This window comes from Lactobacillus jensenii DSM 20557 (assembly GCF_001436455.1).
GTDB lineage: Bacteria > Bacillota > Bacilli > Lactobacillales > Lactobacillaceae > Lactobacillus > Lactobacillus jensenii.
Window position 1 is genome coordinate 1 of sequence record NZ_AYYU01000011.1, and the last position, 50565, is coordinate 50565.

The window sequence follows — 50565 nt, forward strand, 5'->3', positions numbered from 1 at the left end:
TAGGTATAGTAACTAAATTGAGCTGCACATGCAAAAACAATAAATGCGCAAGTTAAAATAACTCTGATATCTTTAATAAAGTCTTGCTTATCAGTGTTATGAATAGATTCAGTGTTCTTGCTGGTATTTTTAGCAGTAATTTGTGGTGTGTTTCTAGGTGCTAAAGAAATTAAAAGCAGTAAAACAATTACACTAAGAATAGTAATAATTGCAAAACTATACCGCCATGAAAAGATTTCGGCAATTTTATTACCAACAGGAACACCAAGTAAGTTTGCAATACCGGCACCAGAATATACCCAAGAAATCAAACCAGCTCTTTTTTCAGCTGGTGCAATAAAGTTGGTCATAATTATTGTGATAGAAATAATTGATCCAGCAGTTGCACCAGATAAAATTCTGGAAATGATGAGCACGTAAAAGTTAGGTGCAAGAGCAGTTAGTGTGTTAGCAATAATAAACACAACTAAGAGTCCAAATAACACTAGATGGCGTTTAACGTGTGCAAAAACAATAGATATAATAGGCGTACATATAGAATAAACGAAAGCAAAGACAGTAACCAAAATACCTAAAAGGGAAATTTGAATTTTTAAGTCTGCGCTGATATTTTCTAAAACCGCCACTACCATGTATTCGTTACAACCGAGCATGAAAGCTACTAAAACGAACATGATTGACTGTAATTTATATTTCAATGTTCTATCTCCTTTGAATTGCATAGCAAAGTATACTCATTAAGTTTACCCGCTTGAACATTGAAAATAAAGAAAAATATTTAAAAAAGGAAACCATTTTCAGGTTTCCTTTTTCTAGTTATTCATATTTTCTTAAATTAAGTTCATATGCTACACGTTCTGGATCAACTGGTTCATTGTCTACCTCAATCATTCCACGATAAACAAAACCATTTTTTTCAGCAATTCTTTGAACGATTTTATTAACAGGAGCAGTATCAATGCGATAATTTTCAATTCCTTTAACTCTCATTGCCGAAATTAAATTGCTCATCATAAGTCCAGATAAGTTTTGCCCACGGTATTTACTGCTGATTGCTAAGCGGTGGATTGTTGCATAAGGGTCATTATTATTTTCCCAAGAACCATGGCTAATTTCTGCATAAGTAGGTTCTTCACCGATAATAATAGCTGCATAGCCAGCTGTTTGACCATCTACTTTTAAAATCCAAGCATCTTCGTTGGTAATATCTTGTTTAATAACCGCTTCATCAGGGTAGCCGTTTTGCCATTGATTACTTCCGGAGTCTTTTAAAAACTTTTTGGATGAATTAATTATTTCCATAATGTCGGCTAAATCCGATAATTTTGCTGGTTCGATAAATACTAAACTCAAAATAATACCTCCTAATGAAAAGTGTTATTACTATCTAAACATATTTATTGCTAGAATCCTAATAATATGCAAAAAAGCAACCCTATATGGCCGCTTTTTAACGAATAAGATATTTGATTGTCATAGCAAGAATAAAGGCAATAAAGGCAAAAATTGCTGAAATAAAGACAATTTGAGCAATAGAAATAAAGTTGATTGCTTGAGCAGCTACTAATGATCCAACTGCAATTCCCACGTTAGAAAAAACGGGATTAAGGGATGAAGCTAAATCCAAGGCTTGTGGGTATGAGTGACTTGCGATATCTAATAGAAATACAGTAACACTTGAACCATATGAGCAGTTAACGATACATATAAGTGCAATTAAAATAAAGGCAAAAATTCGTAATTGCATGGTAAAGCCTGTTACAACTAAAGCAATCGCCATGAATAAATATAACCAAGGAATATCTTTCATATTGCCCCGTCCAGCGATATAGCCACCAATTTTATTTCCGATAATAGAAACAAAACCTAAAATAAAAAGTAATGGTGACAAAAGCTCAGTTTTAAATCCCATTGATTCTGTAAGTATCTTGGTGATATAGGTATAGTAACTAAATTGAGCTGCACAAACGAAAACAATAAAGAGACAAGTTAAGATGGTACGTTTATCTTTAATGAAAGCTGCTCCACCTTGGTGGGATTTTTTACTGGTGTCATTTTTGATATTTAGTTGTGGGGTATCACGTGGAGCATAGACAATTAAAGCTGCAAAGATAAAGATTGTTAAAATAGTAACCATCCAAAAACTATTTCGCCAGGAACCTAGTTCAGCGATTTTATTACCTATTGGAACTCCAGCAACATTGGCAATACTAAAACCAGCAAATACCCAGGAAATTAAACTAGCTCGTTTAGCAGGAGGGGCAATAAAACTGGCCATAATAATCGTTATTGAAATAATTGCTCCTGCAGTTGATCCAGATAGAATTCTAGAAAGTAAGATTGAAATGAAGTTGGGTGCAAGTGCAGTCCAGGTATTAGCTAATAAAAAAATTGTTAAAAGTATAAATAAAACATTATGCCGTTTAAAACGATTGCAAACAATTGAAATAATCGGTGTGCAGATTGAGTAAACCATGGCAAACAAGGTTACTAAAAGACCTAGTAATGATAATGGAATTTTTAAGTCTTGATATATACTAGGTAAAACTCCAACAATCATGTATTCGTTGCAACCAAGCATAAAGGCAACTAGTACAAATAAAATTGCTTGAATTCGATATCTCATAACAACTATTCCTCTCTATAGTATTAGGCTTAAGAAAAGATATTATTATCATTCTAATGATGGAAAAAATAAATGTAAATATGATGGAAAAAATAAATGTAAATATAAAAAGCTGGCAAAGCCAGCTTTTTATACTAAATATTTTCTTTTAAGTAGTTGTAAAGCATGCCTTTTTCAAGTTCAGCAGTTTCAACACCTAAAGCATTAGCAAGAGCGTATGAAAAGGCCCAAGCAGTGGCTGGACCACGGCTAGTGATAACTTTTTGCTTTTGATCAGTAACGACAATATCTTCATGAAATCTTCCAGTTGGGCAATCAATAGAAATTTCATCTTCAAAACCAGGATAACAAGTGAAATCGGTATCTGCTAAAAGACCATATTTTCCTAAGGCCATTGGTGCAGCACACATCGCTGCAATCCACTTGCCAGCTTGATGACGCTTTTGCATTATTTCAGCTAACTTTTGACTTGCTGCCAAGTTCTTGGCTCCAGCTAGTCCGCCAGGGAAGGAGACTAAATCATAATCAAGTAAACTATCATCAACAACCTTGTCACAAGTCAATTTAATCTTGTGATCACCTAAGACTTCTTTGCTAGTTAAGCCAACCATATCAGCTTGCAAGCCTAAGCGACGCAAAACATCAACTTGACTTAAGCCTTCAACTTCTTCACAACCATCTGCAAAAATTACGGCAACTTTTTTCATAACTTAATCCTTTCTTTGATAAAATTATTTATAAGTCTATTCTACGCAATTTTATATTGAAAAGTTAAGTAAGGATTTGAAAAGAGGAAGTTTATGGTAGGGGAAATTTTAGTTTCGATTTTTTTAATAGGAGCTGGTATTTTAGCAGGAATAGTTTCAGTGGTATCAAGTATGGCTTCACTTGTATCTTATCCGGCCTTACTACTTGCTGGGGTGGCGCCAGTTTATGCTAATGTTACTAATACAGCGGCCTTAATTTTTACAGGATTAGGTTCAGCAGTTTCTTCTATGAAAGAATTAAAAAGTTCATGGCACAAATATATTAAATACATTATTTTAATTTCAATTGGTGCTGCAATTGGTAGTTTTTTGGTTGTAATATTTCCCAGGAAAATTTTTGAAAAGTTGGTACCATTTTTTGTCTTTCTTTCTGCTTTTTTATTTCTAATGAGCGGTAAAAAGAGTACATATCAAAGAAAGGCAAATAATCAATTTTTGGCAAAGATCGAAATGTTTGCGGCAGGTGTCTATACTGGATATTTCGGTGCAGCAGCAGGGATATTAATGCTGATTGCTTTACTTAGCGTCAGTAATGATGACTTTGTTGTTGTTAATGCTGTGAAAAATGTAATAGGCTCTTTGGGAAATCTGATTGCTTTAATAATCTTTCTTTTCACTTCAAAAGTATACTGGATTAAGGCAATTCCTCTGGCAATTGGGCTATTTATTGAGGGATTTTTGGGGCAAATGATTATTAAGTACTTACCAGTCAAGGCTGTAAGAATTATAACTTTTATTTTTGCTATCTTTTTAGCGGTATATTTGGGCTGGCAAGCTTACCGTTAGAATTTTTTGAAAAAAACTTTCTCGAATTTGATGGTAGAATGGAATTAGTAAAAAGGAGGATATAAATGACGACTGAAGTATATTTAATCAGACACGGTGAAACAATGTTCAATCAGCTGAATAAGGTTCAAGGTTGGGCTGATTCCCCCTTGACGATAAAAGGTATTAATGACTTGAAAAAGACAGCTGAAGCGTTGTCACAGATTCATTTTGATAATATGTATTCTTCTGACTTAAAAAGAGCAATAAATACTGTTCATTTAATGAAAAATGCTAATGAAGTTTCCGAAATAGGAAAAATTAAAAAATTGCCAGAATTTAGAGAAGTCTTTTTTGGCTCATTTGAAGGGGATGACATTGATCAAACCTGGGAATGTATCAGCCAAAAAGCAGGACTGGGTAAAGAAAGAGATGTTCAAAAAATTATTAATCAGCTGGGGCTGTATAAATTTAGAGAAGCAACTAAAGCTGCAGATCCAAGACATTTAGCTGAAAATTATGATGAACTTAATACTAGAATGATTCGGGCAATTAAAAAACTCCGTGAAGAAACTGTTAATGAAAATCGAGTTTTGTTGGTATCACATGGCGACTTTATAAAGACCTTAGCAATTAAGTATTGGAATAAGAGTGATGGTATCCATGATATTGCATTCCCAGATAATGGAAGTATTACCCGGGGAATATTAAGTGATGATGGAAAATTTGAAATAGTTGATTACAACATTAAAGCTGAAGACTTTTAGGAGTAATTATGAGGCAAAATAAAATTACAAGTAAGTATTTTTTTGTAACTGCATTAAACATAATAATTACTTTAGCTGAGTTTTTAGGTGGGATTTTTTCTGGATCATTAGCCTTACTTTCAGATGCTGTGCATAATTTAAGTGATGTAGCGGCAATTGTGATTTCTTTCATAGCTCACTTAATTGGGCAAAAAGATCGTAACAAAAGAAAGACTTTTGGCTATCAGCGTGCTGAAACATTAGCGGCATTTACTAATGGTGTTGTTTTATTTGTTATTAGTTTCTTTTTGATGATTGAAGCTTTTGAGCGATTCAGTCAGCCACAAGAAGTAAAGGGAAAGTTGATGTTGATAATAGCTATCATTGGGTTAATAGCAAATGGGATCTCAATGCTAGTAATGAAGAGTGATTCTGCTCATAATTTAAATGTGCGCTCAACTTTTTTACATATGATGTCAGATGCGTTGTCAAGTGTTGCTGTTGTAATTGGTGCGGCAATGATTTATTTCTGGAAGAGTAGCTTAATTGACCCGTTGATGACATTGCTAGTTTCTATTTTTGTAATGTTTGAAGCCTATAAAATCACTAGAAAAGCGGCTAATATTTTGATGGAATCAAATCCTAACGTAGATTTAGATGAAATAAAAAAGCTTGTTCTTACTTTTCCCGAAGTTACAAATTTGCATCATTTGCATGTCTGGCGCTATAGTGATGATTTGATTATGATGGATGCTCATATCAATGTAACTGAAAAAATGAGTGTAGTACAACTTGAACAACTTTATATGAAGATAGGGCATGAGCTTAAAGAAAAATTAGGTATTAATCATGTTACTTTACAGGCAGAATACCAACGCGGAATAAAGGAAAGCATGATTGTTTTAAATAAGGATGATTAATATGGAAAACAAATACTTTTTGGCAGCTGTATTACTGATTATGGGAATCTATGATATGTCTTTTTATTACAATCGTAGACACCAACCAAATAATCAGCGAGGATTAAAGGCATATCTAATTTTTGGAATAATCTTGTTCATAGGCGGATTTTACGCCTTATTTAGATAGGATTTTGATAATGGTAAAACTTGTTTTAGTTAGACACGGTGAAAGCATTGCGAATGCTAAAAATATTTTTACAGGGTGGAATGATATTAGCTTAAGCAAACGAGGAATTGATGAAGCAAAAGTAGCGGGAGAATTAATCAAGGATATCCCAGATTTTACACCAACACATATCCATACCTCGTTATTGTCTCGAGCTATTATGACTGCGAATATTATTAGTGAGGTTAATGATTTTTTATATTTACCTATTACCAAAACTTGGCGATTAAATGAGAGACATTATGGAGCACTCCGTGGTATTAATAAAGATAAAGCCCGTGAAATCTTTGGTGTGGAACAAATAAAAAACTGGCGTAGAGGCTTTGATGAAGTTCCGCCCCTTGCTCAAGATAGTCTAAATGACCGTCGCTATAACATGATTGATCCTCATATACTGCCTAAGGCTGAAAGCTTACATCAAACTCAAAAAAGATTAATGCCTTATTATCATGAGCAGGTGGCTAGTCAACTCATTCAAGGGAAGGATCAATTAATTGTAGCTCATGGTTCTAGTTTACGTGCCTTAATCAAAAAGCTTGAATCAATTGATAATCATGATATTGTTAACTTAGAAGTACCAAATGCCGAGCCGATTGTTTATACAATGAATGATGAGCTTAAAATTATTGACAAGAAAATTTTAAGCTAATTACATTTACATTCATAAAAAGCGCACATTTTATGGTAAAATCTTTAACAGTGTAAAGAAATTTCTAGGTATGGAGAATAAGCGATGCGCAAAATATTCTTATTGAGAGGGGCCCCAGGATCGGGAAAGTCCTCATTTATTGCCCGCCATCACTTACAGCCGTATGCAATTAGTCGTGATTCAATTCGCCTACTTTTGGCTGACTTAACTGTATATTATGAAGAAGAAGCAGACTATTTGCATCAAGTGATTCCGCGGCATGTTAATGTTCGAACAGAACAGTTAGTTGATAATTTAGTTGAACATAAGATGTCTTATGGAGAAACGGTTATTGTTGATGGAACGCACATTGCTCCAAGTGCAATTGAACATTTTAAACCGTTAGTTGATAAATATCGCTATGAATTATTTGTAGTCGATTTAATGCAGAATAACACTTTGGATAACTTGCTCAAGCGTAATCAAACAAGAATGCACTATGATTGGGTTAAGCCTGAAGTTGTTAAGCAAATGTTTAATACTTATAAGGCTCATCCAGAAGTTCCAGAATGGGCTAAAATGATTACACCAAATCAAATGGAGCGGGCTTTATCTCAAAGAGAAAGTAATTTGGATCACTTTGAACATGTGATTGCAGTTCCTGATGGAGTAAAGGAAGAAGATTTTCCACATGTTCATATTTCTAATTTTTACTTCTCATTTAATGATAAATTTACTGAAAAATATGGAACTTATCGCAATGTAATTTCAATTGCTAAGACAAGAGAAGAAGCAATTGAGGAGTTTAAATTGCCTTACTTTGTATTCAAGTTCCATCATAAGCATTTTCTCATTTCAGCTTATCCAATTAGAAATGAGATGTTAGATCCTATTAGAAAAGTTAAGGGTGTATGGACTTATTCAACAGGGTTATATAACTTAGCTGATTTTGTAAAGGAATTTCCTGAAAATAAACAACAACATGTACATCAATTTAATCTAAGTAAGTTAGATAACAGTCGGTTGTTACATATTTGGTAAGATAAAAGAGCTTCACAGAAGTGAAGCTCTTTTTGTATCTGTTTATTAACTAAAATTCCATTGCTAATGCGCCCATTGGATCCCATGGCAATAATTGAATAGGATTCTTACTGCCGTCTTCAAAGGCATGTTTAAGTTCATCTGATAAGAACTTCTTATTGATAACAGCTTGGTAAACAAAAGCATTAAACCAATCATCACTCATAACGAAGTAGCCTTTAAAACCAGCTTTTTCCCCCCCATGAGTTTTCAATCTTCCACTTAGTTGGTTTGCCGTCAACTAAGTCAACACCAGTAATGACCATCGCATGATCCATTAAACTTTCACCAGTATCCAGCTTTTCAGCCTTACTCATTGAAAAGTCAACGTCAAATAATTCATCTCTGCGGTAAAGCTTAGTATCTAAAAGACCAGCTCTACGTTCAGAATCTTTAACAACATTTGAGCCGAACCAAACAACTTCGCCAGACTTAAGTTGATTAATAATTAATTCCTTCATTTCGTCAATTGGTAAGTTAAGGTGACGAACTTGGCGACCGCCTACAACATTACCTAAATATTCAACTGAAAATACCTTGTGGAATGGCTTGTCTGTAGTTGGAGCATTAATAGTTGAGATATAATCGCTTAAATTCCAACCAACATACTTTTTAAAGAATTCTTGTGGGGTAATATCACGGTCAATGTGGTAATTTTTGTCATCATCGCGATATTCAAAGTCAAATTTTTTAGGTGGAACTCCCAAAGAAATTGCTAAAACTCGAAATACTTCGTTGAGCATTTCATCTTTTGCACTTTCAATTTCTTCTGAACTCTTTCCGGCTTTAACAAGTTCTCTAAGCTTTAAACCATCTTTTCTAAGTAAAGTGTTTAAAGTGTCATTTAAAGCTGTGGAACTAGTTGCACTGAAAGTTTCTGGATATACAGACTTGGGAACAATTCCGTATTTCTCAATTAATCCACAAAGCATGTCCCATTGGCCACCATCTTGTTGTGGTGTAGCAAATAAGAATGAAACTTTACGGTCGCCTAAATCTTGATTAGCAGTAGCAATTACGTTTTCAAAGAACCAATTTGATTTTTCAAATTTGTCCCAGAAGTTAGTGTAATTTTGGGATAATTCAAATCCCTTAATTTTAAATTTCTTTTGTAGTGGGTGACGCATTGTATTAAGAGCACTAAACATCCAACAACGCCCAGAAGCCTTTTGATCTGCAACTTTACCAGTTTCGATTTCTATTGAAAAAGTAGGGTTTAAATCAATTTGGGTTTGTGTGTCTTGACTAGCTTTAAAAATTCCGTTAGTTTGAGCAGCACGTGCAGCAATACGTGCATCCTTTCGACTTGCAAAATCTGCTTTAAAGTTTTCAATTGCAGCTTGTGAAATCTCTTTTGCCATAATATCCTCCTAAATTGCTCTTTTAATAAAAGTTAAGTATATTTTAACTTAATTACCTAAATGAGTCTATTATCTTAATGAAGGTTTATAAACTAAATTAGCTAATGATAGTTGGTTTTCTTGAAAATAAGCTAGGATAGTAGGACCTAATGGCATGACTTTTAAATGATTAGCACGTGCGTAGCTTAATGCAAATTTAATCAGTTCATTAACTAAATTTGATTTAATTTCTGGATTTATAAATATATGGTCAATAGCCATAACTTTTCCGCCCTTTATTAAGTTATAGTGAAGTCGATATTCTGGAATCTCATCATTATTTAGATAAAAGTTATGGCTTTTTAAATCATGTTTAAACAAATTTACACCTCAAAAAAATAAATTTACTTGTTTTACGTAATTATATAATAGAAAATATGACAAGTAAGTATTCGAATATAAAGGAGTAAAAATAAATTTATGAAAGTTCGTGGCTTTGAAATCTGTGAAAAATATAAAGATGCTGATATTAAACTTCCTAAGCGGCAAACACTTGCTAGTGCTGGATATGATATAGAAGCTGCAGAAGATTGTGTGATTCCAAGTATTTGGCGTCTGAACTTTGTAAGAATTTTCCGTTTGATTAGAAATGGGCATGAACTTAATGAACGCGATTATGAATATGCTGATCAAATTTTGCAACCAATTATGGTCCATACAGGTGTAAAAGCCTATATGCCTAATGATGAAATGCTGATAATTGCTAATCGTTCTTCAAATACTGTAAAAAGAAGACTTTGCCTCCCTAATAGTATAGGGGTTGTTGATAGCGACTATTATAATAACCCTAATAATGAAGGCGAATTAATGGTACAACTAATTAATTATGGAGTACGACCTATCCACATTAAAAAGGGAGAACGAGTTGCACAAGGGATTTTTATGAAATATTTGCGGACTGATGATGATGCACCAGTATCCCGGCAGCGGATTGGTGGATTTGGTTCGACTAAAAAGTAAAGAGATGAGATAAATGGCAAAAGCACAAACAAGATATAAGTGTCGTTCATGTGGCTACATTTCAGCTTCATATCTAGGAAGATGTCCTAATTGTGGCTCCTGGAACCAATTTGAAAAAGAAGTCCAAGAAGTGCGTAAGACTAGTACCAAGCAAACGGCTAGTCGTTTAATGCCTACCACAGGCCTACATGAACCTGTAACTCTAGAAAAGGTAAAAGCTGAAAAGGAAACACGCATTCCAACTAAATTTAGTGAACTAAATAGGGTTCTTGGTGGAGGAATTGTTACTGGTTCACTTGTTTTAATTGGTGGAGATCCAGGAATTGGTAAATCAACATTAATGCTCCAAATTATGAGTACTTTGGCAAATGAGCATAAAGTATTATATGTTTCTGGTGAAGAATCGGCTAGCCAAATCAAACTTAGGGCAGACCGTTTGGGTGTAGGAGATAGCGGCATGTATCTTTATCCTGAAACTAATATGAGTAACATTCGTGATCAAATTAGTGATTTAAAGCCAGATTTTGTAGTAATTGATTCTATTCAGACAATGAATGAACCTAGTCTTGATTCGATGGTTGGTTCAGCTGCGCAAGTTAGAGAAGTTACTAGTGAATTAATGCATATTGCTAAGATAGATCAAATCACAGTATTTATTATTGGACACGTGACTAAAGAAGGGGCAATTGCTGGGCCTAAGATTTTGGAACATATGGTTGACACTGTGCTCTATTTTGAAGGGGATGAGCATCATGCTTATCGAATTTTGCACTCAGTTAAAAATCGTTTTGGTGCAGCCAATGAAATTGGAATGTTTGAGATGGAAAATTCAGGATTAAAAGAAGTAACAAATCCATCTTCAATCTTCTTAGATGAGCGGTTACCTAATTCAACAGGGTCATGTGTAGTTGTATCACTTGAAGGAACTAGACCAATTTTAGCTGAAGTACAAGCTCTTGTAGCACCAACAGCCTTTGGTTATGCTAAAAGGACGACCAGTGGAATTGATTATAATAAAGCAGCTTTGTTACTAGCAGTTTTAGAGAAAAGAGGAAACTTGATGTTACAAAATCAAGATGCCTATTTAACTACGACTGGTGGGATAAAATTATCTGAGCCAGCGATTGATTTGGCAATTGTCATGGCAATTGGTTCAAGTTATAAGGATATGGAAATTCCTTCTGAAGACTGTTTTGTTGGAGAAGTTGGCTTAACTGGTGAAGTACGACGTGTTAATAAAATTGAAAGCAGAATTGCTGAAGCTGAAAAAATTGGCTTTAAAAGAATTTTTATTCCTAAATTTAATATGAAGGCAAGTTTTGCAAATCGAAAAATTGAGGTCGTACCTGTTTCAACAGTAGCTCAAGCTTTAAAGTTAGTTTTTGGTTAAGGGTTTGAACTTTTCCTATAATATGCGTAAAATGAAAAAGTAACTACTATTTTTTAGTGAAAGAGGCAATTATTTTGGCTAAACAAAAAATTCGGGTTAGATATGCTCCAAGCCCAACAGGACATTTACACATTGGTAACGCAAGAACTGCATTATTCAACTTCTTGTTTGCTCGTCACAATAAGGGTACTTTGGTTCTAAGAATCGAAGATACTGATACTGCAAGAAATGTTGAAGGCGGTTCTAAGTCACAAATGGAAAACCTTCACTGGTTAGGTATTGACTGGGATGAAGGTCCAGACAAGGGCGGAGAATATGGCCCATATCGTCAATCTGAAAGAAAAGAAATTTACAACAAGTTAATTAAGCAATTACTTGATGAAGGTAAGGCTTACTACTCATACATGACTGAAGAAGAGCTTGAAGCTCAACGTGAAGAACAACGTGCTATGGGTATCGCACCTCACTACGTTTACGAATATCAAGATATGACAGCTGATGAAATTAAGGAAGCTCAAGCAAAAGCTGAAGCAAAAGGCCTTAAGCCAGTTGTTAGAATTCACATTCCTAAGGGTAAAACTTATGAATGGGATGATATTGTTAAAGGTCACATTAGCTTTGAAAGTGATACTATCGGTGGCGACTTTGTTATCCAAAAGCGTGATGGAATGCCAACGTATAACTTTGCAGTTGTTGTTGACGACCACTTGATGGAAATTAGTCACGTTTTACGTGGGGATGACCATATTGCCAACACTCCTAAGCAATTAGTTGTTTATGAAGCGTTTGGCTGGGAACCACCTAAGTTTGGTCACATGACTTTGATTATCAACGCAGCAACTGGTAAGAAGCTTTCTAAGCGTGATGAATCAGTTTTACAATTTATTGAACAATACCGTGACCTTGGTTACTTACCAGAAGCAATGTTTAACTTCATTACTTTACTTGGTTGGTCACCAGTTGGTGAAAGTGAAATCTTCTCACAAAGACAATTGATTAAGGATTTTGATCCTAAGCGTTTATCAAAGTCACCTGCTGCCTTTGATGAAAAGAAACTTGAATGGGTAAACAACCAATATGTTAAGACTGCTAATAGAGATGAATTGCTTGATTTAGCACTTAACAACTTGCAAGAAGCAGGTTTAGTGGATAAAGACATTACTCCAGAAAAGATGGAATGGGTACGTCAATTGGTTAACATTTACTCAGTTCAAATGTCTTACACTAAGCAAATTGTTGATTTCTCACATATCTTCTTTGAAGATAAGCAAGCTTTGACTGAAGAAGAAGTTGAAGAAATCAAGAATGATGAAGGTCGCGTTGTAATTGAAGAATTCAGAAAGCAACTTAACCTTGTACCACGCTATACTGCTGTTCAAGTTATGAATGCAATTCAAGCTACCAGAAAAGTTACTGGTGTTAAGGGTAGAAAGCTCTTTATGCCAATTAGAATTGCTGCTACTGGTTCAATGGTTGGCCCTGGTATTGGTGAAGCTATTGAATTAATGGGTAAGGATAAGGTTGAACACAATATTGATTTGACTTTATCTGAAATGACTAAGCAAGGTTTATAATGAAAAAATCGCGTTGAAAGACGCGATTTTTTTGTGGATAAAGTGTGATGATAGCTGATAAATTGCAGATTTGATATACTTAAGTTAGATAGAAGAATAGTAGAAATGAGGATAGAATAATAAAAAAAGAACGCGCAACCATTTTATTTATTTGCACGGTTATACTTAATGCCCTAATCATATCCTGTTTAGCAGATAACACATTATTTCAAATTTTATGTAATATAGCTCTTTGTGTCCCAAGTACAATTGGGATGTATAGGATAGCTAATTTTAAAACATATGTTATTAGATTGTCTTGGTGGAATGTTTTAATTTGTATTCCATATGTTCTTTTATTGGTCGATTACTTAATTTGGAGTGAATGGGTAACAATTATTGCTAATATTTTGATAGTTATTTTTTCGACATTAGGTATATATACTAGTTTAAATGTAAAAATTAAAAATCTAACTAACTAGATTAAAGAGGTTGTTTGATAAATAATCAAATGCCTCTTTTTTCTATCATCTGTTAGAATAGTAACAAGAGAAGTTCAAAAGGGAAGGTAAGCTAATGAAAATTTATAATACTTTGACCCGCCAAAAAGAAGAATTTAAACCGCTTGTTCCAGGCCAAGTTAGCATGTATGTCTGTGGACCAACTGTGTATAACTACATCCATATTGGAAATGCCCGTTCAAGTATTGCCTTTGATACAATTCGGCGCTACTTAGAATATAAGGGTTTTGACGTAAAATACGTTTCTAATTTTACTGATGTTGACGACAAGATGATTAATGAAGCACGAGCTGAAGGTATTACTGTGCCAGAGTTGGCTAAACGCTACATTAATGCTTTTATGGAGGATACTACCGCTTTAAATATTGAACCAGCTACACTTCACCCTCGAGCAACGGAAGAAATCAAAGATATTATTGCTTTTATAAAGACTTTGATTGAAAAGGGCTTTGCTTATGAAGTTGATGGTGATGTGTATTATCGGGCTAAGAAGTTCACTGGCTATGGCAAGTTAAGTGATCAAGATATTGCTAGTCTTGAAGAAGGTGCAAGTCAGCACGTTAATGAAGCAGAATTTGCTAAAAAAGAAGATCCAATTGACTTCGCCTTGTGGAAAAAGCAAAAACAAAGTGATGAAATTGCTTGGGATTCTCCTTGGGGCAAGGGTCGACCCGGTTGGCATATTGAATGTAGCGTGATGTCTACTAAGTACTTGGGTGATACGATTGATATTCATGGTGGTGGCCAAGACTTGGAATTTCCACACCATGAAAATGAAATTGCCCAAAGTGAAGCTAAAACTGGTAAGAAGTTTGTGAATTACTGGATGCATAATGGCTTTGTGACTGTGGGAAAAGATGAGCAAAAGATGTCGAAGTCACTTCATAATTTTGTGACTGTTCATGATATTTTGAAGCGTGTTGATCCACAAGTATTGCGCTTTTTCATGGCAAGTGTTCAATACCGTAAGCCAATTAACTATTCTGAAGAAAATTTGAAACAGGCAGCAATTATTTTGGATAAAATAAAGAATACTGTTTTAAATGTTCAAGATAAGTTAAAAGAAACTAATTCTCAAGAAAATCAAGATTTGACAATTGCAATTGAAGATAGTGAGAATCGTTTTAAAGAAGCTATGGACGATGATTTTAATGTACAAAATGCATTGTCAGTAGTTTATGATTTATTGCCAGTAATTAATAAAAATATTAGTGAAGATACTAGCGACTTATCAGCTCTTAGAAAGTTTTTGCAACATCTAGAAAAGTGGTTAGCTATATTTGGTGTTGATATAGATAAGTTAACTACTGAAAAAGTAAGTGATGATGATGCAGAAATTGAAGAATTAGTAAAAAAGCGTGATGAGGCTAGAAAGAATAAAGATTTTGCAACAAGTGATACTATTCGTGATCAATTAGCAGAGATGAATATCATTTTGCAAGATACACCGAAAGGAACTAAGTGGAGACGTGGGTAAAATAAGACAGCTTTTTGAAAAAGATATAAATCCTGATACTTTAAATGGACAAACTCTTGCTTATTTAGGAGATGCAGTTTACGAAATTTATATTCGTCGCCACTTGTTAAAGGGTGGAGTAGTAAGACCTCAAGTTTTACAAAGAGATGCAACACATTATGTATCGGCCAAAGCTCAGGCAGCTTTAATTTCTAAGATGCAAGATGATCAAATTTTAACAGAAGCTGAACTCGCTACTTTTAAACGAGGAAGAAATGCTAAGAGTCATACACATGCGAAAAACACTAAGATAGCAACTTATAAGTTATCAACAGGATTTGAAGCAATTTTTGGTTATTTAGAGTTGCTTGATAAGCATGATAGAATTGTAGAATTAGCAATTTGGTGTATTAAGCAAGTTGAAGCAGGAGGAATTGATAGTTATGACTTCAGTTAAAGGTGATTTTGTTTTCGGAAGACATGCTGGGATTGATTTCTTAAAGAATGAATCTGCTGACAAGATTAACAAAGTCTTTTTGCAAAATGGTGTACAAACAGAATTTGCTAATCAAGTTTATGGATTAGCAAAGAAGAAGCATTTAATTGTTCAAGAAGTACCAAAAAATAAACTTGATAAATTAGTACCAGACGCTAATCATCAAGGTTTAGTGCTTGCGATTTCTAGTTTTGAATATGCTGATTTAGATGATTTAGTTGAAAAAATTGCTGATAAAGAAAATCCATTTTTATTAATGCTGGATTCAATTGAAGATCCTCATAATTTAGGTTCTATTTTAAGAAGTGCTGATGCAACAGGAGTAGACGGCATTATAATTCCCAAAAGACGCGCTAGCGGCTTAACTAGTGTGGTAGCTAAAACTTCTACCGGGGCAATTGATCATGTCCCAGTTTGTCGCGTTAATAATCTGGTTCAAACAACGAAGGAATTAAAAAAGGCAGGCTATTGGTTCTTTGGCACGGCTATGGAAGGACAAGACTATCGCTATTGGGATACTAAAGGAAAATGCGTTTTAGTTATTGGTAATGAAGGAAAAGGGATTAGTCCGTTACTTTTAAAACAAATGGATCAAACTTTGACTATTCCAATGGTAGGTCATGTTCAATCTTTGAATGCTTCTGTAGCTACGGGGGTTTTACTCTATCAAATGCTAAACAATAAAATGCCTTTGTCTAAGTAATTTCAAACATAAAATGATACATGCTTAATTGAATTTAGGTTCGCTAAATCGAAAAAATACTTCTCTGTAGACTGATTAAAAATCTATCTCAGAGGAGTTTTTTTATGAAAACAATAGAAAATCTTATTCAAAGAGTTAAAGAAAATGATGATCTAGCTTTGCTCTTGTTATTTGAAAGATACAAGCCGATGATAACAGCAGTTACTAAAAGATATTTTATTCGTAATCTGGATGAAAATGATTGGAATCAAGAAGCTCTAATTGTTTGCTATGAATCCGCAGGATTGTATGATTTTGAGCGTGGAACTACATTTGGAACCTTTTTTAGGCTTCGCTTACAAAATAGGGCTAAGAATCTATTAAGGTTTGAACTTGCCAAAAGACGAGCTCTATATGCAAGTGCAATCTCTTATGAGGCACTAAAAGAGCGAGGGCAAATTTGTGATCCTAGTTATGAGCAAGCTAGTTTACCTACTAGTATTGAATTAAGCAACTTTATCCAAACTTTATCCCAGTTAGAAGTGATTGCATTGACGGTAATTACCGGATTGGTAGATTTAGATCAGGCAAGTATGACTGCGCAAGTACCACCTGAAACCATTAAAAGAGCGATAGCAAGAACTAGAATAAAAATGAGAGCGTATTTTCTGCGCTAAAATTAGTAAACTGTAGTAAAATAAGAGTTGTAGAAATTATTAGGAGGTATTTTAAGATGACAGAAGATGTTTTAAAGACAAGTTTGTTGGATCGTCACATGAAGGAAGTCTTCGACTGGAGTGACTCAAACGTTCCTGTTAGAGACGCCATTTGGAACTACTTCATGGAAAAGAATGGTAAAAATACCCTTAAGACTGAGGAAGATATGCTTCCTTTCTTGAAAGACTCCGACGATAAAATTGAAGCCTTCGTCAACGAAAATCTTAAGAAATAGACCAACTAAATAATTCTACGCCCGGTGGATACGCATGTTTGTCCACTACTAAAAGACTGCTAGTTAAGCTAGTGGCCTTTTTATTTGTAATAATTGCGAAAATTAGATTTTTTTGCTAGTATTAGATACAGTTTGGAAGTGAGATTATGGCAGTGAAAAAAGCAGCGTTAGCTTGCACTATTTGCGGTTCGCGAAACTACTCAATCACCGCAAGTAAAACTCGCACTGAAAGATTAGAAATTAAGAAGTTTTGTAAACATTGTAAAAAGATGACCTTACATAAAGAAACGAGGTAGCTATGTTTAAGTTCTTTAAGAGTGTTGGTCACGAAATGAAGAAGGTAACTTGGCCAACAGCAAAGCAAAATAGACGTGATACAACCACAGTTATTGTAACTTCAGTTTTATTTGCTTTATTCTTAGGTGCTCTTGACTGGGCGTTTAGCACTTTAACACAAATGACATTTTAATAGTTTCAAAGCTGATTATGTGATATAATCAACTTGCTAGTTAAAAAGCCTCTATAGAGAGGTTTTTTTATTTGTCTAAATTTAAGGAGAATTATAAATGGTAGAAACTTCAGCAAAAAAATGGTACGTTCTTCATACTTATGCAGGTTATGAAGATAAAGTTAAGAGTGACCTTTTATCACGTGCTCAATCAATGGGGATGCAAGACTTTATTTTTAGAGTTGTAACTCCACAAGAAACTAAAGTAGAAACAGTTCGTGGTAAAAAACAAGAAGTTGAAGAAAAGATTTTCCCAGGTTACGTTTTAGTTGAAATGGTTATGACTGATGAAAGTTGGTTTATTGTAAGAAACACTCCAAATGTAACTGGTTTTGTTGGTAGTCATGGTGGTGGTTCTAAGCCTTCTCCATTATTAGATGATGAAATTGCTCGCATTTTAGAAAACCAAGGCGTAGAAGCTAAGAAGCCAGATATTGATTTTGAAATTGGCGAAACAGTAACTATCACTGAAGGTGCATTTGACGGAATGGTTGGTAAAATTACCGATATTCAAGAAGATAAAGAAAAGATTTTCGTTTCTGTTGATATGTTTGGTAGAGCAACAACTGCTGAATTAGATTATGACCAAGTAAAGAAATTTGACGGTAATGAATAATTAACCTGCTTTTTTGCTTGTTTTATACTGCTTAAGATGGTAATATACTAGAGTATCTTTATTATTGTGGGAGGAAGACTAGGTAAGTCTTCCATTTTAACCGCATCACGGAATCAAGGAGGTTTTGACCGTGGCAAAGAAAGTTATTAATGTTGTTAAATTACAAATCCCAGCTGGTGCAGCAACACCTGCTCCTCCAGTTGGTCCTGCATTGGGTCAAGCCGGCATTAACATTGTTGGTTTTACTAAGGACTTCAATGCAAGAACTGCAGACCAAAAGGGTATGATTATCCCTGTAGTTATTACTGTATATGAAGATCGTTCATTCGAATTCATTACTAAGACTCCACCTGCAGCTGTATTATTGAAGAAGGCAGCTAAGGTTGAAAAGGGTTCTGGCGAACCTAACACTAAGAAGGTTGCTAAGGTAACCAAGGCTCAAGTTAAGGAAATCGCTGAAACCAAGATGCAAGACCTAAACGCAGCTGATGTTGAAGCAGCAATGCGCATGGTTGAAGGTACTGCTAGAAGCATGGGCTTCGAAGTAGAAGACTAAAGCTTACTAGGAACGTCGGATCGTTAATTAAAGTTAACGAATCAAGTGGGAGAGCTAAGAGGGCTCGTTTGACCACATTTGCAAGGAGGAATTTCGCATGCCAAAGCATGGTAAACAATATTTAGAAGCTGCTAAGAAAGTTGAAAGAAACAAGTTTTACTCAGTAGCTGAAGCAATGAAGCTTGTTAAGGAAACTTCATACGCAAAGTTTGACGCAACTGTTGAAGTTGCTTTCAACCTTTCAGTTGACCCTAAGCAAGCAGATCAACAAATTCGTGGTGCCTTAGTTTTACCTAATGGTACTGGTAAGACCCAAAAGGTTATCGTTTTCGCTGAAGGTCCTCAAGCTGAACAAGCTAAGGAAGCTGGTGCAGACGAAGTTGGTTCTGACGAATTAGTTGAAAAAGTTCAAAACGGTTACTTAGACTTTGATGTTGTTATTGCAACACCAATGATGATGGCTAAGGTAGGTCGTCTTGGTCGTGTCTTGGGTCCTAAGGGCTTAATGCCAAACCCTAAGACTGGTACTGTTACTATGGACGTTAAGAAGGCTGTAGAAAATGTTAAGGCTGGTCAAGTTGAATACCGCGTTGATAAGCAAGGTTTAATCCACGCACCTATCGGTAAGGTTTCATTTGAAGATGAAAAGTTAGCTGAAAACTTTAATGCTTTAAGAGATGTTATTTTACATGCTCGTCCAGCAAGTGCTAAGGGTCAATACGTTAAGAGCGTAGCCGTAAGTGCAACTTTCGGCCCTGGTATCCACCTCGACCCATTGAACATGAACTAATAAAGTTTAAAAATAAAGAAAAGGGAATCGCTAATGCAATTCCCTTTTTATTTGATTTAAAAGTGATACCGCTTACAAGTAAAACGCTCATAATTAGCAATTGTTAAGGGAGAATTTACAAGTTATAATAAATTCACTGATATAAATTTTTAATAATCAATGAGAAGAGATTAGACTATTGAAAAAAATTTTGAGTATTATCGTACCTTGTTATAATTCTGAAGATTATCTAGAAAAATGTGTAAATTCTTTAGTAGCTATTCAAAATGACGTTGAAATTATTTTGATTGATGATGGTTCTAAAGATAAGACACCTGAGTTAATTGATCAATTTGCTCAAAAATATCCAAAGCAAATTATCCCAATTCACCAAGCTAATGCTGGTCATGGTGGAGCTTTAAATACTGGCTTTTCAGTTGCTAGTGGTGAATATATTAAGGTGGTTGATAGTGATGATTGGGTTGACTATGGAGCTTATTTAGAAATCGTCACCTTCTTGAAGCATTTGATTCAGAAAAAGCAATCAGTGGATTTATTAATTAGTAATTACGTTTATGATAAAGTAGGTGCCAAGCATAAAAAGGTAGTTCATTTTCCACATTTGCCAAAGAATAAATTCTTTGGTTGGGATGATGTGAAACTTTATTTAGGACAATATTTAATGATGCACTCATTAATTTATCGTAGAGAGGTAATTACTAAAAGAGCTCACTTGCAATTACCAACTCATGTTTCATATGATGACAATATTTATGTCTTTGAGCCTTTACGCCACGTTAGAAAAATGTATTATTTAGATGTCGATTTTTATCATTATTTCATTGGACGAGAAGATCAATCAGTTAATGAAAATGTAATGTTAAAAAAGATAGACCAACAATTACTAATTAATAAACGGATGATCAAATTCTTTGCGGAACATATCGATCCTAATACTTCATTAGGAAGATATATGAAGTTCTATTTAGAAATAATTACAGCAGTATCATCTATTATATTAATTCGTGGAAAAAAGCCTGAATATATTGAAAAGAAAGATGCTCTTTGGCAATATATAAAAATAAAAAATACCAAGTTATATTATTCCTTAAAGAGACGGCCACTTGGAATTTGTATGAATTTGCCAACAAAATTAGGAAATAAGATAGCCTCTGGATTTTATGTTGTGGCCCATTTAGTATATGGATTTAATTAATGCGTATTTGGCCTATATATCAAGATAATGGTAAAATAATAATAAGTTAACATCTCGCTAGTCGGGGTGTTTTTTTATGGAATAGTGAGGAAATAATATGAAACAGTATTTAGTTTTTGATATTGGTGGAACTAACTTAAAATACGCATTGTTAGATAACGCCGGAAATATTATTGAAAAAAACAAGAAACCAACTGTTAAGTCTGGTTTAAATGATTTTTTAAAAGAAATGTATGAAATTGCAGATCAATATAATGGCAATTTCAAAGGAATTGCCATTTCATGCCCTGGAAAAATTGATGTAGATAATAAGATTATCCATTTTGGTGGTAGCTTGCCATTTTTAGATGGTGCCAATATTCAAAAATTATTCGGTGACAAATACGGTGTACCTGTTGGTGTCGAAAATGATGGTAAGGCTGCAGCACTTGCAGAAATGTGGCTAGGTGCTTTAAAGGATGTCGTTAGCGGTGAAATGCTCACTTTAGGTTCTGAAGTTGGCGGTGGAATAGTTGTCGGTGGCCAATTAATTCACGGCGCCCACTTCCAAGCAGGCGAACTTAGCTTTATGCGGTATGACATGAATTGCGCTGATTGGAGCGGTTTTACTGGCCAAAAAGGTTCAGCAGTTAATATGATTAAGCGCGTAAATGAAGCTTTAGGTAATAGTAATTTAGAAGATGGACAAAAGGCTTTTGAAGCAATTAATGCTGGTAATACACAAGCTGTTCAGATTTTTGAAGAATATTGTGCCGATGTCGCTAATATCATTTTATCTGTTCAAGCTGTAGTTGATGGTGAACGAGTTGTTATTGCTGGTGGTATTAGTGCCCAAGACATTGTCATTGAAACAATTAAGAAGCAATATCAAGCTTTAGCTAATAAGTTTTATCGCGTTAAGAATGAATTAACTATGCCTGAAATTGTTCGTGCCAAGTTTGAAAATGATGCTAATATTTATGGTGCATTATATGCATTACTTTTAGATATTAATGGACAAAGTGAAGAAGCGAAATAATATTATTTCTTGACTTTCATCCTGTAACTTGGTATATTATTCAAAGTAAATTCTACCTAAGACTCGGGTGACGAATAGTCGTCTCAATACCCCGCCGAGGCCAGAAGATAATGTTGAGTTCAAGCTCCATGTCTCTTGGCATGGAGTTTTTAAGGCCTTATAGAATTTATAAAATCTCATGGAGGTGAACCAATTGAGTAAAGCTGCTATTGCTGCAAAGGAAAAGTTAGTTGATGCGTTTGCTGAAGAACTTAAGGCTGCCAAAGCTATCTTGGTAATTGACTACTTAGGTCTTACTGTTGATGAAGTTACTAACATGCGTAAGGAACTTCGTGAAAACGATGTTAAGATGAAAGTTATCAAGAACACTTACTTAAGACGTGCTGCAAAGAAGGCTGGTATCGAAGGTTTAGAAGATACTTTCGTAGGCCCAACTGCTGTTATCTACACTGATAACGCTGATGACGTTACTGAACCAGCTAGAATCGTTTCTAAGTATGAAGATGACTTTGATGTAATTAACATCAAGGGTGGTATGCTTGAAGGCAAGCTTACTTCAAAAGAAGAAATCAAAGAACTTGCTTCTATCCCAGGTCGCGAAGGCTTGTTATCAATGCTTGTTTCTGTATTGCAAGCTCCTGTACGTGACTTTGCATACGCTGTTAAGGCTGTTGCTGAATCAAAGGATGAAGATTCAGCTGAATAATTATTGTAATTGTATTTAATTTTAATATCTAAATTTCGGAGGATATTTAAATGGCTTTAGATACTGAAAAGATTATTGAAGAATTAAAGGGTGCTACTATCCTTGAATTAAACGACTTAGTAAAAGCTATCGAAGACGAATTTGACGTTACTGCTGCTGCACCAGTTGCTGCTGCAGGTGCTGCTGCAGGTGCTGCTGCAAAGACTGAATTCGATGTTGAATTGACTGAAGCAGGTCAAGAAAAGGTTAAGGTTATCAAGGCAGTTCGTGAAATCACTGGTCTTGGCCTTAAGGATTCTAAGGACCTCGTTGATGGCGCACCTAAGGTTATTAAGGAAGGCGTTTCAGAAGACGAAGCTAACGACATCAAGGCTAAGCTTGAAGAAGTTGGCGCAACTGTTACTGTTAAATAATTTCGCCTTTTAACAAAAAGAAGACAATCTACTTTGAGTAGGTTGTCTTTTTNGGGGGCTTTTGAATGTATAATGTTTTTAAAGTAGTTAATTGGTTTCGCTTAAAAAATGTAGAAGAATTGGTTAGTGAAGATGTAAATGCTGAACCATTAACTCAAATGAAGGTAATGAAATTACTTTATTATGCACAAGCAACCTTTTTAGTGAAATATGGCCAAAGATTATTTGATAGTGATATTTTAGCTTGGAAATTTGGGCCAGTAGTTGCAGAAGTTCATGACAAATATCGTGGAAGAAGAATTATTGTTGAATCAATTTCTTATGAAGCATATCAAGACTTCAGTACTTTGGAATCAGATAAAAGAGCCTCTCAAGTTTTGAATGCAGTTTATATAGCTTTTGGCTCATATTCTGCTTCTACTCTGATGAAAAAAACACATACAGAAATGCCTTGGAAGTCTACTTCTCAGGGAGCTAAAATTGAAGATGATAAAATGAAAGAATTTTATAAAGAAACTGGGCTTGATACTGAAATATCAGAAAAATATGATCATGTTATTATGAGAAAACTTTATGAAGAAAATAGAGAAGCAATGGATATTTTAAAATATAAATGATATATCTGAGTAGTAAGCAAATAATAGAAATGAATAAGCTTGTCCTAGCTGAAGCAGATGAAAAATTTCAAGGGATTCAGTATGAAGATGGATTGTCCATTATCGAAGAGCAACCGCAGGCTATTTATTTTGGGCAGGAATTATATCCCTCAATATGGGAAAAAGCAGCATTTATAATGCAAAAAATCACTAAAAAGCATATTTTTGGTGACGGAAACAAGAGAACTGCATTATTAGCTACAGTTTTTTTCTTGTATGAAAATGGTTATAAGTGGCAAAGAAGCCAAAAAGATAAAGCAGATCTTGTTTTAATGGTTACTAAATTAGATGATTCAAAAGAAGCTATGAATTTTTTAGCCGATGTATTAAGTAAAGAGTGTATAGCTATTAATTAATTTGAGTCAGCATTCAGCTGGCTTTTTATTTTTTGATTTTTAGCTATATATTCTTGCAATTAAATATATAACTACAATAGAATAGAAAAACAACAATTATAAAATCGGCCTAATCTTTCACAGCCATATGGGGTTGCGTTTGTAGACAACTTGGTTGTGTTAAGTTAAATTATAATTTCGCCTTTTAACAAAAATAAGACAATCTACTTTGAGTAGGTTGTCTTTTGTTTACTGTTTTTTGCTATAATCTTTACTAGAAATGAGGATAGATATGGCAGAACAATATTTTACTGAAAATCCAAATGCTAAACATGATTTAAAAATTGTTGATTATCATCTTGATGGTATTGATTTTAAATTAACTACTGATGCTGGCGTTTTTTCAAAAAAACGGGTTGATTATGGTAGTGGTGTCTTAATCCGAAATATGCTGGCAGAAAGTCCAGTCTCTGGCAATATTTTAGATGTGGGATGTGGCTACGGCCCGATTGGTCTTTTCGCTGCTAAGAAGTGGCCAGAGCGGCAAGTCGACATGGTTGATGTTAATGAACGGGCAATGGATTTAGCTCGAAAAAATGCTGAAGTCAATGGTGTGACTAATGCAAATATTTTTGCTTCAAGTGTGTATGAAAATGTGGATAAGCAGTATGCGATGATTTTAACTAATCCGCCAATTAGAGCTGGTAAGAGTGTGGTTAGCGAAATTTTAGCTAAAAGTGCAGAACACTTGGTAGCTGGTGGAGAATTGCTAGTTGTAATCCAGAAAAAGCAAGGTGCACCTAGTGCAAAGAAGCTAATGGAAACCACTTTTGGTAACTGCGAAATTCTTGAAAGAGATAAGGGTTACTACATTTTAAGGAGCGTAAAATAAAGGACAAACCATGTTTTCCAGTGAAGAAAAAAAGCATTATATGGAATTAGCTTTTGCTGAAGCTGAAAAGGCTGAAGCACAAGATGAAGTGCCAATTGGAGCAATTGTAGTTGCCCCTGATGGACAAGTTATCGGCAGAGGCTATAATCGACGAGAACTAGATAATATTGCGACTCACCATGCAGAAATCTTAGCTATCAATGAGGCGTGCAAAAATCTAAATTCATGGCGGTTAATTGACTGTAGTCTATTCGTAACGCTAGAGCCTTGTGCAATGTGTGCCGGTGCAATAATTAATGCTCGCCTAAAAGAAGTGTTTTACGGTGCACCGGATCATAAGGCTGGCGCAAGTGGTAGCGTTGTGGATTTATTTGCTGTTGAAAAGTTTAATCATCATCCACAAGTAATTAGAGGACTTTATAGCGAAAAGGCAAGTAACATGTTGACCAATTTTTTCAGAGCAATTAGAGCTAAGCAAAAAGAAAAAAAGTTAAAAGCTAAAACGAAAGAAAACGATGCAAGCCCTAGCCAAATCGACTAAAATACGTTATTATATTTATCGGGCAATGTTTGTTTTCTGAATCGTGTCAGGACCGGAAGGTAGCAGCACTAAGGAAATTCAGGCATGTGCCTTTTATTAGATAATTAACAAGCTCCTAGCAGCACTAGCTAGGAGTTTTTTTACTAAGGAGAAAACTAATGGCTTATCAAGCGCTATACCGTAAATGGCGGCCTAGGACATTCGATAGTGTAGTTGGACAAGAAGCTATTACTGATACTCTGAAAAACGCTATTATTCGAAATAAAGTTTCACATGCTTTTTTATTTGCTGGTCCTAGAGGTACTGGTAAAACCTCTTGTGCAAAAATTTTTGCTAAGGCCTTGAACTGTCTTAATTTGCAAGATGGTGAACCATGTAATGAATGTGAAAACTGTAAAGCAGCAGATTCTGGGGCAATGCCAGATATTATTGAAATAGATGCAGCTTCTAATAATGGTGTTGACGAGATTCGTGAAATTCGCGATAAAGTAAAGTATGCTCCAACCCAAGGAAAATATAAGGTTTATATCATTGACGAAGTTCACATGCTTTCAATCGGTGCTTTCAATGCCTTGCTTAAGACTTTGGAAGAGCCACCTGAACATGTTGTATTTATTTTGGCAACTACGGAATTGCAGAAAGTTCCGGCCACAATTATTTCGCGAACTCAGCGTTACAACTTTAAGCGTATTAGCAAGCAAAATTTAGTTGATCGTATGAAATTTATTCTTGAGCAAGAGAATATTCCATATGAAGATTCAGCTTTGCAAGTAATTGCACAAGTGGCTGATGGGGGGATGAGAGATTCTTTAAGTATCCTCGATCAATTACTTAGTTTTGAAAAAGAAAAAGTTGAATATAAAGATGCTTTAAATATTACAGGGTATGCAGCTCGCGAGACTACTGAGCAACTATTTTTGAATTTGCTGAATCAAAAGGTCAGTGAATCATTAGACTTAAGTCATAAACTTTTACAAGATGGTGCAACTGCTAAAAATTTGCTTTCTGAATTAATTAGTTTGGCCACAGAAACTATGTTGGTACTCAAAGCAAACAAAGATAGCGAGTTTTTGACCAAAGATTTTACTAATCAAATTACAACTGTTCCAGAAAAGCGATATTTCCAGCTGATTACGGCAGCTAACGAAGCGCTTAATGATTTGCGATTTACTAATCAAGAGGAAATACCTCTAGATGTATTTTTAGTAAAAGTAGCTAATCCAATTGAAGAATCTGGGGAAGAGAAAGCAGATTCGCATAATGCTGAAATAAATCCTGCTATTAATCAAGAATTATCAGACTTGAAGGCACAAGTAGTGGCTTTAGCCAAGAAAGTTAGTCAAACAAATGGCTTTGCTTCAAGCAACCAAGTATTTAAAATTGATGATGCCAAAAAGAAAAACGAATCACCTAAAGCCAGTGAGTCACAGGCTAAGCCAAAACCTAAACGTAAAAAGCCAGTTAATTCAGAATTAAATCGCCAAGCTGTTTATGCTGTTTTGGAAAAGGCAACGAAAAAAGATTTGGAAGATGTACGTAATGTCTGGCCAGACTTACAATCCGTTTTGGGGGTTTCAGAACAAGCCTTATTAAAAGTTTTAGAACCAGTTGCTGCTAGTCACAATCGAGTAGTAATGAAATGCAAATACGCCTTTTGGTTTGAGAGAACGAGTGAAAATACTAATTTAATGGCAACCTTGAATTCAGAATTAGCTAAATTCTTGAAGCACGATTCTGAAATTGTATTAGTTCCAGATGCAGACTGGCTCCAAGTCAGAAAGGATTTCCTTGCTAAGCATAAAGATGAAATCCTAGCTCGTCAAAAACAAGGAAATGCCGAAATTGAAGTTGATCAGCATCAAGAAGATGACCAAGAAAAGCAAGTAATTGATAAGGCAAAAGAAATTTTTGGCTCTGACAATATTAATGTAAAAGATTAAAATAGATAATAAGAATAAAAGAAATAGAGAGGTATTTATAATGGCAAGAAGACCTAATTTTGGTGGTATGGGCGGTATGAATATGCAACAAATGATGAAACAAGCTAAGAAGTTGCAAGCTCAAATGCAAGAAGAACAAGCTAATATTACTGCACAAGAATTTGTTGGAAAATCAGCAGATGATATTGTGACAGCTACTTTTTCAGGTGATAGACGTTTAAAGGATATTCAAATTAAACCTGAAGCAATTGATCCTGAAGATCCAGATATGTTGCAAGATTTGATTATTGATGCTGTTAATAAGGGCTTAACTCAAATTGATGAAGCAACACAAGCTGGTTTAGGCAAGTATACTAAGGGGCTATTTTAATGCAATACCCATTACCAATTGCGCGATTAATTGAAAGTTACATGAAGTTACCCGGAATTGGTGAAAAAACTGCAACCAGATTAGCATTTTATACATTGGACATGCCGGAAGATGATGTTGAACAATTTTCTCAAGCTTTAAAAGATGTTAAGACACTTTTACATCAATGTTCAATTTGTGGAAATATTACTGAAACAGATCCTTGTCAAATATGTCGTGATAGTAATCGAGATCACAGTACCGTTATGGTAGTTGAACAACCAAAAGATGTCATGGCCTTTGAAGAAATGGGAGAATATGATGGCATGTATCATGTGCTACATGGCGTTTTATCACCAATGGAAGGAATCGGACCAGAAGATATCAATATTAAAAGTCTAATAACCCGTCTTCAAAAAGATGATGATATCAAAGAAATCATTATTGCATTAAATTCAACTCCTGAAGGAGAATCTACTGCAATGTATATTGCAAAACTTTTGAAGCCAGCAGGTCTAAAAGTTACTAGATTAGCTTCGGGCCTTGCAGTAGGAACAGATATTGAATACGCAAATTCGATTACTTTAAAGCGAGCTGTTCAAGGGAGAATCAACTTATGATTTTTGGAAAAAAGACGCAAGTAAAAGAAATAGGAGATCAACATTTGATGGTAACTATTTCGAAATTGCAAAGACAGTTGTTGAATGAACAAGAGCTTGATCCGACAACGGTTGATTATTCAGAAGATAACATTATGACTAGTAAAATTTTAAAAGCTAAGTATAGTTTTTTGTACAGTGTGGCAAGACAAAGACACACAAAATCTAGTATCACTAATAATGCAATTACACAATAAATTGAGTCCCCTTTGGGGACTTTTTTTATTTCAAGTCTATTAATAACAAGCTTTTTCAAGTAAAATCAATTATTGGAGGAATTTTTATTAATGGCAGGTTATTTTATTACATTTGAAGGCCCAGATGGAGCGGGCAAAACTACTGTTTTAGAAAAATTAATTGAAAAAATAAAAGAGCAAGTTACTTGTGAAATTTTAGTAACGCGAGAACCTGGTGGTTCTAAAATTGCAGAGGCAATTAGAGAAATTATTTTAGATCCTGAAAATACAGAAATGGATGATAGAACGGAAGCCTTATTATATGCAGCAGCTAGAAGTCAGCATATGGCTGAAGTTGTTTTTCCAGCATTAGAGGCAGGAAAATTGGTTTTCTCTGATCGTTTTGTAGATTCATCATTAGCATATCAAGGAATGGGAAGAAATTTAGGAATTGATAAAGTAGCAGAGATTAATCAGTTTGCTACAGATGGATTAAATCCTGATTTGACCTTATTTTTAGATATTAAACCTGAAGATGGATTGGCTCGAATTGCCAAGGTTCGTCCAGATAAAGAAGATCGTCTTGAAAAAGAAAAATTATCTTTCCACAAAAAGGTTTATACTGGTTATCAAGAAATAGTAAAGAAATATCCAGAAAGAATTAAAGTTGTGGATGCTAGTCAAGATGTTGATTATGTAGTTGCTGATTGTTTAACTATTTTAAAGCAGCAATTACCAGACTTATTTGAGGTAAAATAATGAAACTTATTTATGCAATTGTTCAAAATAAAGATGCTGGTCGTCTTTCTAAGAAATTTAATGAAAATAACGTTCGTGCAACTAAGTTAGCATCAACTGGTGGCTTTTTAAGTGAAGGTAATACTACTTTTATTATCGGAACTGAAGACGAAAAGGTAGATTCTGTTTTAGAACTTATTAAAGATTGTTCACAAAAGCGCAAAGAATTTGTTAATCCAGTTGTTAATAGTCATGCAGGTGAATTTACTCAACCTCTTGAAATTACAGTTGGTGGAGCAATTGTCTTTGTAACCCCAGTTGATGAGTTTAAGCGATTCTAATGATTGATTTAAAGCAAGCCGCACCCAAGCAAATTAGTTTTTTAAAAACTGCTTTTGAACAAGATAAGTTGGCTCATGCCTATTTATTTGTGGATAGTTTAACGCAAAGAGCTCTAGCAACTGCTTATTGGCTAGCCTGTCTAGTTAACTGCACGGGAACTAAGCGTCCTGACGGCACTTGTATTAACTGTGAAAGAGTTTTGTCTGGTAACCATCCTGATGTATTTTTAGTAAAACCAGAGGGAAAACAATCGCTTTCAATTGATCAAATTAGACCTTTGAAAGAGGAACTAGCAAAAAGTCCAGTTGAAGGTAATAGACGCTTTTTCTTTATTGAAAATGCTCAAACGCTTACTATGCCAGCAGCTAATGCATTACTTAATTTGTTAGAAGAACCGGTAGCACCAGTTACGACGATTTTACTTACAAATAATGCTCAACAAATTTTGCCAACAGTTCGTTCACGGACCCAAATTATAGAGTTTAATGATTTGGCTCAAGCAAATTCTAAAAGCCAGGATTTACTTTTATATGGCTTTAGTCAAGAAGATTTGGAGAATTTGGGTGAAACGGCAGAGCTTGATAAGGCCGTTAAGTATTTTTACCAAGAATTATTGGAAAATAATGATTTAGCAGTTGTTAGTGCCCATAAATTGGCTGGGATGATGAAAAATAAGGTGCAAGAAGATTATGTTTTTTATCTTTTAAAAAAGTTTTGCCTAGATGGTATTAAGCAGCAACAATTGCTTGGTAATCAGGCTTTGTTAGGGAGATTATTAGATTGTGACAAAATGAAGTTTAGTAATGTGAGTTTCCTAAATAGACTTGATTATTTGGCACTTAGTTAAAGAAGTAGGTGAGTGAAGTGGATCCATATTCAGAATTAAGACAAGTTCGACAAAACCTTGAAGCAATGTCGAAAATGGTTGCAGGATTAGAGAATGATATTCTTGATACTTTAAAAGAAAATACTGAATTAAAGATGGAAAATCAGCTTTTGAGAGAAAAGCTTGATAAATTAACTGCTGAAAAAGCAGGTAAAGAAGTTAAAAGTCAAAGTGGCTTGGCTTCCCTACGCAAAATTTATGAATCTGGTTATCATATATGCAATATGTATTATGGAACTCACCGTGATCCTAGTTCAGATTGTATGTTTTGTTTAGATATATTGGATAACTTTGAACATAAGGGAAAAGGAGTAGGTCATGCAAGTACAAAGTAGCTTTAAAGAAGACAAGGGAAAGTTGTACCTAGTACCAACTCCAATTGGAAATCTTGAAGATATAACTTTACGTGCTAAAAGGATTTTGCAAGAAGCTGATTATATTGCTGCTGAAGATACCAGAACTAGTGGAATTATGCTAGATAAGATTGGAATTCACAACAAAATGGTAGCTTTCCATAAATTTAATTCAAAGCAAAAGGCTCCCGAATTAGTTCAAATGATGAAAGAAGGAACTGTAATTGCTGAAATAAGCGATGCAGGAATGCCAGTGATTTCTGATCCAGGTTACATTTTGGTTCAAGAATGTATAAAGGCAGATATACCTGTTGTTCCACTTCCTGGACCTTCTGCTTTTGCAACTGCATTAATTGCATCTGGTTTTGATGCACAACCTTTTACTTATTATGGTTTTTTACCAAGAAAGGCTAGTGAACAAAAGCCTTATTTTGAAGCAATGAATCAGGCCCATGCAACGTCGATTTTTTATGAAGCACCACATCGCTTAACTAAGACTTTAACTACTCTTGCATCTGTTTTAGATGATAATCGTCAGATTGTTTGTGCAAGAGAACTCACCAAAATTCATGAAGAATTTATCCGTGGTAGTATAAAAGAAGTTTTGGCTCATTTCGAACAAGTAGATCCAAGAGGAGAATTTGTTGTACTTATTTCACCGAATACTGATGAAACGCCAAAAGTTTCAATGGATGAATTAGTGAAGCGAGTAGATCAGTTAGTTGCTACCGGAACAAGCAAAAAAGATGCCATAAAACAAGTAGCCAAGCAAAATGGCGTTTCTAAGAATGATTTATACGATTTCTATCATCAAGGATAACTATGAAATATCAAGAAGACTATCAAATTCAATATGCAGATTGTGATGAAACAGGCCATGTTAAGTTACAAGCCTTGATTGATATTTTTATGCATGTTTCAAATCGCCAGCTTGAAAATTCTCAAGCTGGTTCTAAAGAAATGGCGATGAAAAATCAGGGCTGGGTTGTAACGCAATATCATATGGAGTTTAAAAGACTTCCAGTTGTTGCTGAACATGTACAGGTTGTAACTAATCCAGTTGGTTATAATCGTTTTTTTGAATATCGTGATTTTGCATTAATAGCAGATAATGAAGAAATCATAAAAGTACAGAGTCAGTGGGTTATTTTAGATTTAGAAAAAAGACGAATCGTTCCAGCTGATTCGGAAATGATGGCTCGCTTTGGTTCCCCATTATTGAAAAAGAATCCCCAAATGCGCCGGCTAAAAAAGCAAGAGTATTATCAACAAACCAGGCAATATCGGGTGCGATATGATGATTTAGATTTAAACCATCATATGACCAATTCGCATTATTTTTCATGGATGGAAGATATGCTTGAACGCAAATTTTTAAATACTCATGAGCCAGAAATGGTTGATATTAAATTTGATAAAGAAGTATTATATGGCCAAGAAGTTACGTCAAGTTTAATTATTAATGAACAAACAAGTTACCACTTAATTAGTCAGGGTGATCAAGTGGCAACAATTGCAGAAATTACGTGGAAAAAGAGGAACAATGAATAAATATAAAGATAACTTTTTCAAATTATCTCTTCAAAATTTATTATTATTGGGTTTGGTTATTGCAATTAAACTTTGTTTATCAAGTGTTGCAATTGGACCAGCTTTTTTTAAGATTGGCTTAGCCTTTTTAGGAAGTGTAGCATTAGGTTACTTATTTGGGCCAGTTTGGGGTGGCTTAGGTGGTCTGGTGTCGAGTCTTTTACACTTGATAATTTTTGGAGATAAAGCAAATGTCTTATTAGGAACAATGCTGTCAGCAATTTTAGTACCTATGATATATGGCTTTTTCTTTTATAATAAAGAAGTTAAGATTTGGCGAGTAGTTATGGGGCATTTGACGGTCACGATTTTAATTAATATTATGCTTAATAACTACCTCTTTTCGTTAGTTTCAGGCGTTTCGCTTCAAGTGGCATTCATTCAGAGATTACCTAAAGAAGTGATTTTGCCATGGGGACAAATGATATTAATGTATTTTGTATTAAAAGGACTGGTTCCTATAAGACAGCGTATGATTTCTTATGAAAAAAGTAAAAATAGAATTCAAGAAATGGAAGGAGAGACTAATTAATGAAAAAGTTTTTCTTTAAGCTAAGTTTACAAGAATTGATATTCTTGGCATTAGTTATTGCAATAAAGATTATTTTAAGTCGGTTCTCTTTTGGTCCTACATATGTAAAAGTAGGTTTAGGTTTTATTGGTAGTGTTGCCTTAGGATACTTCTTTGGTCCAATTTGGGGTGCTGTAGGTGGTGGTATTAGTGATTTAGCTAGTTCAGCACTTTTTGGAAATGAAGGTGGCTTTTTCATTGGCTTTACTTTAACAGCAATGCTAGGACCAATGATTTATGGATTTTTTTTCTATCGAAAACCGATTAAAATTTGGCGAATTATTGTTGCTAGTTTATTAGTTACAATTTTTGTTAATGTATTATTGAATACAGTTTGGCTACATTTTATTTATAAAATGTCGTTTACAGCAGCCTTAACAGCCAGATTATTAAAAGAAGTAATTGTTCCTTGGATACAAATGATTATTATTTTCTTCGTTTTAAATGGCTTACAACGAGTAAATGCGCGTAGGGAGAAATTAGAAAAGAGTAGAATGTAATGAAAATTTTGAGTGTTTCAACTGCTACCAATTTTTTAACTATTAGTCTTAATGAAGATGAAAAAGTTATCAAGCAAGTAGAAGAAAAAGATCAAAGAAATCATAGTGAACATCTTGATCCAATGATTGATAAGCTTCTCAAAGATTGCAATCTTTCTTTGAAGCAAATTGATCGTTTGGCAGTTGCAATTGGTCCTGGTTCTTATACTGGGCTTAGAATTGGAATTACTACTATGAAGATGTTTGCTAGCATTTTAAATAAAGAAATAGTAGGAATTTCCACATTACAAGCTCTTGCTGCTAATAAGCAAGCTGCTGATAGCTTAACTTTAGCTTGTTTAGATGCTAGAAATAATAATTTCTTTGCCGGTGCTTATGTGAATGGTGAGGCGGTAATTGCAGATGGCCATTATAGTTTTGAAGCGCTACTAGAAGAACTAAAAAAAGTTTTAGCTGAAAAAAACATTCAGAAATTAATTATTTTGGGTTCAGGGATGGAGAAGCATGAAGACTTGCTAAATAGCCTTCCTTGTGACATTATTTGGGGTAATGAAGAAGAAAATCTGGTTCATGCTAGTCAGATTGCTAAATTAGCATTGACCAGTGAAGTTATTGATGCAGATCAACTTGTACCACGCTATTTAAGACGGACCCAAGCTGAAATGGATTGGCACAAGAAGACTGGTAAACCATTTGAACCAGATAGTAATTATGTTGAAGAAGTTTAGGCATTTTTTTAAAGAAGAACCCGAAGTTAATTTGAATTTTACGCCTTATGTGACGACTCTTGCAGGGCGAACTATGCAAGTTATGCAAGCAAGTGAAGTGAATATACCTGATTTATTAGAATTAGAAAAAAAGGTATATCAAGGTAAGCAGCCCTGGTCTTCATTTTCATTTGCTAGTGAATTACGTAAAAAACATAATTCTTTATATTTAGTTATTTATGATAAGGCTCAACTAGTTGGATTTATTGGAGGAAGATTCATTCCTTGTGAAGGACATATTACTAACATAGCTGTTGATCCAACATATCAAGGTCAAGGAATTGGACATTATTTGATAAATTTAATAGTTGAAATTGCTAGAAAAAACGGAGCAAGGCAAGTTAGTCTTGAAGTAAGAGCTGATAATGAACTTGCACAAAAAATTTATAAAGGTTTAGGCTTTGAAGCTCAATTTATTCGGGCAGGATATTACCAAGATGATCATATGGATGCAATAAATATGGTCTTACATCTTAAAGGGAAAGAAGATACAAAGTGACTGATAAAAAGGATATTAGAATATTAGCTTATGAAAGTTCATGTGATGAAACTTCAACAGCGGTTATCAAAAATGGTCGTGAAATTGAAAGTTTAGTTGTTGCAACACAAATAAAGTCCCATCAACGTTTTGGTGGTGTAGTTCCAGAAGTAGCATCACGACACCATATTGAAGTAATCACTCAAATTACTAAGGAAGCATTAGGTGAAGCTAAAGTCACTTGGGATGATATAGATGCAATTGCAGTGACTTATGGTCCAGGATTAGTTGGTGCTCTTTTAATAGGAGTTAGTGCAGCAAAGGCTGCAAGTATGGCAACTGGAATTCCTTTAATAGGTGTCGATCACATTATGGGGCATATCATGGCTGCGCAACTTGAAGATGAAATAGAGTATCCAGCCTTAGCTTTACAAGTTTCAGGTGGTCATACTGAACTAGTTTTAATGCATGATCCAATTCATTTCGAAATTATTGGAGATACACGTGATGATGCCGCTGGAGAAGCATATGATAAGATTGGCCGGGTTTTAGGAGTAAATTATCCTGCTGGTAAAACTATTGATGCTTGGGCACATCAAGGTCATGATACCTTTAACTTCCCTAGAGCAATGCTTGAAGATGATGATTATGATTTTTCATTTTCAGGACTAAAGAGTGCCTTTATTAATACATGCCATCACGCAGATCAAATTGGAGAAAAGCTTGATAAATATGATTTAGCTGCAAGTTTTCAAGCTGCAGTTGTTGACGTTTTAAGCCATAAAACAATTCGGGCAATTAAAGAATTTAAGCCTAAGACTTTTGTTTTAGGTGGAGGTGTTGCAGCTAATAAGGGATTGCGTGAACGTTTAGAAATGGAAATTGCTAAGCTAGACGATAAGCCTAATGTAATAATTCCACCGATGAAGTTGTGTGGGGATAATGCCGCGATGATTGGTGCAGCAGCCTATAACTTGTATAAGGCAGGTAAGTTTAGTGGATTAGATTTAAATGCTGATCCATCACTTGAATTACCATATGCTGATGCTATTTTGGATAGATAAAGAAAAGTAGTTCTTAAATGAACTACTTTTTTGTGCATAAGGTGTTGATAATAAATTAAATGCATTATAATAAAACATGTAAATAATAAACTTACAGCGTTAAGCGAAAGTGGAGTTGATAATTATATGAAGTATTCAGTTACTGCAGCAATTGGAAATTTAGGGCAAAGAATTAACAATTAAACAATTTAATCATGATGAATATGTACAATGTCTTGAAAGTACTGGAGTAAGTACAGAAATGGCAACTTTATTTGCATCATTTGATGAACCAATTGATGATGGCTCACTTGATGTAAATAGTAATGTAGTTGAAACTTTAGACCATCCACTTTTACCTTTAGAAGATGCGATTAAGGAAGTAATTGCACGTTAAAAATTAACAAGTTAGAATAAGTAACATGAAGTATTCGTATAAATTCAGTGATGCTATTCACTTACTCAGCTATTTAGAAATATTTAAAAACGAAGATTTATCTAGTAGAGCAATTGCTGCTAGTATAGAGTCCAATCCAAGTATTATTAGGCAGTTAATGTCAGACTTGCGTAGTGCGGTCTTGATTGAAACTAGACAGGGTAAAGCAAGTGCAAGATTAATTAGAAAACCTAGCGATATAACTTTATTTGATATTTATATGGCAATAGATATAGATCATGAATTACTTCATGTTGATCCAAAGACTAATCTCAATTGTTCGGTTGGTCGGAATGTTCAAACAAGTCTAGTTGGTTTTTATGAAGAAATTCAGAATAGTGCTTTTGAACAGATGAAGAAAATAACTCTGCAGGATGTTATTAGTGATCTTTTAGCAAGAGATACATCCATTAATTAAAAACCACTCAGTTTTATTACTGGGTGGTTTTTAATTGCGATTAAAGTTAGTAATGCTATAATATCTAGTAATTTAAATTACTTTGTGAGGTGTCAACTATGAAAGTCAATAAAATAGCAATCGTTAGCCTATCAAGTGGTATTTTAGGCGAAGATGCAGTAGCTCATGAGAGAGAATTAGGTATAAAAAGACTCAAAGATTTAGGCCTAGAAGTAGAGTTTATGCCCAATAGTTTGAAAGGACTAGCATATATCAAGAATCATCCTGAAAAACGTGCTGAAGATTTATTGGCGGCCTTTAAAGATTACTCAGTTGACATGATTTTATGTGCAATTGGTGGGGATGATACTTATAGACTTTTGCCATATTTATTTGAGCATGATGAATTAAAGCAAGTTGCTAAACAAAAAATATTTTTAGGTTTCTCTGATACTACTAAGAATCATTTCATGCTTAATAATCTGGGAATAAAGACTTTTTATGGCCAAGCATTTTTAACTGATATCTGTGAATTAGATAAGAAGATGTTGCCATATAGTCAGGCGTATTTTGAAGAGTTAATTAAGACTGGAACGATTAAGGAAATCCACCCAAGTGATGTTTGGTATGAAGAAAGAAAAGATTTTAGTAAGAAAGCTGTTGGAACTCCAAGAATTAGTCATAAGAATAATGGCTTTGAGTTATTAAGAGGGCCCAAGCAATTTAGTGGTGAAATTTTGGGTGGCTGCATTGAATCAATCTATGATTTCTTTGACAATTCACGCTATGAAGATACTATTTCGCTAACGCAAAAATATCATTTATTCCCTAGTCTTGATGAATGGCAAGGTAAAATTTTACTCTTAGAGTCAAGTGAAACTAAGTCTGCACCAGAAAAATATCGTCAGATGGTTCGCGCTTTAGCGGACTATGGTATTTTTGATGTGGTAAGTGGTGTTTTAGTTGGCCAACCGCAAGACAAAGCATATTATGAAGAATACAAGCAGATTTTGCTTGAAGAAATTCAAAATGCCGACTTGCCGATTGTTTATAATCTAAATGTTGGTCACAGTACTCCACACTGCATTGTCCCTTTTGGCGTCAAAGCTGAAGTAGATATAACTCAAGAAGTAATTAAATTTTAGTTGTGCCATTCACAATAAAAAGTGGTACATTTAAGTTAACCTAGTTTTAGGTATTACTACAATCGAAAAGAGGAAACTACTATGAGTAAGTATGTTGTAGAACTAAACGCAGAAGATTTACAAATGCTGAAGGACTGCCATTCAAAGAACCCTTCAATTATGAAATCATTAAACGAAGCTAAAGAAGATTAGTTAAATAAAAAAGCACCGTTAGGTGCTTTTTCTTTTACTTAAACTTTTGAATTGTAGTATTTTTTGACGAGGTAAAAAATTGGCAAACCTAGAGCAATAAAACCTAAGAATAAAATCACACCGTGAAAGTCATTGATGATTTCGCAAACTGCAACAAAAATTCCACCAGCAATGGCAATGATTGGAACTAGCGGATAAAGAGGAGTTGAGAAGGGACGTTTATTATTTTGTTTTCTTAAAATGAAAATACCAAAAAATGCTAGAATGTAGAAGCAATAAATTGAAAAGACACATAAATCAGACAAGCGATTTGGATCAAAAAATAACATCATGATAAAAGCTAATGCTGAAACGAAAACTGTAGCAGCTATTGGTGCTTTACCTTTGGGACTAAGGTAGGATAAGCTTTTGGAAAAGGGGATGTCTTTTCGCTTGGCCATAGCAAAGACAATTCGAGGAAAAGTTAACACTTTCCCATTAAGTGTACCAAGCATTGAAATGATAATACCAGCTGCTATAATTTTGCCACCAAGAGGACCGAAAGCTTTAGCAGTCATATATGCTGGAGCATTTTCACCTAAGTGGTGAATTAGGTTAGCAGGTAAGAAACGTAAAATTCCAATCGTAATTAAAGTATAAATAACTAAAACAGTACTAATTCCCAAAATTATTGCCTTTGGTAGCAATTTTTGAGGATTTTTCATTTCGCCACCTAAATTAGCAATTAGAATCCAGCCATCATATGCAAATAAAGTAGCTAAGATGGCAACACCGAAATTGCTAGTTGATTGACTAACCTCAGTTACTGTTTGACTTAAGGCATTTTGATTTCCCCAGAAAAGGCCGAAAATGATAATAGCTGCTATCGGAATCAATTTTCCAAGAGTGGTTACAACTGAAAAAGTAGCACTAATTTTATTTTCAAAGAGATTCATAAGTGCAATTAAAATGACACTGCCAATCGCCAAGGGAATACGCCAATTAGAACTAAGACCGAAAAAGTTTGCCATCAAAATACTCATAAAGCCAGAAACTGAAGCAATTATTGCCGGACCATAAATTATAATCTGCATCCAGCCAGCTAAAAATCCAGCCATTCTGCCATAGATGTTTTCAATATAAATATAAAGGCCACCGGTGTATGGCATCTGGGCACCAATTTCAGCAATTGTTAAACCGCTTGTTAAAGTGGTAATACCACCTAAAATCCAAGCTAAAATTGCTAAAGCAGATGAACCGGCACTGTCTAAAACAGATGCTTGTTTGAAGAAAATTCCTGAACCAATAATCGTTCCGATAACAATTGAAAGAGCTGAGGTAAAACCTAATGAACGTTTTAAGTTTTCGTTTGGCTGCTGCTTCATCTTGATTACTCCATTCTTTTGTAAATAAAAACCGACTCTTTTATTGTAAGTAAAAAATAACTTAGTGGTTAAAAGAGTCGGCATTTTATTAGCTTAATTTTTTGAATACCAAAATCACTCAACCACAAGTAAAGTTGAAGTTGAGGAAGAGGAGTTATTAAATTTTGAAATACTAAATTGTAACATTTTATCTCCTCCTGGTATCAATTACTTAAGATTACCACAGTTAAAAATGTGGTTGCAAGCAAATATATTTTAAGATTTAGCGGTCAACTGCTACTAATGTAGTTAAAGTGGCGCCATAGTAATCATCTTGAGGCAAGGGCTTACTGTAGATGTATTGTTGGCTGACAAATAAGTTATCAAAGCCTTGCCCACGAAAGTGATTAACTCCATAAAAAATAGGAGCGCTGAAGCTTGGAGATTGATTCTTAACTAGTGTTTTACCGGTTAATTTATAACCACCATAGACAATATTTTGCTTAGCAAAATATTTTAACATTCGGCGCTCAATTAATCTTGATTTAGCATCATGCCCTTTGGCAAGAATCCAAGGTAAGCGACAGGCATTGTAGGCATAATAACCATCATTTTTGCCAGCGATTGTTTTGGGAGCAACAGCCTTAACTGACTTTTTGCTTGCCCAAGCAAAATCTGGAATTAAGCCGGTCTTATGTTGATTAGATAACTGGACTAATTTAGTTAACATTGCATTCTTAACTTGACACCATTTATCATTCTTAGTTGTCTTAGCTAAATTCGTAAAAATAAATGGTAATACATCAGAAGTTCGAAATAAGTTTGCATAATTAGAATCTAATCTGACCCAATCCCCAGTTGTTAAAAGACCCGTCTTAGGATTATATTCATAACGCAAAATATCATTTGCAAGTTTAATTTCTAAATTGCGATAATACTTCGCCTTTTTCGGCCAAATTCGAGAAGCAGTATCTAAAGCTGTAGCAATATATAAATCACCATCGGTAGCACTATTATATTCACTAATCCAGTGATGGTGTCGATAATATTGTTTCCATTGCATCAAGCTAACCCTTTGCGTATGTTTGTCGTCAACATAATCTTGATGAGCTAAGTAATAATTTAATAGCTTATCAAAGTCAGCTTCTTTAGCCCAGCCTAACTTGGCAGCTTTAGTAGTAATAATCAAGCCAAAACCTTGCGCTTCAGATAAGGCTATTGGATTTTTTCTAGATCCTGCATTAACAAAGGTCTGATTATGACCCTTATTGACTAAATATTCCTTTTTCCATTCTTGGTAAGTTTTTAGCTGGACTTGTTTAGGATTATTAATTCTAATTAAGAAAAAGACGGCAATATAGCCGAAAACTATTAGCAGAAAAAATACTCCAATAAGTTTATTCTTCATCATATTCCTCCACTTAATTGTTAAAGCGACGTGTCTTAACCCAGACAGTTTTATTTCGATGGAATAAGCTGTCTAAAGTAACAGAAATTACGGCATGAACTGAAACAATAATAAATAACTGGGAATAGGTGAAATAAGATGCAAGTCCTAACCAGATTTGACTAGTAGTAGCCTGGCCATATTGCGTAGCCATTGCGGTTGTGATTTGAAGTAAGTAAAGGATAATCATGAATAACCAATTTAATAGTAGTAATTGGGTGATTAAAATATTACTTTCACCGAAGGTAAATGGCATCTGAATTGCAGGATTAAACAGGCGAGCTAGCCAAGCAATCACATTAGATAGAAAAATTAAGTCTGACAAAATAATTGCCGCATTGAACCAAAAGAAGGTACATGCATAATAAAAAGTTTCTAATTTAACACGCCAATTAGAACGGTCAAATAAATGGATGAAGTTGCCGATTACTACTTGATAGTTTCCCTTTGCCCAGCGTAAACGCTGAAAGTAATAGTCACGTGAGCGTTCAGGCTCTTGTTGAAAAGCTTCAGAATTATAGGCTAGTGCAATTAATTTACCAGATTGCATAATTTTAAATGAAATATCAGTATCTTCAGTTAATGCGCCATTACGCCAGCCACCAATTTCTTTAACAAAATCACGTTGGATAATGAAATTGGTCCCAGGAATTCGGCCGATTTTAAACATGTGCCATATACCACAGTGCTGAATTCGTTGAGTAACAACAATTTCCTGATTTATACAGCGAGTTAAGAAATTTTGAGCTGCATTTCTAGTTTTATTTCGTCCAAAGACGGCAACATATTTATCTGGATTTTCAAGTACCTTTTTTACTAAAAAATATAGTGCGTTTTTTTCTGGTATCGCATCAGCATCATAAATTGCTAAATATTCTCCATGAGCGATTTTTAAGGCATCATTTAAAACACCAGCTTTACCACCATTTCCAGTTCTTTCGATAACTTTAATATGTGCAGGCTTATTATTAGAATCTGAATTTGCAATTACTCTCTGCATAATTTGGGCAGTTTGATCGGTACAATTATCTGCATATAATAAAAGCTCTATTTTTTCATTAGGATAGTTTAAATTAAGCAAGGCTTTAGTAGTTTGAGCAATAACTAATTCTTCATTATGGGCAGGGACAATTATGCTAATTGTTGGATATCTAGAAAGCTTAGTAACTTTTATCAGTATTTTAGAATACTTAAGCCAAAAACTACAAGCCCCAATAAGTGTAACAATGGTCATAATAGCTGATAGCCAGATTGAAATTAAAGTTGTAGATAGAAAAAATTTACTTATCATAGTTGCTCTCCTTGGTGTTTTTAGTTCGATATAAGAAAGATTGTTCTATTCGAAAATAAATAAGCCAATAACAAACCGTTAAAAGTAAAATTGCTATTGCAAATACCAGCGTGATTGCAACTGCTAAATCAAAGAAGAGGTTAATCACATGATTCAACTCCTTTTAAGTATTCAATTACTAAATCAGTTTCCATCTCACGAGTTAAGTAACGTAAGGCGTCATTTAATTCCATGTAGTCATAGACATTCTTGCGGTTAATATGTAGGCTAGCCCACTTATACTGAGGTAGAGCTTGAAATGAGGAAAGCTTTTTTAGGGAGGCTTGGGTTTGAGCATTTTTGTAAGTTAGCGTTTCTTGATCTAAAGCGTAGGAAATTATTAAGAATGTTTCGTTACCTAGGTAATAAATCTGTTCAGATGGGAAGCGTAAATCTTTTAGAATTTTAGAAATTGAATGTAAGGTTTCTTTATATTCTTCTTCATGAAATTGCCTAAATTGCTTGCTATGTACCCATTGAATCATGTTAAGATCAATTCTTAATTTAGCTTTTTCTTCATTAATAATGAAACGTACTTCTTTGTGATATAAGTGCGTAGCATCGTATTTGGATTTGAGTTTAACTACTGGATTGTAATGTGCAATATAATTGTTGATATCAGTGCGATTACGGTCAATCCAGCCCCAAGCACCAATTATTTGTTTTGCAAGAGCAGTTAAGGAAGCTATTATTGGAAACGTTGATAACAGTAATAGTTTTTGAAAAGTGGGCATAACAACATATCCTAGTAGTAGGCTAGCAGAGCCAATTGTTGTTAAGAATATGATTAGCCAAGTTAATGCAATCTGGGGAATAATGCAACCAGCTAAAACACCTAAACTGATAATTACTGTTATAGAATTAAAAATTAAAGAGGATGTTTGACCAGCTAGCCACATTAGGAGGACACATGCCAAAATAATAAATGATAGCGTCAATAATCCCCAATCAACTAAATGTCGACGAAACATAAGTATTCTCCTTTTGTTTTAGTCAGTAAAATTAACTGATTTTATGTAACATAGAGTTAATTAACTACCGTATGAAATATAACATATATCTACGCCTTAAATAGTTAATAAAATATGAAAATTCGCCTAATATATATATATATCGTATAGCAAATACATATAAAAAATAATTTTATTTGATTGAATAAATGTAATAATAATTAAATAACTGAAAAAATAAGAGTGCTAATTCTCCAAAATATATCATGGCAAATCCTTGGCATTAAAGGAATTAAAAGAAAACGCTTTTTGATAAAAAAAGACTATATTATCATTTTATTAAAAAAAGCGATTGTTCTAATTTGAAAAATATTTTTTTATATTTTATTATCGATTATGAAAGACGTTACAACTGTCTTAATTAGGGGGATATTATATGTTTTCAAAAAATAATATGAAAATGCGCATGCAAAAGGTTGCTGATAAAGAGCAACAACATTTTGCTTTGCGTAAATTAAATGTTGGGTTGGTATCCGTTTTAATGGGTACTACATTATTTTTCGTGGGACAAACATCAATAGCTAAGGCTGATACACTAGAATCTACTAAGACTAGTGTCACTGAAATTAGTTCTAGCTCTAATTCTAATCAAGAAAAGTTAGAACAAGCTAAGGCTGTAAGTTCTCAAGAGCAAACTACAAGTACTGAAGAAAATGTAGATTCAGCTTCATCAAGTCAATCAAAAAGTGAAAACAATTCTAGCTCTAGTGCGAAGTCAGAAGTAAGTACTCAAGATAGAACTGATAGCAATGACAATGCTACTACTAATCAAGTAGATACTACGCAAGTATCTACTACTTCATTGAAAGCTGTTCAATCTTCTAATCAAGCTGCTAACTTATTAGCTGAAAGCAAAGTTGAAGATTCAACAACAGCTAATGTTAGTGATTTCGATTCATTTAACTCAGCTTTGATGAATCAAAATATTACTACTATTAACATTAATAGTGACTTTACAAGTGGTAACTATGGTACAAATGTTGAACACCGTAGAGTTGTTCCTCGTACTTTAGTAATTAATGGTAATGGTCATACAGTTGACCTTGGTTCAATTGGTTACTTCATGAATCCAGGTGGTAATCAAGCAGCTGATTGGACAGTAGAAAATGGTACTTTCTATTCTAAGAGTGCTGTTGGTCCATTTGCTCTTACTGGTGATCACGGTACTGATAAGGCTTGGCAGGCAACCAATGGTGCAGTACACCGTATGACTTACAAGGATATGACAGTTTATGCTGGTGGTGGTGCTTATGCTGCAAATGCTGAAATTGATTTAGAAGGTACTAACAATTTAAACGCTACCGCTTCATATCAATCTAAGTTCTCAAATGGTACTGTTTATACTGAAACTGGTGGTAACAGATCAGGTGTTGAAGGTCAATGGATTATTATTAAGGATAATGCTAATGTGACTGTTAACACTGATCACGGTCAAGCTATTTCAACTGAATACTCTGATGGAAATCACAGAATTGAAGTTGGTGAAAATGCCACTTTAAATGGTAACTATTTATATACCACTTACGGTACTCCTTATGGTGGTGGTAAGATAGCTGTTCTTTCAAACGGTGCAAATGGTGGTACTGTAATCTTCCATAAGGGTTCTAAGTCACACTTTACTATGCCAAATCAAAATGTAACTGGCTTTGGTGGTAATGGTTTTAGTAACTATGGTACTGGTTCTGTTCTTTACTTAGGTGCAGCTAATACTACTATTGAAAAAGGTGCAGAAGTTACAATTGATAACCCTAAAGAAGCTAATAACGATAACAGTATCTTCATTCGTTCAGACGGAACACAATTAAATATCTTTGGTAACTTAATTATCAATGATGGTGCGCGTGACTATACTATTCGTGCCGATAACCGTGTAAGCATCAATGTGGGTCAAAGTATTGCAGATGATGATTACAGTAATGATAATGGTAAATTAATTATTAATCGTAACGGTGACTTCTACTTGAATAACGATGGTGGTGCTCTCTCAATGTGGGGACCAATTACCATTAATGTTAATTCAGGAGCTGCTTTAGAAGTTTACTCAACTGGAATTAATAATGTATCTGGTTCTGGTGCAAATCCTGCTTTAATGAGAGTTGGTGGAAGCAGTAAATTAAACGTTTATAAACGTGGTACTTTCATTTTAAGTGATAGTAGTAATGGTAAAGTTAGTCTAGTTGATGATTACAATGCAAATGGTAACTTCAACTTCGACAATACTGCAAAAGTTATTTTTGATATTTCAAACAACAATAACCAAAATAGTAGAATTTTTGCTTTAAATGGTACTGTATATGCAACTCATGACAAGGTAAGAGCTATGCTCACACCAAGTTCTAATATTGCTGATATGGGTACCTTTAAGACGGTTCAATTTAATACTAGTGGTCAAGGCGGTGTGACTGGGGATGCATTACACTCTGAGTATCAAAACCAAGCCTACAATAACATTGTTGCGATTAGAGATGCGATTAGAACTGGTCAATTACGTTACCTTGAATTCTCAACTCGTTCAGTAAATAATGCAAGTATTACTGGTGAAGGACATGGCTTTACTGATAATGGTGCACAAATTAAGGGTTCAGTAGTTGATGAATCAACTAACACTGGTGCGGTAGCCGTTGCCTACGACAAAGATAATAATAAAGTTGGTTCAGGTAATGTTGATGACCAAGGTAACTTTACAATTAACTTAGATAAGCCGCTTCTTAACAAAGAAGAAGTTAAAGTTAGAATTGAAACCCCTCGTGGTGCTAGTGGTTTTGTTTCAACTACCGCTCCTTTAGGTCCAACTGCTAAGAGTCCAATTACTGTTGCTAAAGATGATAATTTAGCAGGTCAAGATGCTAGCCAATACATCACCAATAAAGATGAAATTGCAAACATTAAGCCAGGTACTACTGACTATGAACCAACCTTTAAGAGTGCAGCTTGGAAGAGTGTTGATACTAATACCAAGAAGGGTATTATTACTGTAACTTATGCAGATAACACTACTCCTGACTTAGACGTAGACTTAAATGTAGTAGACAAGATTACTGATGCTGACAAGTTCACTCCAGAAGGTGGAACAATTAAAGTTGATAATGGTCATAAATTAGATGGTAATGATGCTTATGAAGCAATCAAGAACCACGATGATTTACCAGCAGATAAAGCAGGCTACAACTGGGTTGTAGATGAAAATCATCCAGCCGTTGATACTACTAAGCCTGGTGATCAAACTGGCTATGTTCAAGTAACTTACAATGATGGCAGTAAATCAGATTTAGTTCCTGTTACTGTTCATGTAATTGCTGATAATGAAAAATACACTGCTATTGGTAAGACTCAAAACCTCCAAAAAGGCCAAAGTGCAAATCCTCAAGACTTTATCGCTAATAAAGATGGAGAAGTTAGCCAAGATGGCAAGACCTATACTAAGTTGCCTGATGGTACTAAATATGAATGGGTAGATGGAGGAATTGATACTTCTACTATTGGTCCAAAACAAGCTCAAGTTAAGGTAACTTATCCAGATGGAACCACTCAAATTGTTCCAGTAAAGGCTAACGTATATTCTGATGCTAACTTATCAACTGTTGTTGGTAAGGATATTAATGCCGGATACAAAGAAGACTTGACTAACCGTGCAATTGATGCAATTGATAAGGATAAGTCAACTAACCTTCCAACTGATCCATCAGCTTATACTTGGGTAAATGGCGCACCTGATACATCAAAGACAGGTGATATTCCAGCGACTGTAAAGGTAACGTATCCAGATGGTTCATACAATACTGTTGATGTAACTGTTCATGTTACTAGTGATGCTGAAAAGTATTCACCAGTTCCAGAGACCATTTCTGTTCCAAAGGGTACTGACTTATCAGGTCGAGCAAAAGATGGTATTGCTAATGCTGATAAAGATGCTAATGGTAAGGAAAAGTTACCAGATGGTACAAAATATGAATGGGACGGCGGAGTTCCAAATACTTCAGTAACTAATAATAAGTATGGTCATGTAAAGGTAACGTATCCAGATGGTAGTTCTACAAGTAGTTGAAGTACCTTTAAATATTACCGATAATAATAAGTCAGATGCTGAAAAGCATAATCCACAAGCTAATATCCTTCATGCAACATTGAATCAAGATCTTAGTTCAAATGATTGGGCTAAAAAAGGCATTTTAAATGCTGATGAGCAAGATGGAGCAACATTTAGATGGAGAAAGGGTTATGTTCCTGATACTTCTAAAGAAGGCCAAGTTTGGGGTATTGTTGTAGTAAGCTATCCAGATTCATCAATTAATGAAGTTCGAGTTCCAGTTATCGTCCAAAGTGATGCAAGTAAATACGGTATTGAAACTCAAGAAATCAATGTTCATGAAGGAACCGATATTAGTTCAGATGAATGGGCTAGAAAAGGTATTTTGAATGCCGATCAAGCTGGAAAACAGAATGAACAATTACCAGATGGAACTAGCTACACTTGGGCAAATGGTAATGTTCCAGATACTACAAAGCCAAATAAGAAGACAGGTTATGTAACTGTAACTTTCCCAGATAATAGTAGCAGAACTGTTCCAGTAATCGTTAATGTAATTGGTGATGGTAGAAGTGATGCTGAAAAGTATCAACTTAAGGCTCATGATATTTGGACTTATATAAACGATACTCCTGTTGCAGAAAAGGCAGTTTCAAATCTTGACGAACTAAAAGATGTTAGTTCAATTACTTGGGCAACTACACCAGATGTTTCTAAGGTTGGTAACGTTCCAGCGATTGTAGTTGTAACTTATAAAGATGGTACTTCTAATGCTGCTCCTATTAACATTGAGGTTAAGGGATTAGCAAATGATTATAAGCCTGAAGGTACAACTATTTATGCAGGTTTAAATGAAGATATAACTAACAGAGCTGCAGATGGTATTGCTAATAAAGATCAAATGCCAGTAGCAAATAAACCAGAAGGTACTGTTCACACAACTTATTCATGGAAGGATAATATAATTCCTGATACTACTAAACCTGGTACCAAGTATGGAATTGTAGAAGTTAACTTCCCAGATGGTTCAACTAAGGATGTTCCAGTTGAAGTTAAGGTAACTAGTCTAGCATCTGATTACCAAAATAAGATTGATACTAAGCAAATTATTGCTAAGTACAAGGGTAATATACCTCAAGCCTCTGACGGTATTGCTAACAAAGATCAAGCAACTAAAGAAGGAGACAAAGACTTCCCAAGTTTAGCTGATGTGTTAGCTCCTAATGGTATTCAATGGAAGAAGAACTTTGAACCCGATTTGAGTAAGCCAGGCTTAACAAGTGGTGAAGCAATTCTTACCTTTAAGGATGGTTCAACTGCCGAAGTTACAATTCCGGTATTAGTTCAAACTGATGCTGATCGCAATACTCCAGAAACTCAGACTATTAAGACACTTCCTGGACAAACAGTAAATCCTGAAGATGGTGTAATTAATTTACATAAGCCTGGTGAAAATAACCCACAATTGCCAGATGGAACGAAGGTAACTTTTGATAATCAATCAGATGTTGATGACTTTACTAAGCATGGAATGCCAGGTTCTGATAAGAGCTTCGATGCTACTGTAACTTATCCAGATGGAACAACTGACAAGATTAAGTTGCCGGTACACATTACAGCTGATAATGAAGTTAATACTCCAATTACTCAAGGTATTATTACACCTAAGGATAGTGTGCCAGATGCCAATAAAGGTATTGCTAACTTAAAGAAGGCTACTACCAAAGAAGGTAAAACTTATCCTGCATTGCCAGAGAACACCACGGTTGAATGGGTTAACCCTGGTCAAATGAAGACTGAGCTTGAAAATGCAAAGGGTGGTACAACCAAGAATTACGATGCTGTAGTAATTTATCCAGATAAATCAACTGAAATTGTTTCAATTCCAGTAACTGTTGCTACTGATGCAGATACTTATAAAGTAGTAACACAACCAATCGATTTGAAGGATAGAAACTTACCTGACAACGCTGATGATGGAATTACTAACCTTCATAAACCAGCAGACTTTAAGACTCCACAATTGCCAGATGGTACACATGCAGAATGGCAAGATAAGGATGCTGCTCAAGAAGTAGTTAAGAACTTGAAGCCAGGTGAAACTGTAAAACTTCCAGCTACTGTTGTCTTCCCAGATGGTTCCAAGAAGGGTGAAGGCATTGATGTAAGTGTTCACTTACATGGTCAATCTGATGATTATAATATTGAAACACAACCAGTAAATACTGATAAAGATGGTAATTTACCTGAAAATGCTGACTCTGGTATTAAGAACTTAGGAAAGTTACCTGGAGGAACTCACGCAAGCTGGGGTGATGGTGCCCAAGATATTGCCAAGAATTTGAAGCCAGGTGAAACTAAGGATGTACCAGCAACAGTTGTCTTCCCAGATGGCTCAAAGAAGGAAATTACAATTCCAGTTCATAGAGAAGGTCAATCTGATGGTTATGATGTTGAACCACAACTAGTAAATACTGATAAAAATGGACAACTACCTAATGCAAAGGAAGGTATTAAGAACTTAGCCGATTTACCAGAAGGAACAAATCCAACCTGGGCAGATAGAGCTCAAGATAAAATTAATAAGACTAAGCCTGGTACAGATACAACTGCTCAAGTAGTTGTAACCTTCCCAGATGGTTCAACTAAGGAAGTTACTGTCCCAGTTCATAAGCATGGTCAATCTGATGATTATGGTGATAAGATTGTGACTCAAAGAGTAGAAACTGATAGTCATGGTCAATTACCAGAAAATGCTGATTCAGGTATTAAGAATTTAGGAGATTTACCAGAAGGAACTCATGCAGTTTGGGGTCAAGGAGCTCAAACTATTGTAGATGGTATGAAGCCAGGTGAAACTAAGGATGTACCAGCTACTATTGAATTCCCAGATGGTTCAACTAAAGATGTAACTATTCCTGTTTATAAGACTTCAACAAGAGACCAAGGAACATTAAACCCACCAACAGATAAAGTACCAGTAGATGATACCAAGCACATCACAGATGAAGACAAGGGTAAGGTAATTGACAACGTTAAGAAGTCAAACCCAGGTAAGGACATTACTGATGCTCATGTAGATGATGACGGTACCTTCCACGGTAAGGTTGATGGACAAGATGTAGTAATTCCAGGAATAGAAACAGTAGTCGAAAAATCAACTAATAACCAAAAGAGTGATACTAATAAAGGGTTAATTAGCAATGATAATTCTGAAAAGAATAGTCATATGATTAATGCAAATGTAAATACCAAGAGCAGAAATAGTTTATCAGCTAAGCAAAATCGTTTGCCACAAACTGGTTCTGAAACTTCAGGTTTATCTGCTTTAGGTCTAGCAATGCTATCCTTAGTAGGCTTAGGCTTCTTGATTAAGAAGAGAAAAGAAGATTAATAATTGGTTATTGAGAAAAGACGCTAAGATATCTTAGCGTCTTTTTTTGGCTCTTTGTCAAATCCTGTTGATAAAG

56 protein-coding genes, 1 other RNA gene, 1 pseudogene and 1 other annotated feature are annotated in these 50565 nt (G+C 34.7%); of the genes and pseudogenes, 48 read left to right on the plus strand and 10 right to left on the minus strand.

Going from position 1 to position 50565, the window contains the following annotated elements; all coding sequences use genetic code 11:
• The 4 genes from FC45_RS04100 to FC45_RS04115 all read right to left on the minus strand — a co-directional run.
• Positions 1-698 (minus strand): MFS transporter (locus FC45_RS04100; RefSeq protein WP_155517705.1); only part of this gene is annotated, 698 nt, incomplete at its 3' end.
• Between the two features lie 118 nt (positions 699-816).
• Complete coding sequence (locus FC45_RS04105) at positions 817-1353, minus strand: GNAT family N-acetyltransferase (RefSeq protein WP_006588255.1); 537 nt, start codon at positions 1351-1353, stop codon at positions 817-819.
• A 97-nt stretch (positions 1354-1450) separates the two neighbouring features.
• On the minus strand, positions 1451-2626 hold the full coding sequence (locus FC45_RS04110; RefSeq protein WP_006585171.1) for an MFS transporter: 1176 nt from the start codon (positions 2624-2626) through the stop codon (positions 1451-1453).
• A 134-nt stretch (positions 2627-2760) separates the two neighbouring features.
• Complete coding sequence (locus tag FC45_RS04115) at positions 2761-3333, minus strand: DJ-1 family glyoxalase III (protein WP_006585170.1); 573 nt, start codon at positions 3331-3333, stop codon at positions 2761-2763.
• A 93-nt stretch (positions 3334-3426) separates the two neighbouring features.
• Here FC45_RS04115 and FC45_RS04120 point away from each other — a divergent pair, with 93 nt between their 5' ends.
• The 6 genes from FC45_RS04120 to FC45_RS04140 all read left to right on the plus strand — a co-directional run bounded on the left by FC45_RS04120 (position 3427) and on the right by FC45_RS04140 (position 7701).
• The gene (locus tag FC45_RS04120; protein WP_057706399.1) at positions 3427-4179 is read left to right on the plus strand and encodes a sulfite exporter TauE/SafE family protein; all 753 of its coding nucleotides are present in this window, start codon (positions 3427-3429) and stop codon (positions 4177-4179) included.
• A 65-nt stretch (positions 4180-4244) separates the two neighbouring features.
• A complete protein-coding gene (locus FC45_RS04125; RefSeq protein ID WP_057706402.1) occupies positions 4245-4925 on the plus strand; it encodes a histidine phosphatase family protein in 681 nt (226 codons plus the stop codon).
• 8 nt (positions 4926-4933) lie between these two features.
• Entirely contained in the window at positions 4934-5824 is an 891-nt protein-coding gene (locus FC45_RS04130) for a cation diffusion facilitator family transporter (protein WP_006588254.1), read from the plus strand.
• Complete coding sequence (locus FC45_RS07755) at positions 5817-5993, plus strand: DUF308 domain-containing protein (protein ID WP_075362434.1); 177 nt, start codon at positions 5817-5819, stop codon at positions 5991-5993. Before FC45_RS04130 ends, FC45_RS07755 begins: the two co-directional genes overlap by 8 nt.
• Positions 5994-6003: 10 nt before the next feature.
• Positions 6004-6681 (plus strand): 2,3-bisphosphoglycerate-dependent phosphoglycerate mutase, encoded by a 678-nt coding sequence (locus FC45_RS04135; RefSeq protein ID WP_006588253.1) that lies wholly within the window; start codon positions 6004-6006, stop codon positions 6679-6681.
• 84 nt (positions 6682-6765) lie between these two features.
• Positions 6766-7701 carry an AAA family ATPase gene (locus tag FC45_RS04140; RefSeq protein ID WP_006585165.1) on the plus strand — a complete coding sequence of 312 codons (936 nt, stop codon included), beginning with the start codon at positions 6766-6768 and terminating at the stop codon, positions 7699-7701.
• 49 nt (positions 7702-7750) lie between these two features.
• Here the strand turns inward: FC45_RS04140 and pepC are convergent.
• Together pepC and FC45_RS04150 are read right to left on the minus strand one after the other, a co-directional pair.
• Positions 7751-9101, minus strand: a pseudogene (pepC, locus tag FC45_RS04145) (aminopeptidase C).
• A gap of 69 nt (positions 9102-9170) precedes the next feature.
• Entirely contained in the window at positions 9171-9461 is a 291-nt protein-coding gene (locus FC45_RS04150) for a GNAT family N-acetyltransferase (RefSeq protein ID WP_006585164.1), read from the minus strand.
• Between the two features lie 99 nt (positions 9462-9560).
• Here FC45_RS04150 and FC45_RS04155 point away from each other — a divergent pair, with 99 nt between their 5' ends.
• The 40 genes from FC45_RS04155 to FC45_RS04340 all read left to right on the plus strand — a co-directional run bounded on the left by FC45_RS04155 (position 9561) and on the right by FC45_RS04340 (position 37746).
• Positions 9561-10100 (plus strand): dCTP deaminase/dUTPase family protein, encoded by a 540-nt coding sequence (locus FC45_RS04155; protein ID WP_006585163.1) that lies wholly within the window; start codon positions 9561-9563, stop codon positions 10098-10100.
• A 13-nt stretch (positions 10101-10113) separates the two neighbouring features.
• Complete coding sequence (gene radA, locus FC45_RS04160; RefSeq protein WP_006585162.1) at positions 10114-11490, plus strand: DNA repair protein RadA; 1377 nt, start codon at positions 10114-10116, stop codon at positions 11488-11490.
• Positions 11491-11564: 74 nt separating this feature from the next.
• The gene (gltX, locus tag FC45_RS04165) at positions 11565-13064 is read left to right on the plus strand and encodes a glutamate--tRNA ligase (protein WP_006585161.1); all 1500 of its coding nucleotides are present in this window, start codon (positions 11565-11567) and stop codon (positions 13062-13064) included.
• Positions 13065-13619: 555 nt separating this feature from the next.
• On the plus strand, positions 13620-15041 hold the full coding sequence (gene cysS, locus FC45_RS04170; RefSeq protein WP_006588250.1) for a cysteine--tRNA ligase: 1422 nt from the start codon (positions 13620-13622) through the stop codon (positions 15039-15041).
• Positions 15034-15477 (plus strand): Mini-ribonuclease 3, encoded by a 444-nt coding sequence (locus FC45_RS04175; RefSeq protein ID WP_057706403.1) that lies wholly within the window; start codon positions 15034-15036, stop codon positions 15475-15477. The genes cysS and FC45_RS04175 overlap by 8 nt, the downstream gene beginning before the upstream one ends.
• Complete coding sequence (rlmB, locus tag FC45_RS04180) at positions 15464-16219, plus strand: 23S rRNA (guanosine(2251)-2'-O)-methyltransferase RlmB (RefSeq protein ID WP_006585158.1); 756 nt, start codon at positions 15464-15466, stop codon at positions 16217-16219. Before FC45_RS04175 ends, rlmB begins: the two co-directional genes overlap by 14 nt.
• 104 nt (positions 16220-16323) lie before the next feature.
• On the plus strand, positions 16324-16875 hold the full coding sequence (locus FC45_RS04185) for an RNA polymerase sigma factor (protein WP_006585157.1): 552 nt from the start codon (positions 16324-16326) through the stop codon (positions 16873-16875).
• Between the two features lie 56 nt (positions 16876-16931).
• On the plus strand, positions 16932-17150 hold the full coding sequence (locus tag FC45_RS04190) for a P8 family protein (protein ID WP_006585156.1): 219 nt from the start codon (positions 16932-16934) through the stop codon (positions 17148-17150).
• A gap of 146 nt (positions 17151-17296) precedes the next feature.
• Entirely contained in the window at positions 17297-17446 is a 150-nt protein-coding gene (gene rpmG, locus FC45_RS04195) for a 50S ribosomal protein L33 (protein ID WP_006585155.1), read from the plus strand.
• A 2-nt stretch (positions 17447-17448) separates the two neighbouring features.
• Positions 17449-17619: a preprotein translocase subunit SecE gene (gene secE / locus FC45_RS04200; RefSeq protein WP_006585154.1), complete on the plus strand. Its 171-nt coding sequence runs from the start codon at positions 17449-17451 to the stop codon at positions 17617-17619.
• A 97-nt stretch (positions 17620-17716) separates the two neighbouring features.
• On the plus strand, positions 17717-18274 hold the full coding sequence (nusG, locus tag FC45_RS04205; RefSeq protein WP_006588249.1) for a transcription termination/antitermination protein NusG: 558 nt from the start codon (positions 17717-17719) through the stop codon (positions 18272-18274).
• A gap of 130 nt (positions 18275-18404) precedes the next feature.
• A complete protein-coding gene (rplK, locus tag FC45_RS04210) occupies positions 18405-18830 on the plus strand; it encodes a 50S ribosomal protein L11 (RefSeq protein ID WP_006585814.1) in 426 nt (141 codons plus the stop codon).
• A gap of 97 nt (positions 18831-18927) precedes the next feature.
• Positions 18928-19620: a 50S ribosomal protein L1 gene (rplA, locus tag FC45_RS04215; RefSeq protein WP_006585152.1), complete on the plus strand. Its 693-nt coding sequence runs from the start codon at positions 18928-18930 to the stop codon at positions 19618-19620.
• Between the two features lie 178 nt (positions 19621-19798).
• Entirely contained in the window at positions 19799-20815 is a 1017-nt protein-coding gene (locus tag FC45_RS04220) for a glycosyltransferase family 2 protein (protein WP_006585151.1), read from the plus strand.
• Between the two features lie 97 nt (positions 20816-20912).
• The gene (locus FC45_RS04225; protein ID WP_006588711.1) at positions 20913-21833 is read left to right on the plus strand and encodes an ROK family protein; all 921 of its coding nucleotides are present in this window, start codon (positions 20913-20915) and stop codon (positions 21831-21833) included.
• 37 nt (positions 21834-21870) lie between these two features.
• Positions 21871-21995 (plus strand) — a sequence feature (ribosomal protein L10 leader region).
• Between the two features lie 31 nt (positions 21996-22026).
• The gene (gene rplJ / locus FC45_RS04230) at positions 22027-22539 is read left to right on the plus strand and encodes a 50S ribosomal protein L10 (RefSeq protein WP_006585148.1); all 513 of its coding nucleotides are present in this window, start codon (positions 22027-22029) and stop codon (positions 22537-22539) included.
• A 50-nt stretch (positions 22540-22589) separates the two neighbouring features.
• The gene (gene rplL / locus FC45_RS04235) at positions 22590-22952 is read left to right on the plus strand and encodes a 50S ribosomal protein L7/L12 (protein WP_006585147.1); all 363 of its coding nucleotides are present in this window, start codon (positions 22590-22592) and stop codon (positions 22950-22952) included.
• 65 nt (positions 22953-23017) lie between these two features.
• Positions 23018-23569 carry a Panacea domain-containing protein gene (locus FC45_RS04240; RefSeq protein ID WP_006585146.1) on the plus strand — a complete coding sequence of 184 codons (552 nt, stop codon included), beginning with the start codon at positions 23018-23020 and terminating at the stop codon, positions 23567-23569.
• Entirely contained in the window at positions 23566-23964 is a 399-nt protein-coding gene (locus FC45_RS04245; RefSeq protein ID WP_006585145.1) for a type II toxin-antitoxin system death-on-curing family toxin, read from the plus strand. Before FC45_RS04240 ends, FC45_RS04245 begins: the two co-directional genes overlap by 4 nt.
• 271 nt (positions 23965-24235) lie before the next feature.
• A complete protein-coding gene (locus tag FC45_RS04250) occupies positions 24236-24835 on the plus strand; it encodes a class I SAM-dependent methyltransferase (RefSeq protein ID WP_057706405.1) in 600 nt (199 codons plus the stop codon).
• A gap of 10 nt (positions 24836-24845) precedes the next feature.
• Positions 24846-25376 carry a tRNA adenosine(34) deaminase TadA gene (gene tadA, locus FC45_RS04255; RefSeq protein WP_006588115.1) on the plus strand — a complete coding sequence of 177 codons (531 nt, stop codon included), beginning with the start codon at positions 24846-24848 and terminating at the stop codon, positions 25374-25376.
• A gap of 10 nt (positions 25377-25386) precedes the next feature.
• An RNA gene (gene ffs / locus FC45_RS07685) (signal recognition particle sRNA small type) lies at positions 25387-25484 on the plus strand.
• A 50-nt stretch (positions 25485-25534) separates the two neighbouring features.
• Positions 25535-27316 carry a DNA polymerase III subunit gamma/tau gene (gene dnaX, locus FC45_RS04260; protein WP_057706407.1) on the plus strand — a complete coding sequence of 594 codons (1782 nt, stop codon included), beginning with the start codon at positions 25535-25537 and terminating at the stop codon, positions 27314-27316.
• A gap of 40 nt (positions 27317-27356) precedes the next feature.
• Complete coding sequence (locus FC45_RS04265) at positions 27357-27686, plus strand: YbaB/EbfC family nucleoid-associated protein (protein ID WP_006585142.1); 330 nt, start codon at positions 27357-27359, stop codon at positions 27684-27686.
• On the plus strand, positions 27686-28285 hold the full coding sequence (recR, locus tag FC45_RS04270; RefSeq protein ID WP_006585141.1) for a recombination mediator RecR: 600 nt from the start codon (positions 27686-27688) through the stop codon (positions 28283-28285). Before FC45_RS04265 ends, recR begins: the two co-directional genes overlap by 1 nt.
• The gene (locus tag FC45_RS04275) at positions 28282-28521 is read left to right on the plus strand and encodes a YaaL family protein (protein WP_006585140.1); all 240 of its coding nucleotides are present in this window, start codon (positions 28282-28284) and stop codon (positions 28519-28521) included. Before recR ends, FC45_RS04275 begins: the two co-directional genes overlap by 4 nt.
• A 90-nt stretch (positions 28522-28611) precedes the next feature.
• Entirely contained in the window at positions 28612-29259 is a 648-nt protein-coding gene (gene tmk / locus FC45_RS04280; RefSeq protein ID WP_006585139.1) for a dTMP kinase, read from the plus strand.
• Positions 29259-29579 carry a cyclic-di-AMP receptor gene (locus FC45_RS04285; protein WP_006585138.1) on the plus strand — a complete coding sequence of 107 codons (321 nt, stop codon included), beginning with the start codon at positions 29259-29261 and terminating at the stop codon, positions 29577-29579. The genes tmk and FC45_RS04285 overlap by 1 nt, the downstream gene beginning before the upstream one ends.
• Positions 29579-30427: a DNA polymerase III subunit delta gene (locus FC45_RS04290; RefSeq protein ID WP_006585136.1), complete on the plus strand. Its 849-nt coding sequence runs from the start codon at positions 29579-29581 to the stop codon at positions 30425-30427. The genes FC45_RS04285 and FC45_RS04290 overlap by 1 nt, the downstream gene beginning before the upstream one ends.
• Before the next feature lie 17 nt (positions 30428-30444).
• Positions 30445-30801, plus strand: coding sequence for a DNA replication initiation control protein YabA (gene yabA / locus FC45_RS04295; protein WP_006585135.1), 357 nt, complete (start codon positions 30445-30447; stop codon positions 30799-30801).
• Positions 30785-31639, plus strand: coding sequence for a 16S rRNA (cytidine(1402)-2'-O)-methyltransferase (gene rsmI, locus FC45_RS04300; protein ID WP_006585134.1), 855 nt, complete (start codon positions 30785-30787; stop codon positions 31637-31639). The genes yabA and rsmI overlap by 17 nt, the downstream gene beginning before the upstream one ends.
• A 2-nt stretch (positions 31640-31641) precedes the next feature.
• A complete protein-coding gene (locus FC45_RS04305) occupies positions 31642-32370 on the plus strand; it encodes an acyl-[acyl-carrier-protein] thioesterase (RefSeq protein WP_006588113.1) in 729 nt (242 codons plus the stop codon).
• Positions 32363-32941 carry a folate family ECF transporter S component gene (locus FC45_RS04310; RefSeq protein WP_057706409.1) on the plus strand — a complete coding sequence of 193 codons (579 nt, stop codon included), beginning with the start codon at positions 32363-32365 and terminating at the stop codon, positions 32939-32941. Before FC45_RS04305 ends, FC45_RS04310 begins: the two co-directional genes overlap by 8 nt.
• Entirely contained in the window at positions 32941-33480 is a 540-nt protein-coding gene (locus tag FC45_RS04315) for a folate family ECF transporter S component (RefSeq protein ID WP_006585132.1), read from the plus strand. Before FC45_RS04310 ends, FC45_RS04315 begins: the two co-directional genes overlap by 1 nt.
• Positions 33480-34208, plus strand: a complete 729-nt coding sequence (gene tsaB, locus FC45_RS04320; protein WP_057706410.1) for a tRNA (adenosine(37)-N6)-threonylcarbamoyltransferase complex dimerization subunit type 1 TsaB — start codon at positions 33480-33482, stop codon at positions 34206-34208. Before FC45_RS04315 ends, tsaB begins: the two co-directional genes overlap by 1 nt.
• Entirely contained in the window at positions 34192-34746 is a 555-nt protein-coding gene (gene rimI, locus FC45_RS04325) for a ribosomal protein S18-alanine N-acetyltransferase (RefSeq protein WP_006588715.1), read from the plus strand. Before tsaB ends, rimI begins: the two co-directional genes overlap by 17 nt.
• On the plus strand, positions 34743-35789 hold the full coding sequence (tsaD, locus tag FC45_RS04330; RefSeq protein WP_006585126.1) for a tRNA (adenosine(37)-N6)-threonylcarbamoyltransferase complex transferase subunit TsaD: 1047 nt from the start codon (positions 34743-34745) through the stop codon (positions 35787-35789). The genes rimI and tsaD overlap by 4 nt, the downstream gene beginning before the upstream one ends.
• A 241-nt stretch (positions 35790-36030) precedes the next feature.
• Entirely contained in the window at positions 36031-36165 is a 135-nt protein-coding gene (locus FC45_RS07690) for a hypothetical protein (protein ID WP_006588258.1), read from the plus strand.
• A gap of 25 nt (positions 36166-36190) precedes the next feature.
• Positions 36191-36622: an Rrf2 family transcriptional regulator gene (locus FC45_RS04335; RefSeq protein ID WP_006585125.1), complete on the plus strand. Its 432-nt coding sequence runs from the start codon at positions 36191-36193 to the stop codon at positions 36620-36622.
• Between the two features lie 98 nt (positions 36623-36720).
• Positions 36721-37746 (plus strand): S66 family peptidase, encoded by a 1026-nt coding sequence (locus tag FC45_RS04340; RefSeq protein WP_006585124.1) that lies wholly within the window; start codon positions 36721-36723, stop codon positions 37744-37746.
• A 230-nt stretch (positions 37747-37976) separates the two neighbouring features.
• Here FC45_RS04340 and FC45_RS04345 read toward each other — a convergent pair whose 3' ends face one another.
• From FC45_RS04345 to FC45_RS04360, 4 genes are all read right to left on the minus strand, one after another.
• Positions 37977-39302 carry an APC family permease gene (locus tag FC45_RS04345; protein ID WP_006585123.1) on the minus strand — a complete coding sequence of 442 codons (1326 nt, stop codon included), beginning with the start codon at positions 39300-39302 and terminating at the stop codon, positions 37977-37979.
• 262 nt (positions 39303-39564) lie between these two features.
• Positions 39565-40692 (minus strand): glycosyl hydrolase family 8, encoded by a 1128-nt coding sequence (locus FC45_RS04350; RefSeq protein WP_006588717.1) that lies wholly within the window; start codon positions 40690-40692, stop codon positions 39565-39567.
• 10 nt (positions 40693-40702) lie between these two features.
• Positions 40703-42019 carry a glycosyltransferase family 2 protein gene (locus FC45_RS04355; RefSeq protein ID WP_057706412.1) on the minus strand — a complete coding sequence of 439 codons (1317 nt, stop codon included), beginning with the start codon at positions 42017-42019 and terminating at the stop codon, positions 40703-40705.
• A 140-nt stretch (positions 42020-42159) separates the two neighbouring features.
• Positions 42160-43029, minus strand: coding sequence for a hypothetical protein (locus FC45_RS04360; protein ID WP_006585120.1), 870 nt, complete (start codon positions 43027-43029; stop codon positions 42160-42162).
• A gap of 415 nt (positions 43030-43444) precedes the next feature.
• Between FC45_RS04360 and FC45_RS07765 the strand changes: the two genes are divergently transcribed.
• Complete coding sequence (locus tag FC45_RS07765; RefSeq protein ID WP_236694516.1) at positions 43445-47113, plus strand: Rib/alpha-like domain-containing protein; 3669 nt, start codon at positions 43445-43447, stop codon at positions 47111-47113.
• Positions 47091-50489 carry a Rib/alpha-like domain-containing protein gene (locus FC45_RS07770; protein WP_155517706.1) on the plus strand — a complete coding sequence of 1133 codons (3399 nt, stop codon included), beginning with the start codon at positions 47091-47093 and terminating at the stop codon, positions 50487-50489. Before FC45_RS07765 ends, FC45_RS07770 begins: the two co-directional genes overlap by 23 nt.
• The last annotated feature ends 76 nt before the right edge of the window (positions 50490-50565 follow it).

What these genes read in the sequence shown, in the direction of transcription:
- FC45_RS04110 (WP_006585171.1), bottom strand. Translation starts at nt 2,626, where the DNA reads ATGAGATATCGAATTCAAGCAATTTTATTTGTACTAGTTGCCTTTATG.
- FC45_RS04115 (WP_006585170.1), bottom strand. Translation starts at nt 3,333, where the DNA reads ATGAAAAAAGTTGCCGTAATTTTTGCAGATGGTTGTGAAGAAGTTGAA.
- FC45_RS04120 (WP_057706399.1), top strand. Translation starts at nt 3,427, where the DNA reads ATGGTAGGGGAAATTTTAGTTTCGATTTTTTTAATAGGAGCTGGTATT.
- FC45_RS04125 (WP_057706402.1), top strand. Translation starts at nt 4,245, where the DNA reads ATGACGACTGAAGTATATTTAATCAGACACGGTGAAACAATGTTCAAT.
- FC45_RS04130 (WP_006588254.1), top strand. Translation starts at nt 4,934, where the DNA reads ATGAGGCAAAATAAAATTACAAGTAAGTATTTTTTTGTAACTGCATTA.
- FC45_RS07755 (WP_075362434.1), top strand. Translation starts at nt 5,817, where the DNA reads ATGATTAATATGGAAAACAAATACTTTTTGGCAGCTGTATTACTGATT.
- FC45_RS04135 (WP_006588253.1), top strand. Translation starts at nt 6,004, where the DNA reads ATGGTAAAACTTGTTTTAGTTAGACACGGTGAAAGCATTGCGAATGCT.
- FC45_RS04140 (WP_006585165.1), top strand. Translation starts at nt 6,766, where the DNA reads ATGCGCAAAATATTCTTATTGAGAGGGGCCCCAGGATCGGGAAAGTCC.
- FC45_RS04155 (WP_006585163.1), top strand. Translation starts at nt 9,561, where the DNA reads ATGAAAGTTCGTGGCTTTGAAATCTGTGAAAAATATAAAGATGCTGAT.
- radA (WP_006585162.1), top strand. Translation starts at nt 10,114, where the DNA reads ATGGCAAAAGCACAAACAAGATATAAGTGTCGTTCATGTGGCTACATT.
- cysS (WP_006588250.1), top strand. Translation starts at nt 13,620, where the DNA reads ATGAAAATTTATAATACTTTGACCCGCCAAAAAGAAGAATTTAAACCG.
- rlmB (WP_006585158.1), top strand. Translation starts at nt 15,464, where the DNA reads ATGACTTCAGTTAAAGGTGATTTTGTTTTCGGAAGACATGCTGGGATT.
- FC45_RS04185 (WP_006585157.1), top strand. Translation starts at nt 16,324, where the DNA reads ATGAAAACAATAGAAAATCTTATTCAAAGAGTTAAAGAAAATGATGAT.
- FC45_RS04190 (WP_006585156.1), top strand. Translation starts at nt 16,932, where the DNA reads ATGACAGAAGATGTTTTAAAGACAAGTTTGTTGGATCGTCACATGAAG.
- rpmG (WP_006585155.1), top strand. Translation starts at nt 17,297, where the DNA reads ATGGCAGTGAAAAAAGCAGCGTTAGCTTGCACTATTTGCGGTTCGCGA.
- secE (WP_006585154.1), top strand. Translation starts at nt 17,449, where the DNA reads ATGTTTAAGTTCTTTAAGAGTGTTGGTCACGAAATGAAGAAGGTAACT.
- nusG (WP_006588249.1), top strand. Translation starts at nt 17,717, where the DNA reads ATGGTAGAAACTTCAGCAAAAAAATGGTACGTTCTTCATACTTATGCA.
- rplA (WP_006585152.1), top strand. Translation starts at nt 18,928, where the DNA reads ATGCCAAAGCATGGTAAACAATATTTAGAAGCTGCTAAGAAAGTTGAA.
- FC45_RS04225 (WP_006588711.1), top strand. Translation starts at nt 20,913, where the DNA reads ATGAAACAGTATTTAGTTTTTGATATTGGTGGAACTAACTTAAAATAC.
- rplL (WP_006585147.1), top strand. Translation starts at nt 22,590, where the DNA reads ATGGCTTTAGATACTGAAAAGATTATTGAAGAATTAAAGGGTGCTACT.
- FC45_RS04240 (WP_006585146.1), top strand. Translation starts at nt 23,018, where the DNA reads ATGTATAATGTTTTTAAAGTAGTTAATTGGTTTCGCTTAAAAAATGTA.
- FC45_RS04245 (WP_006585145.1), top strand. Translation starts at nt 23,566, where the DNA reads ATGATATATCTGAGTAGTAAGCAAATAATAGAAATGAATAAGCTTGTC.
- FC45_RS04250 (WP_057706405.1), top strand. Translation starts at nt 24,236, where the DNA reads ATGGCAGAACAATATTTTACTGAAAATCCAAATGCTAAACATGATTTA.
- tadA (WP_006588115.1), top strand. Translation starts at nt 24,846, where the DNA reads ATGTTTTCCAGTGAAGAAAAAAAGCATTATATGGAATTAGCTTTTGCT.
- dnaX (WP_057706407.1), top strand. Translation starts at nt 25,535, where the DNA reads ATGGCTTATCAAGCGCTATACCGTAAATGGCGGCCTAGGACATTCGAT.
- FC45_RS04265 (WP_006585142.1), top strand. Translation starts at nt 27,357, where the DNA reads ATGGCAAGAAGACCTAATTTTGGTGGTATGGGCGGTATGAATATGCAA.
- recR (WP_006585141.1), top strand. Translation starts at nt 27,686, where the DNA reads ATGCAATACCCATTACCAATTGCGCGATTAATTGAAAGTTACATGAAG.
- FC45_RS04275 (WP_006585140.1), top strand. Translation starts at nt 28,282, where the DNA reads ATGATTTTTGGAAAAAAGACGCAAGTAAAAGAAATAGGAGATCAACAT.
- tmk (WP_006585139.1), top strand. Translation starts at nt 28,612, where the DNA reads ATGGCAGGTTATTTTATTACATTTGAAGGCCCAGATGGAGCGGGCAAA.
- FC45_RS04285 (WP_006585138.1), top strand. Translation starts at nt 29,259, where the DNA reads ATGAAACTTATTTATGCAATTGTTCAAAATAAAGATGCTGGTCGTCTT.
- FC45_RS04290 (WP_006585136.1), top strand. Translation starts at nt 29,579, where the DNA reads ATGATTGATTTAAAGCAAGCCGCACCCAAGCAAATTAGTTTTTTAAAA.
- rsmI (WP_006585134.1), top strand. Translation starts at nt 30,785, where the DNA reads ATGCAAGTACAAAGTAGCTTTAAAGAAGACAAGGGAAAGTTGTACCTA.
- FC45_RS04305 (WP_006588113.1), top strand. Translation starts at nt 31,642, where the DNA reads ATGAAATATCAAGAAGACTATCAAATTCAATATGCAGATTGTGATGAA.
- FC45_RS04310 (WP_057706409.1), top strand. Translation starts at nt 32,363, where the DNA reads ATGAATAAATATAAAGATAACTTTTTCAAATTATCTCTTCAAAATTTA.
- FC45_RS04315 (WP_006585132.1), top strand. Translation starts at nt 32,941, where the DNA reads ATGAAAAAGTTTTTCTTTAAGCTAAGTTTACAAGAATTGATATTCTTG.
- tsaB (WP_057706410.1), top strand. Translation starts at nt 33,480, where the DNA reads ATGAAAATTTTGAGTGTTTCAACTGCTACCAATTTTTTAACTATTAGT.
- rimI (WP_006588715.1), top strand. Translation starts at nt 34,192, where the DNA reads ATGTTGAAGAAGTTTAGGCATTTTTTTAAAGAAGAACCCGAAGTTAAT.
- FC45_RS07690 (WP_006588258.1), top strand. Translation starts at nt 36,031, where the DNA reads ATGGCAACTTTATTTGCATCATTTGATGAACCAATTGATGATGGCTCA.
- FC45_RS04335 (WP_006585125.1), top strand. Translation starts at nt 36,191, where the DNA reads ATGAAGTATTCGTATAAATTCAGTGATGCTATTCACTTACTCAGCTAT.
- FC45_RS04340 (WP_006585124.1), top strand. Translation starts at nt 36,721, where the DNA reads ATGAAAGTCAATAAAATAGCAATCGTTAGCCTATCAAGTGGTATTTTA.
- FC45_RS04345 (WP_006585123.1), bottom strand. Translation starts at nt 39,302, where the DNA reads ATGAAGCAGCAGCCAAACGAAAACTTAAAACGTTCATTAGGTTTTACC.
- FC45_RS04350 (WP_006588717.1), bottom strand. Translation starts at nt 40,692, where the DNA reads ATGATGAAGAATAAACTTATTGGAGTATTTTTTCTGCTAATAGTTTTC.
- FC45_RS04355 (WP_057706412.1), bottom strand. Translation starts at nt 42,019, where the DNA reads ATGATAAGTAAATTTTTTCTATCTACAACTTTAATTTCAATCTGGCTA.
- FC45_RS04360 (WP_006585120.1), bottom strand. Translation starts at nt 43,029, where the DNA reads ATGTTTCGTCGACATTTAGTTGATTGGGGATTATTGACGCTATCATTT.
- FC45_RS07765 (WP_236694516.1), top strand. Translation starts at nt 43,445, where the DNA reads ATGTTTTCAAAAAATAATATGAAAATGCGCATGCAAAAGGTTGCTGAT.
- FC45_RS07770 (WP_155517706.1), top strand. Translation starts at nt 47,091, where the DNA reads ATGGTAGTTCTACAAGTAGTTGAAGTACCTTTAAATATTACCGATAAT.